The 57,671-nt window shown below is 34.2% G+C and carries 59 protein-coding genes (2 of these 59 cut by a window edge); 40 read left to right on the top strand and 19 right to left on the bottom strand.

The genetic code is table 11. From position 1 onward, the window contains the following. The 5 genes from FLP_RS23650 to FLP_RS23630 form a co-directional block, all read right to left on the bottom strand. Positions 1-704 carry the beginning of a T9SS type A sorting domain-containing protein gene (locus FLP_RS23650; RefSeq protein WP_065451937.1) on the bottom strand. 706 nt of this gene lie to the left of the window's left edge, so the window shows 704 of its 1,410 coding nt (coding positions 1-704); its start codon is at positions 702-704; its stop codon lies off the left edge, out of view. A gap of 56 nt (positions 705-760) precedes the next feature. Next, positions 761-2,305, bottom strand: coding sequence for a patatin-like phospholipase family protein (locus FLP_RS23645; protein WP_065451936.1), 1,545 nt, complete (start codon positions 2,303-2,305; stop codon positions 761-763). A 106-nt stretch (positions 2,306-2,411) separates the two neighbouring features. After that, positions 2,412-2,789: a PKD domain-containing protein gene (locus tag FLP_RS23640; RefSeq protein ID WP_065451935.1), complete on the bottom strand. Its 378-nt coding sequence runs from the start codon at positions 2,787-2,789 to the stop codon at positions 2,412-2,414. A 99-nt stretch (positions 2,790-2,888) separates the two neighbouring features. Further along, the gene (locus FLP_RS23635; RefSeq protein ID WP_065451934.1) at positions 2,889-3,455 is read right to left on the bottom strand and encodes a hypothetical protein; all 567 of its coding nucleotides are present in this window, start codon (positions 3,453-3,455) and stop codon (positions 2,889-2,891) included. A 243-nt stretch (positions 3,456-3,698) separates the two neighbouring features. Beyond that, the gene (locus FLP_RS23630; RefSeq protein ID WP_065451933.1) at positions 3,699-4,241 is read right to left on the bottom strand and encodes a DMP19 family protein; all 543 of its coding nucleotides are present in this window, start codon (positions 4,239-4,241) and stop codon (positions 3,699-3,701) included. 233 nt (positions 4,242-4,474) lie between these two features. Between FLP_RS23630 and FLP_RS23625 the strand changes: the two genes are divergently transcribed. The 7 genes from FLP_RS23625 (at position 4,475) to FLP_RS23590 (ending at position 8,633) form a co-directional block, all read left to right on the top strand. After that, positions 4,475-4,876 carry a hypothetical protein gene (locus tag FLP_RS23625; RefSeq protein WP_065451932.1) on the top strand — a complete coding sequence of 134 codons (402 nt, stop codon included), beginning with the start codon at positions 4,475-4,477 and terminating at the stop codon, positions 4,874-4,876. Between the two features lie 558 nt (positions 4,877-5,434). Next, a complete protein-coding gene (locus FLP_RS23615; protein WP_065451930.1) occupies positions 5,435-5,899 on the top strand; it encodes a hypothetical protein in 465 nt (154 codons plus the stop codon). A 51-nt stretch (positions 5,900-5,950) separates the two neighbouring features. Then, positions 5,951-6,712, top strand: a complete 762-nt coding sequence (locus FLP_RS23610) for an MBL fold metallo-hydrolase (protein WP_065451929.1) — start codon at positions 5,951-5,953, stop codon at positions 6,710-6,712. Between the two features lie 148 nt (positions 6,713-6,860). After that, complete coding sequence (locus FLP_RS23605; protein WP_065451928.1) at positions 6,861-7,142, top strand: hypothetical protein; 282 nt, start codon at positions 6,861-6,863, stop codon at positions 7,140-7,142. 21 nt (positions 7,143-7,163) lie between these two features. After that, positions 7,164-7,592: a hypothetical protein gene (locus tag FLP_RS23600; protein ID WP_065451927.1), complete on the top strand. Its 429-nt coding sequence runs from the start codon at positions 7,164-7,166 to the stop codon at positions 7,590-7,592. A 2-nt stretch (positions 7,593-7,594) separates the two neighbouring features. Beyond that, positions 7,595-8,086, top strand: coding sequence for a hypothetical protein (locus tag FLP_RS23595; RefSeq protein WP_065451926.1), 492 nt, complete (start codon positions 7,595-7,597; stop codon positions 8,084-8,086). Positions 8,087-8,141: 55 nt separating this feature from the next. Next, positions 8,142-8,633 (top strand): hypothetical protein, encoded by a 492-nt coding sequence (locus FLP_RS23590; RefSeq protein ID WP_065451925.1) that lies wholly within the window; start codon positions 8,142-8,144, stop codon positions 8,631-8,633. A gap of 22 nt (positions 8,634-8,655) precedes the next feature. Here FLP_RS23590 and FLP_RS25605 read toward each other — a convergent pair whose 3' ends face one another. Next, positions 8,656-8,829: a hypothetical protein gene (locus FLP_RS25605; RefSeq protein ID WP_165606705.1), complete on the bottom strand. Its 174-nt coding sequence runs from the start codon at positions 8,827-8,829 to the stop codon at positions 8,656-8,658. 97 nt (positions 8,830-8,926) lie between these two features. Here FLP_RS25605 and FLP_RS23585 point away from each other — a divergent pair, with 97 nt between their 5' ends. From FLP_RS23585 to FLP_RS23570, 4 genes are all read left to right on the top strand, one after another. After that, positions 8,927-9,433 carry a hypothetical protein gene (locus tag FLP_RS23585; RefSeq protein WP_065451924.1) on the top strand — a complete coding sequence of 169 codons (507 nt, stop codon included), beginning with the start codon at positions 8,927-8,929 and terminating at the stop codon, positions 9,431-9,433. 7 nt (positions 9,434-9,440) lie between these two features. Further along, positions 9,441-9,998 (top strand): YdeI/OmpD-associated family protein, encoded by a 558-nt coding sequence (locus FLP_RS23580; protein ID WP_065451923.1) that lies wholly within the window; start codon positions 9,441-9,443, stop codon positions 9,996-9,998. A gap of 85 nt (positions 9,999-10,083) precedes the next feature. After that, positions 10,084-10,986, top strand: a complete 903-nt coding sequence (locus FLP_RS23575; RefSeq protein WP_065451922.1) for a PhzF family phenazine biosynthesis protein — start codon at positions 10,084-10,086, stop codon at positions 10,984-10,986. A 5-nt stretch (positions 10,987-10,991) separates the two neighbouring features. Beyond that, positions 10,992-11,486, top strand: a complete 495-nt coding sequence (locus FLP_RS23570) for an SMI1/KNR4 family protein (RefSeq protein WP_065451921.1) — start codon at positions 10,992-10,994, stop codon at positions 11,484-11,486. A gap of 49 nt (positions 11,487-11,535) precedes the next feature. Here the strand turns inward: FLP_RS23570 and FLP_RS23565 are convergent, their stop codons facing one another. Beyond that, positions 11,536-11,763 carry a CDGSH iron-sulfur domain-containing protein gene (locus tag FLP_RS23565; protein WP_056248078.1) on the bottom strand — a complete coding sequence of 76 codons (228 nt, stop codon included), beginning with the start codon at positions 11,761-11,763 and terminating at the stop codon, positions 11,536-11,538. Positions 11,764-12,185: 422 nt separating this feature from the next. Here FLP_RS23565 and metG point away from each other — a divergent pair, with 422 nt between their 5' ends. The 12 genes from metG (at position 12,186) to FLP_RS23505 (ending at position 25,922) form a co-directional block, all read left to right on the top strand. Next, a complete protein-coding gene (gene metG, locus FLP_RS23560; RefSeq protein ID WP_065451920.1) occupies positions 12,186-14,243 on the top strand; it encodes a methionine--tRNA ligase in 2,058 nt (685 codons plus the stop codon). A 429-nt stretch (positions 14,244-14,672) separates the two neighbouring features. Next, on the top strand, positions 14,673-16,112 hold the full coding sequence (locus tag FLP_RS23555; protein ID WP_065451919.1) for a hypothetical protein: 1,440 nt from the start codon (positions 14,673-14,675) through the stop codon (positions 16,110-16,112). A 233-nt stretch (positions 16,113-16,345) separates the two neighbouring features. Then, the gene (locus FLP_RS23550; RefSeq protein WP_174548799.1) at positions 16,346-16,915 is read left to right on the top strand and encodes an NfeD family protein; all 570 of its coding nucleotides are present in this window, start codon (positions 16,346-16,348) and stop codon (positions 16,913-16,915) included. An 11-nt stretch (positions 16,916-16,926) separates the two neighbouring features. Next, complete coding sequence (locus tag FLP_RS23545) at positions 16,927-18,444, top strand: flotillin family protein (protein ID WP_065451917.1); 1,518 nt, start codon at positions 16,927-16,929, stop codon at positions 18,442-18,444. 124 nt (positions 18,445-18,568) lie between these two features. Continuing rightward, positions 18,569-19,456 carry a DMT family transporter gene (locus FLP_RS23540; protein WP_065451916.1) on the top strand — a complete coding sequence of 296 codons (888 nt, stop codon included), beginning with the start codon at positions 18,569-18,571 and terminating at the stop codon, positions 19,454-19,456. A gap of 395 nt (positions 19,457-19,851) precedes the next feature. After that, positions 19,852-20,559: an HAD family hydrolase gene (locus FLP_RS23535; RefSeq protein WP_065451915.1), complete on the top strand. Its 708-nt coding sequence runs from the start codon at positions 19,852-19,854 to the stop codon at positions 20,557-20,559. Further along, positions 20,559-21,188, top strand: coding sequence for a chloramphenicol acetyltransferase (locus FLP_RS23530; RefSeq protein ID WP_065451914.1), 630 nt, complete (start codon positions 20,559-20,561; stop codon positions 21,186-21,188). Before FLP_RS23535 ends, FLP_RS23530 begins: the two co-directional genes overlap by 1 nt. A gap of 101 nt (positions 21,189-21,289) precedes the next feature. Next, complete coding sequence (locus FLP_RS23525; RefSeq protein WP_065451913.1) at positions 21,290-22,417, top strand: OmpA family protein; 1,128 nt, start codon at positions 21,290-21,292, stop codon at positions 22,415-22,417. A gap of 150 nt (positions 22,418-22,567) precedes the next feature. Beyond that, positions 22,568-24,046: a hypothetical protein gene (locus FLP_RS23520; protein ID WP_065451912.1), complete on the top strand. Its 1,479-nt coding sequence runs from the start codon at positions 22,568-22,570 to the stop codon at positions 24,044-24,046. A gap of 76 nt (positions 24,047-24,122) precedes the next feature. After that, the gene (locus FLP_RS23515) at positions 24,123-24,641 is read left to right on the top strand and encodes a ferritin (RefSeq protein WP_065451911.1); all 519 of its coding nucleotides are present in this window, start codon (positions 24,123-24,125) and stop codon (positions 24,639-24,641) included. Between the two features lie 80 nt (positions 24,642-24,721). After that, the gene (locus tag FLP_RS23510; RefSeq protein ID WP_065451910.1) at positions 24,722-24,907 is read left to right on the top strand and encodes a hypothetical protein; all 186 of its coding nucleotides are present in this window, start codon (positions 24,722-24,724) and stop codon (positions 24,905-24,907) included. 322 nt (positions 24,908-25,229) lie between these two features. Then, positions 25,230-25,922 (top strand): DUF2461 domain-containing protein, encoded by a 693-nt coding sequence (locus tag FLP_RS23505; RefSeq protein WP_065452025.1) that lies wholly within the window; start codon positions 25,230-25,232, stop codon positions 25,920-25,922. Between the two features lie 74 nt (positions 25,923-25,996). Here the strand turns inward: FLP_RS23505 and FLP_RS23500 are convergent, their stop codons facing one another. Next, on the bottom strand, positions 25,997-26,329 hold the full coding sequence (locus tag FLP_RS23500) for a single-stranded DNA-binding protein (RefSeq protein ID WP_065451909.1): 333 nt from the start codon (positions 26,327-26,329) through the stop codon (positions 25,997-25,999). A gap of 178 nt (positions 26,330-26,507) precedes the next feature. On the opposite strand from FLP_RS23500, the gene FLP_RS23495 reads away from it, so the two are divergent. Genes FLP_RS23495 through FLP_RS23480 form a run of 4 tightly spaced genes read left to right on the top strand, consistent with a single transcriptional unit; the run spans position 26,508 to position 31,672 of the window. Continuing rightward, on the top strand, positions 26,508-28,037 hold the full coding sequence (locus FLP_RS23495; RefSeq protein ID WP_065451908.1) for a carbon-nitrogen hydrolase family protein: 1,530 nt from the start codon (positions 26,508-26,510) through the stop codon (positions 28,035-28,037). Continuing rightward, positions 28,034-28,381: a hypothetical protein gene (locus FLP_RS23490; RefSeq protein ID WP_065451907.1), complete on the top strand. Its 348-nt coding sequence runs from the start codon at positions 28,034-28,036 to the stop codon at positions 28,379-28,381. Before FLP_RS23495 ends, FLP_RS23490 begins: the two co-directional genes overlap by 4 nt. Before the next feature lie 6 nt (positions 28,382-28,387). Beyond that, on the top strand, positions 28,388-30,781 hold the full coding sequence (locus tag FLP_RS23485; RefSeq protein WP_083195935.1) for a M28 family peptidase: 2,394 nt from the start codon (positions 28,388-28,390) through the stop codon (positions 30,779-30,781). Positions 30,782-30,805: 24 nt separating this feature from the next. Continuing rightward, positions 30,806-31,672 carry a tetratricopeptide repeat protein gene (locus FLP_RS23480; RefSeq protein ID WP_065451905.1) on the top strand — a complete coding sequence of 289 codons (867 nt, stop codon included), beginning with the start codon at positions 30,806-30,808 and terminating at the stop codon, positions 31,670-31,672. A gap of 58 nt (positions 31,673-31,730) precedes the next feature. Here the strand turns inward: FLP_RS23480 and FLP_RS23475 are convergent, their stop codons facing one another. Next, entirely contained in the window at positions 31,731-32,126 is a 396-nt protein-coding gene (locus FLP_RS23475) for a rhodanese-like domain-containing protein (protein ID WP_065451904.1), read from the bottom strand. A 147-nt stretch (positions 32,127-32,273) separates the two neighbouring features. Here FLP_RS23475 and FLP_RS23470 point away from each other — a divergent pair, with 147 nt between their 5' ends. From FLP_RS23470 to FLP_RS23425, 10 genes are all read left to right on the top strand, one after another. Continuing rightward, positions 32,274-33,176 carry a LysR family transcriptional regulator gene (locus FLP_RS23470; protein ID WP_065452024.1) on the top strand — a complete coding sequence of 301 codons (903 nt, stop codon included), beginning with the start codon at positions 32,274-32,276 and terminating at the stop codon, positions 33,174-33,176. Beyond that, a complete protein-coding gene (locus FLP_RS23465) occupies positions 33,161-33,610 on the top strand; it encodes a GNAT family N-acetyltransferase (protein WP_065451903.1) in 450 nt (149 codons plus the stop codon). Before FLP_RS23470 ends, FLP_RS23465 begins: the two co-directional genes overlap by 16 nt. Positions 33,611-33,919: 309 nt before the next feature. Next, on the top strand, positions 33,920-34,777 hold the full coding sequence (locus tag FLP_RS23460) for an NAD-dependent epimerase/dehydratase family protein (RefSeq protein ID WP_065451902.1): 858 nt from the start codon (positions 33,920-33,922) through the stop codon (positions 34,775-34,777). A gap of 241 nt (positions 34,778-35,018) precedes the next feature. After that, complete coding sequence (locus tag FLP_RS23455) at positions 35,019-35,495, top strand: methylated-DNA--[protein]-cysteine S-methyltransferase (RefSeq protein ID WP_065451901.1); 477 nt, start codon at positions 35,019-35,021, stop codon at positions 35,493-35,495. Positions 35,496-35,621: 126 nt separating this feature from the next. Beyond that, on the top strand, positions 35,622-36,335 hold the full coding sequence (locus FLP_RS23450; protein WP_065451900.1) for a 3'-5' exonuclease: 714 nt from the start codon (positions 35,622-35,624) through the stop codon (positions 36,333-36,335). A gap of 68 nt (positions 36,336-36,403) precedes the next feature. After that, a complete protein-coding gene (locus FLP_RS23445) occupies positions 36,404-37,477 on the top strand; it encodes a winged helix DNA-binding domain-containing protein (protein ID WP_065451899.1) in 1,074 nt (357 codons plus the stop codon). 112 nt (positions 37,478-37,589) lie between these two features. Further along, the gene (locus tag FLP_RS23440) at positions 37,590-39,029 is read left to right on the top strand and encodes a nucleoside recognition domain-containing protein (RefSeq protein ID WP_065451898.1); all 1,440 of its coding nucleotides are present in this window, start codon (positions 37,590-37,592) and stop codon (positions 39,027-39,029) included. A 208-nt stretch (positions 39,030-39,237) separates the two neighbouring features. Then, positions 39,238-39,699 (top strand): IS200/IS605 family transposase, encoded by a 462-nt coding sequence (gene tnpA / locus FLP_RS23435; protein WP_065451897.1) that lies wholly within the window; start codon positions 39,238-39,240, stop codon positions 39,697-39,699. A gap of 364 nt (positions 39,700-40,063) precedes the next feature. Then, on the top strand, positions 40,064-40,792 hold the full coding sequence (locus FLP_RS23430) for a hypothetical protein (protein ID WP_065452023.1): 729 nt from the start codon (positions 40,064-40,066) through the stop codon (positions 40,790-40,792). 71 nt (positions 40,793-40,863) lie between these two features. After that, positions 40,864-42,468 (top strand): fumarate hydratase, encoded by a 1,605-nt coding sequence (locus FLP_RS23425; RefSeq protein ID WP_065451896.1) that lies wholly within the window; start codon positions 40,864-40,866, stop codon positions 42,466-42,468. Positions 42,469-42,599: 131 nt separating this feature from the next. Here the strand turns inward: FLP_RS23425 and FLP_RS23420 are convergent, their stop codons facing one another. The 3 genes from FLP_RS23420 to FLP_RS23410 all read right to left on the bottom strand — a co-directional run bounded on the left by FLP_RS23420 (position 42,600) and on the right by FLP_RS23410 (position 45,494). Then, the gene (locus FLP_RS23420) at positions 42,600-43,094 is read right to left on the bottom strand and encodes a PAS domain-containing protein (protein WP_065451895.1); all 495 of its coding nucleotides are present in this window, start codon (positions 43,092-43,094) and stop codon (positions 42,600-42,602) included. 97 nt (positions 43,095-43,191) lie between these two features. After that, the gene (dinB, locus tag FLP_RS23415) at positions 43,192-44,274 is read right to left on the bottom strand and encodes a DNA polymerase IV (RefSeq protein ID WP_065451894.1); all 1,083 of its coding nucleotides are present in this window, start codon (positions 44,272-44,274) and stop codon (positions 43,192-43,194) included. A 107-nt stretch (positions 44,275-44,381) separates the two neighbouring features. Beyond that, the gene (locus tag FLP_RS23410; protein WP_065451893.1) at positions 44,382-45,494 is read right to left on the bottom strand and encodes a hypothetical protein; all 1,113 of its coding nucleotides are present in this window, start codon (positions 45,492-45,494) and stop codon (positions 44,382-44,384) included. A 188-nt stretch (positions 45,495-45,682) separates the two neighbouring features. Here FLP_RS23410 and FLP_RS23405 point away from each other — a divergent pair, with 188 nt between their 5' ends. Together FLP_RS23405 and FLP_RS23400 are read left to right on the top strand one after the other, a co-directional pair. After that, entirely contained in the window at positions 45,683-46,417 is a 735-nt protein-coding gene (locus FLP_RS23405) for a metallophosphoesterase family protein (protein WP_065451892.1), read from the top strand. Positions 46,418-46,465: 48 nt separating this feature from the next. Continuing rightward, positions 46,466-46,993, top strand: coding sequence for a DUF6646 family protein (locus FLP_RS23400; RefSeq protein WP_065451891.1), 528 nt, complete (start codon positions 46,466-46,468; stop codon positions 46,991-46,993). 149 nt (positions 46,994-47,142) lie between these two features. Here the strand turns inward: FLP_RS23400 and FLP_RS23395 are convergent, their stop codons facing one another. After that, positions 47,143-48,030 carry an SAM hydrolase/SAM-dependent halogenase family protein gene (locus tag FLP_RS23395; protein WP_065451890.1) on the bottom strand — a complete coding sequence of 296 codons (888 nt, stop codon included), beginning with the start codon at positions 48,028-48,030 and terminating at the stop codon, positions 47,143-47,145. 210 nt (positions 48,031-48,240) lie between these two features. Here FLP_RS23395 and FLP_RS23390 point away from each other — a divergent pair, with 210 nt between their 5' ends. Beyond that, complete coding sequence (locus FLP_RS23390) at positions 48,241-50,895, top strand: TonB-dependent receptor (protein ID WP_065451889.1); 2,655 nt, start codon at positions 48,241-48,243, stop codon at positions 50,893-50,895. 138 nt (positions 50,896-51,033) lie between these two features. Here the strand turns inward: FLP_RS23390 and FLP_RS23385 are convergent, their stop codons facing one another. From FLP_RS23385 to FLP_RS23360, 6 genes are all read right to left on the bottom strand, one after another. Next, positions 51,034-51,687 carry a 3-oxoacid CoA-transferase subunit B gene (locus tag FLP_RS23385; RefSeq protein WP_065451888.1) on the bottom strand — a complete coding sequence of 218 codons (654 nt, stop codon included), beginning with the start codon at positions 51,685-51,687 and terminating at the stop codon, positions 51,034-51,036. 96 nt (positions 51,688-51,783) lie between these two features. Next, a complete protein-coding gene (bla, locus tag FLP_RS23380; protein ID WP_065451887.1) occupies positions 51,784-52,683 on the bottom strand; it encodes a class A beta-lactamase, subclass A2 in 900 nt (299 codons plus the stop codon). Positions 52,684-52,907: 224 nt separating this feature from the next. Beyond that, entirely contained in the window at positions 52,908-53,609 is a 702-nt protein-coding gene (locus tag FLP_RS23375; protein WP_065451886.1) for a CoA transferase subunit A, read from the bottom strand. Between the two features lie 279 nt (positions 53,610-53,888). Beyond that, the gene (locus tag FLP_RS23370) at positions 53,889-56,192 is read right to left on the bottom strand and encodes a penicillin-binding protein 1A (protein ID WP_065451885.1); all 2,304 of its coding nucleotides are present in this window, start codon (positions 56,190-56,192) and stop codon (positions 53,889-53,891) included. Positions 56,193-56,204: 12 nt separating this feature from the next. Continuing rightward, complete coding sequence (locus FLP_RS23365; RefSeq protein ID WP_065451884.1) at positions 56,205-56,684, bottom strand: gliding motility lipoprotein GldH; 480 nt, start codon at positions 56,682-56,684, stop codon at positions 56,205-56,207. Further along, positions 56,668-57,671, bottom strand: partial view of a PSP1 domain-containing protein gene (locus tag FLP_RS23360; RefSeq protein ID WP_065451883.1) — the 3' portion only. It continues 340 nt past the right edge of the window; only the last 1,004 of its 1,344 coding nucleotides appear in the window; its start codon lies beyond the right edge, outside the window; the stop codon is at positions 56,668-56,670. The genes FLP_RS23365 and FLP_RS23360 overlap by 17 nt, the downstream gene beginning before the upstream one ends.

The raw sequence follows: 57,671 nt of genomic DNA, 5'->3' as shown, positions 1-57,671 counted from the left end.
AAGATCGCAAAATTGTACAAAATACGCAAATCGTCCGGTGCATTACGAATAGCCTTATAACAATAATTAAAAGCAAAATTATCCATTTCGAGTGAGGCATAAATATTAGCCAGTCGGTCGTAAAGTTTACTTCTAAAAACCGCTCTCTTTTTTTCTAAAGAATCAGACAGGACAATATCTTTATTTTTAGGATCTTTATCTACAGAATATTCGACCTTTTTTAAATCCTCAAGCGCCAAAGTTGTATTACCAAGACTAATACTTAAAACACCGCGATTGAACAAATCATTCACCTTTGTTGGGTTATAATTTGTTCTTATATTAATTTCGGTCATTAATTTAAGGGCTTTTTTTACCGTTTCTTCTTTGTCTTTATTAAACGGCAATTTGTGATCGGTTCTGCTTACCAGTTTTCCGTGCGAGAAATTCCAGGTCACGAGTTTTTCGCCCTGTTTGTTGTACTGATAAGCATTTGAATCTTTAAGACCCTGATCATCATAAAAGAAAATCTCATTCAGTTTTCCGTTCGAATAATACGTTTTTGTGCTGTCCGGTTTTTTATCTTTTCCGTACCAAATCTCGACAGAAACTACATGATCATCATAAAAATATCTTGAAACATTATCAGATGTATCGCTGCCTTTTTCCTGTGCAGATAAAAAAACGGGCAAAAACAATAAGGCAAAAACGATTTTTTTATTCATATAACGTTCTGTCAAAAAAATTTAGGCATTAAATAGAAAATCAAATTTCGACAAAATTACTTATGTTCTACCAATAATTCTCTTAATTCATTGGTTTTTAAATAGGCAGCAAAACGTCCCGAAAGCAACAAAACCTCTCTTTCGTCCGGCGTAATCCTTAGTTTGGTTTCTACGTGTGAGGCATATTCGTATAAAAGCAAAACTTGTCTGGCAGATAAAGCTTTAAATTTTTCTTTGCTTAAAGTTGCCACAATTATTTCGCCGTCTTTATCTTTTTTAAACGAATCTTCGCCAAACTTCATGATCAGTTCCTGCTTAAAAGTGTCAAATAATTTTACCCAACTACTGGCTTCGTCATTGGTATTTTTTAATTCAAAAACCAAATCTTCATAAGGATAATCTTTTTGCATTTTTACCAAATAATCCCTAATCGTGGTAAAACCTATAATCTGATAATTCGAAACTGGTATTTTATAACGTTCAAAAGTATTTTCCACATCTTTATCAAAAGTCATATAACGAGTCTGCACCGTATATAAAGAAGCGGTTTCAAACAACGAAATCAATCTTATTTTGGCATCGGTTATATAAGGCGTTTTTTTTCCTTGTCCGAGGCAGTCAATAAAAAGTGCTTTCTTGTTTTTATCACTCACTTTTGTATCGTTATGCAGCAACTCTACCAAAGTTTTATAACCCATATTATCCGAAGCGCCGCCATCAACAATACACAATATTTTATCCTGGTTTTTTACGCCAAATTTTACTTTTGGCAAAACTCCCGGAAAAGCAGAACTCGCCGTAATGGCATAAGTAAGCGGAAAATCATAACCACCGTTTATTTTATTTTCATTTAATGAAATAGCAGCTTTATTGGGTGCCAAAGAAGAATTGAGGTTTAAACCCCGAATGATATGCGGCATAAACGGAATACGTTCGCCATTATTAAAAGCCGTTCCGTTGGCGACGAACATGGGCAAAGTGGGAGTCGTTTTACTGTCCTTTGAAACAAAAAAATCAGACAGCAGCATTTGGGTTCCAAACTTATTTGTATTATCAGGATTCGTGGCATCGTATTGCAAAATATCAGCATCTATGCGCTGTGTCATCGATATTTTATCACCTTTTTCGTTTCGGCTATTGTTTAAAAGAGATAAAATATTGGCCGATTTATCTACGTAATCCTTATAAGCATCGGCTTTAGAAAAGTAAAATTCGTTGAAAGAACAATTGTCAAAAAATAATTTGTTTTTAAGAATCGTCAGATAATATCCTGCAGAAAAACAACCTCCTGAAACGGTAGAGAAATAATCGATTTCGTTCAGGAAATTACGTTGTAAATTATTTTCCTGAATTTCCTCTAATCCCAAAAGCACTCCCATACTAAAAAACTGCGCTCTCGAACCTCCGCCCGAAATACCAATTCCTAAGGCAATATTAGGATTCTGGAACTTTTTATCCCGTTCCTGAACCGACTTATAATCGTCTAACGAAACAGAGGGAATCGAACTGTAATTGATTTCTGAAAAAAGGTTGATTTTGTTTTGAGAAAATCCCGTCTGAAGAAAAAGCAACAGCACGATCTGGAAGTATTTATATCTCATTTTTAACTTTTTATAATCGTTAAATCACTAAAAGCAAATTTACAAGAAACGTAACGAAGTTAAATAGTACCTAATGAAATCTTTAACATTCAAAAAACACAATTCTCTAATTTACAGTAATACTTCGTGTTGGCGATGATGTACAAGTTGCTCCTCCATTTTGAACTGTAATTTCAGCTTTTGCTGTATAAGTTCCCGCTGCGCTGTAAATATGCGAAGTAGAAACCGTTGTTCCTGTCGCTGTAACTGTCTCTGCAGGCGTACCATCACCAAAAGTAAATTTTACAGATTTTAAAGTGTTCGTTCCTGAATATTCAACTGTAAAATCTATTTTTTTAGGGTTAGTAGCATCTGTCGAATGCTTTACCTTCTCGAATAAAGACTCTCCTACGCAATCCAGGCCTTTATCTATATCACTTTTGCTGCACGAAATACTTAAAACAAATAATGCGGCAATCATCAAAATTGGAGATTTACTTTTCATGATGTTACTTTTTAGTGGTTGTTTTTTAAAATGTTATTCCTACAAATATAACAAATATCAACTTTTATTTTTTTGATAATGATCACCAAAACTCAACTTTTACTCAACATTAAACAATCTTAATATATAAGAAAGCTCATAAATTATAAAAAGTATTACCAACACCGAATGAAAAACTTTATTATGAATTTTAATCGCCGCCAGACACAAAATAATATGGCTGATAATCCTAATATAATATTCAGTTTGATTGTATAAAAAGTAATTGCCGCCCTTTATGGCAGTGTCGATAATATCGGCTCCAAAACTTATGGCCAGAATGGCAAAAAACCAATTTTTTCTCGAATAAAAATAATCTTCATAACCCGTATAATCGACCAAATCATCAGGATACAAAATAGCACACAGCAAATAATAAATCAGGATATAACAAATAATGAAGAAATAATCAGCAAAATACCATTCATGAATTAACTTGAGATTAAACTCCCACCACCAAAAATGAATAATCAGCAAAAAAACATAAAACACCCAAAGCGAGTGTACAAAATAGATTTTCTTTCGCCCGGGATGCTGAATAAAAATCACAGATCCTTTTATAAGGTGTGTGAGACTCAAACCCAAAATAATCCCGATAATCGATTTAATGTGTGTTAGTTCTTCCATAAATAACGCTATTTATTGAGAACTAAAATTAAGATAATTAATTGATAAACAAATATTTGTAAATATAATTTCTCTAAGATTTAACCGCAAGGAGCGCAAAGATTTACGCGAAGTTCGCCAAATTAAAACTTAGCGTCTTCGCTCACGATAGCTATCGGGATTGCGAGAGAATTTGTAGACATCCAAAAAAAAACCTTTGCGAACCTCTGTGAAAAACTTTGTGAACCTCTGTGGTAAAAAAAACTAAGCCCTCTTAATCTCATGTCCCACATATTCTTCCAAAGCTGCAAACATATCATCTACAGAAAGCACTTCGAAATCAGGATGGTTTTTCAGGAAATTAGCGTTTAACGTAATGAGGTTTTCTTCAAGTTCAAAAAACGTATCATTATTCAAGGAATCGCGAACCGGATTTACACCTTCCAGTTTTCCGCTTACAAATTTATTCAGCTTTACGCTGCTCATCAATTTTACCTTTTTGCTTTGTTGCTGAAACAATTCAAGATGTTTTTCGGCACCAATCAACGCCAAACCTTCTTCGATAAGTTCGTTCAGTTCTTTATTCCAGCCTGATTTATAAACAAACTGCGAAAAATTCCCTTCAGCATATTGCGAATAGTAATAATCAAGATAATAACTCATCAACGCATCTTCGTGAATAAATTCGTCATCGACACCTTCCTCACGCATTAAATTAATCACCGAAATATTAGAATGAATCACATCCTGAAGATTTTCACTATTCATTGCCGTTTCAGAAACTAGTATTCTACCGAACTCCTCCATTTTGATATTTTTTAAGATTGATTTGCAAATTTCGGCGAAATAGTAATACAAACGCGAATATTTTTTTGGCGTTCCCTCCGGTCGGGCTATTCGCCGCAAGTCCTCGCACTTCCTTCGTCAGGCTGTGGGCTTTTCGCTGCTATCCCTAACGCAATTCGGCATTCAAAAGAAGACTTGGCAAAGATTTTGTTTTACGCATTCAAAATTCCAACTAACCAACTAACCACAACAACATGAAAGAAACCATATACAAAAGCTTACTCCTTTCTCTTTTAATAACTAATCTTTGGGCAACTATTACCTTCTTCGTCTATTACTTTGAGACAGGATTATTTAGTGGCTTTAAAACTCTTCTGCTTTTTGGATGGAGTTGCTGGATTAGTTCAGGTTTAGGTTTACTAGTTATATTAATTTCACTTTTAAAAATCTGGAAATCAAACCAATCAAAAGTTTTTTTGCTCGTATTTACTGGTTGGTTCAATATCTTTTTTTCACTATTGCTTATCACAACAACTTACTTCGAAATAATTGCTCCAGAATCCTTTATTGATGCCTTTTATATAGTTAATTTGATTATTCCAATTGTAGTATATTTTAGAACAAAAAAGATTATTAAAAATTATAATAACAAATAGTACAGATTTGCAATCTAGAGTGTACAAAATTTATAAAGTGGACTGAAAGTCCTAAAAGCAATAGCGTAGTGCAGCGCACTACGAAATTAAATTAAAAATAAAAATTGCCCTGAAAGGGCAAGAGAAAAATACACAATAACAATTTTGGGAAAATCATAACAAATACGCCCATTGAAATTAGGCTTACGCCCTTACAGGGCTTAAAACTACAACCTTTTTCATTCATAGTGCTTCGCACCATGCTATTGCTAAAGCTCTTTCAGAGCAATAGGTTTAAATATTTATAATTTTCAACAACAAAGAAATCACAAAAAAATTCATTCATCAACATTCTGAAAATCTGCAACAACTATTTCATTAATTTGGGATTTCTGAATGTCTGCTTTCGATTAAATCCAAAAAACAATTATCAAACATTAATTCAAATAATGAGGCTTTCCTCAAAAGAGCAATTATCAATATCATTTATATTTGCGCTTCGTAATAAAACCCTTAAACTTAATCAAAAGATTTATGAAAAATTGCAGCATCAAAATATATTTCCAAATAATAATGCTGATGTTCAGCAATAGTGTTTTGGGTCAAAATGAAAATAATAAAACAATGACTTCTTTTGTTCCAAAATCAAAAGCTTACGATATTTATTACCCAAAAACTTTTGTACTAAACGAAGACAACGAAGGCATTGTAACAATTACAGATGCAACGTCAGAATTAAACATAACAATCAGTTCATACGGATTCGATCAGGAAACTACCGACGAAAAACTGATTCAGCAACTCACTGAATTTGTCAAAAATTACCACACCAAAGAAATTACACGAGAAAACTGGAACAGTTACAAAACAAAATTTGACATTTTGGTCGAATTGAAAGTTTCAGACGAAAAAGCAAATTGGGTTTGGTGGGGAGTTGTAAATAAAAAGCAGTTAGTGTTAATCTCTATAAATAAAAAAACACCAATTTCATCAGAAGACACCAATCTGCTTCAATTCATGATCAATAATATGATAATTAATTAAATTGCAAACTTAAACTTGCCACATCAACAATCAATCAAAAACAAAATCATCATGTCCCAAATACATCACCTCAATTGCGTAAAAATTGTTTCACCTGTAAACGACAATGTGTGCGGACATTGTTTATTGATTCAGGAAAACGACAAACTCATTTTAGTCGATACCGGAATCGGGCTTTTAGACATTCAAAACCCGGAAGAAAGAATTGGCCAACAACTTATAGATATGGTGGGTTATCGTTTTGATGAAAATCAAACTGCCATCAGACAAATCGAAAAACTGGGACTTGATCCGGAAAAAGTTACAGATTGTGTTATTTCGCATCTGGACAATGATCATATTGGAGGTTTGGCAGATTTTCCAAACGCAACCGTTCATGTTGGACTTGAGGAATGTGACGCTTATATTTCAGGAAATCCAAGGTATTTAAAAACACCTTTATCGCATCGGCCAACAATAAAAACCTACGAAAAAGTAGATTTGAACTGGTTTGGATTCGAAGCCAGAAAAGTCGATATCGATACTGACACAGCAATATTTCTAATTCCGCTTTTCGGACATACATTAGGACATTGCGGTGTTGCGATAAAAACAGAAAAAGGATGGTTATTTTATATTGCCGATGCCTATTATATGCGAATTGAACTTACCAATAGCGATCATCCTGTAAATCAATTGGCAAAAATGCGAGCCGAAGACAACGATTTGCGATTAAGCACTTTAGATAAAATCAGAAATTTAATAAACGAACATCCTGAAATTGAAGTTTTTGGATATCACGATATCGAAGAATTTAATTTTTATAAGAACTAAAAAGCAAAATTTTATAAAAAAACAGAAATTTTAACGCAACCATTTTTCAAAAGGGTCATCTGTTAACAAAGAGAATGCTTTATCCGATCTTGAAATACTCAAATACGAAAAAGCAGTTCTTTATTAAAAACGTAAAAACCCTTAGTTTATGGATGACCTGCCAAAAAACCTTACCTTATTTTACGTCTCAGGCATATGCTCTCTCATAGTAGGAATAATTTATGCCATAATGCTCATAGACGGAAATTCAGGACCAGACGGATTAATGGGAATTTATATTTTGTTTGGTTTGCTTCCCGTTATTATTCTCATAATAATCGATCGGTTTCTGGTTACAAAATTTGGGAATCAAAAAGTAAACATAGTGGAGTTCTCTTTTCTGGGATTTATTTTATTCTTGTGGATTATAAAAATGCTTTTAAATTTGTAAAGCAAATCCAACATAATCCTGATGAAAATTTTAATTACAGCGATAAAATTCGCATTATTAATCGCTTTAATTATTTCTCCCGTACTATTATTCAATAATCTTCGTAAACGAAATTTTAAATATCCCTTTATTTCGTATTTAATTACGGCTGTGCTTATTACCTTCTTTTTCATTTTAGTTGTTGCATGGTGGTCCCATTTTTCAACTGAACTTCTTCTTTCGCATTACGGTTATGATGCTAATGCATTTACTGAAACAGAAAGAACAAGAAATGTCGCTGTTGAAAATTTAGAAAAAGTAAAAAAATTACGCATAAGCAAAATGGGAATTGGCTGGCCGCTTAAAGCTTGTATATTTTATCCTTTTTATTTTCCTTATCTTTTAATTGTTTATTTTGGTATGTATTTTTTCAAAAAAAATCAATTAAAAAGTAAACCTATAAAAGCATAAAATTGAAAATCTTTAACTGGTTGAATAAAAAATCAACGAATCCCGAATTCGAAAAAACTTTTGCTGCTCTTGAAAAAGTGGGAAACATAATTCCGAGTGCAAAAACCACTTTCGAATTATTAAAAACATTCAACGCCGAAACCTCACATGCGCAATCAGATGTACTAATAGCTGAAGTTAATAAAATTCATTTTCCTTCGAATACCAATAATTATTTCTATTTCTATTTGCCAATAGTCAGCTATATTCTTTATTACAAACCACATTACGAAAAGGATATTTTAAAATATCTCGTAGGTCCAAATTTCGCAAACGGTACATCAGAAACTCAGGAAATGATTGCAATGATTAAAGGAGCGATGGAATTTAAACTCAAAGAAAACGAGTTTTATTTAACCAAAGAAAGTCAGTTTTGGATTGAGAATGAACTTCCGAAACTAGAAAAAGAAATTCGACGAGAAATAGATCTTTGCTGGAAAGAACTTGAGGAATAAAGCAAGAAATTGAAATTTGAATTCAACACAACATCTATAAAATAAACAATATCTGATGAAAAAGAATGTATTGCTTTTAGCCTTAATTATTACGTTTTCCTGTCATAAAACCGAAACGATAAAAACTCCGATACCAACAAGTACGGCAAAAACAACTGCAAAAGACACAATCAAAACCATAACACCTAAAAACATCAGTGATTCTATAACTTGTATTGATGTAGTACTGGAAATTTTGACAACTGCTCCTTCATATGTTGAAGGAACAAAAGGTTTATACGAAGCTGTTGTAAAAAATGGAGGAACTTCTTTTGGAATTACAGTTGAAGGAAGCCCGAATCCGAAAAGAGATAATGCCCTCGATTACTCAGAAACTTATGAATTAAATCTTCATGAAACTTATCCTGACCGAATGCCAACTATTGCAAGGTATACCTTCGATCCGTCTAAAAATGAACTTTATGAATACGACACAGCCAATGATTCTTTGATACCCATTGCCTTCAACAAAAATTTGATTCTAAAATATAATAAAATCTGCAAATAGTAAGACCAAAGAAGACGGCAAATTAAACAATACCACCAGATTCGTCATTATTCTTCTTTTCATTCATTTTGGCCACTAAAGCTTTCAAACGTAAGGCACGTTCTTTTTTTTCGGCTTGAAGTTTGGCCTTTTTCTTATTGAGCAATTTGGTATGCAAAGCCTTGTTTTTGGTATTTTTCTCAGGACCTTTTGCCATAATTTAATTTTCTTTAATTACGTTTACAAAGATAAAGAACTAATTGTAAAGACAAACGATTAGAAATTCTGACCAATAAAGCCAACAAAACTTCGCTATGAAAATAAAAATCACACTTATTTCATTTGTTTTATTGCTCACTGCTTGTTCTAAAAAAGAGACTTTAAAGGAATTTCCATTTGAAAGCTTAATCGTAACAGGTTCAAACTTACATGATATTCATACTGTAAAATTCACAAAAAGTGATACTGTTTACCTTAAAAGAATTTTTCCTGAACCAAAAGAAAATTTCTATGCTATAATTTCAGCTAATGAAAAAATCAGACTAAATAATTGTCTTCACACTTTAAATTTGAAAAATTTTGATTCTATATATGCAGATGAAAACCTTGATGATGGACAAAGCTATCTTATAAGTATTAATCAAAGAGGAAAAAACAAACAAATTTATATTCATGGCGAACATGCTCCTCAGGAACTTTATAATTATATTGATTCACTAGGAAGTATTAAAAACAATCTGAAGTTTGTCCCAACAAAACAAATCATTGACTTTGGAGATTTAGGTCCTATTTTACCGCCACCGCCATTAAAAGATAAATAAATACAAAATGAACCCAACTTTCTTCCCAACCCAAGAACAATTCAGAGAATGGCTGGAAAAGCATCACCAAAAAGAAACCGAACTTTTAGTAGGTTTTTATAAAGTGAATAGCAAAAAACCATCCATGTCCTGGTCAGAATCTGTCGATCAGGCGCTTTGTTTTGGCTGGATCGATGGCGTTCGCAGATCGATTGATGAAGAAAGTTATTCGATTAGGTTTACACCAAGAAAAAAATCCAGTATTTGGAGCGCCATCAATATCAAGAAAATCGAAGATCTTATCAAAGCCGGATTAATGAAAGAAGCCGGAAGAAAAGCATTCGAATTAAGATCTGAAGAAAGATCCGGAATTTATTCGCACGAAAAGGAACCCGCTATTCTTGATCCCGAATTTGAAAAACAATTTAAAGCCAATAAAATTGCCTGGGACTATTTTGATAAACAAGCCCCATCGTACAAAAAGGTCATGATTCATTGGATTATGACGGCCAAACAAGAAAAAACCAGACTTTCGAGACTCGAAAAAACCATTAATGTAAGCGCTGAACAAAAACGAATGTTGTAAAAGAAATTCAAATGATTGTAACTTAGATCAGAGAACAAACCTTAACTTTATTCTATCAAAAAAAATCATCTAATAAACTATAATAATGAAAGATAGAACCGCATTAGAATACTACGTTTTGGATGTATTCTCTAATAAAAGTTACAAAGGAAATCCGTTGTCTGTTGTTTTTACCGATGGCAATCTGGAGTTAGAAACCTATCATAATATCGCAAAGGAATTTGGCTATTCTGAGACTTCGTTTGTTTATTATTCTACAATTCAAAAGGCGCTCAATGTCCGCTCTTTTACTCCAACTGGCTTTGAGGTTGATGGCGCCGGACATAATTTACTTGGAGCGGTTTGCGCAGCATTATTTAAAGAAATCCCGATATTTCATGAACAAGATGAAACCAATCATTTTGTAATCATGAAAGACAACCCAATATCCTTAACCACAAGTTTTGATCCCGTTACCGAATATCCTATCGTACAAATGCATCAAAAACCGGCTGTAGCACTAAAGGAAATTCCGGCTTCGCTAATAGCAAAAGCAATTGGTTTGGCCATTGATGATTTAACCGTTGGCGAATTGCTGCCTACAATTGTTCAAACCGAAGTGGCGCATTTGATGGTTCCCATAAAAAACAGACGATTCCTACACGATTGCATTCCTGATAATAAACGCTTAATCGAAATCTCCAAAGAGTACGGATTTGAAGGTTTTTATTGCTTTACCATTTTCGATGCAAAACATGAAAATATAGTCGAAGCCAGATTTTTTAATCCGCTAATTGGGATTAATGAAGATGCTGCTACAGGAACAGCTGCCGGCCCGCTAATTGGCTTTTTAACTAAAACCAAATACACAAAACCCAATACCGGATATAAAATTCTGCAAGGCGTAAAACTAAGTCAGCCTTCACTGATTGAAGTTATGGCCAGAGAAAATGATATTTTGGTTGGCGGTTCTGCGGTTATTACTATGCGTGGGGAAATTTATATATAGCACTAATGAATAAAAATTTACTAATTAGTATTTCGGAAAAGGCAATTAAATACGAAGATTTCAATTTTACATCTGAACAAATTGAAAACAATTGGCTCGGAACTATTCCGGCTATCGAAAAACAGATAAATGAGGCAGAAAATAAACTTGGCATAAAGTTACCCGAAGATTATATCGAATTTATTCGAATAACTAATGGTTTTTCGGCACCAAATAATATAGAACCAAGTTTTGAAAACGTAGAAAACATTGACTTCTTAAAAAATATTGATGATTTTGTAATTGAAGCGTATTCGTATTTGCCCGAATTAGAGAATGCCATTCTAATTGCAGGAATATCCGAAGAACAATATTTTTTACTGCTTCCTCCAAAATCAAAAAACGAAGAATGGAAATATTGGAAGTTCGCAAATTGGTATCCGGGTGAGCATCCTTACGAAAATCTAAAAGAATATTTTGAAGATGTTCTTCGGTTTATAATTGACCAGCATGAATCATAAAAAAGCTGCATCAAAAAATGCAGCTTTATATCTTAACCAGAATATTTTCTTAATTTGTTTTCATTGGTGGCAAATCAAATGCGATAGAATCGTGTTCGAAATTATTACGGTGTCCTCCGTCGCAGAAAGGTTTGTTTGCAGATAATCCGCAACGGCAAAGTCCTAATGCAGCTCTTCCTTGTAATCCGTAAACTGTTCCTTCTGAATCCATTATTTCGAAATCACCTTCGATTTTGATAGATCCGTTTTTATTGATGATTAATTTTGTCTTGCTCATAACTTGTTTTTGTTTTTTTTCGAAAGCAAAGATTGCAAAATAAATTCTGAAGATTTTTATTGAGGAGCTAGTTTAAACTGGTTCTATTTTATGGGTTTTACCACAGAGATTCACTAAGTTTTTTTTAAAAGAAATGAGAATTAATCTCGCAAAGTCACTAAGGCGCAAAGTTTATTCACTTTTGAATGGATTAAAAACCACCCTAATTTCCAGAGCCGAGTTCCGAAGGAACGACTTATTTTATAGGGCTGGACTTCAGTCCAGTCTACAATACGCATAGCAATAGCGAATAAACTTTGCGCCTTAGTGACTTTGCGAGATTAAAAAACTTTCGTGAATCTCTGCGAAAACCTTCGTGAATCTCTGCGAAACTTAGAATTCTCAATTCTATTGCTTATTTTTGCACTCAATAAAATTGAGTTATGATACAGAATCCAAAGAGATATACTATTACGGCGGCATTGCCTTACACCAACGGACCTATACATATTGGGCATTTGGCGGGGGTTTACGTGCCTGCAGATATTTATTCGAGATATTTACGTTTGCAAGGAAAAGACGTTGCGTTTATTTGCGGAAGCGATGAACATGGCGTTGCAATTTCAATGAAAGCCAAAAAAGAAGGAATTACACCACAAGAAGTTATTGATAAATATGACGGAATTATTAGAAAATCATTCGCTGATTTCGGAATTTCGTTTGATAATTATTCTCGTACTTCGGCTAAAATTCATCATGATACAGCTCAGGAATTCTTCAGGACTTTATATGATAAAGGCGATTTTATTGAAGAAACAACAGAACAATTATACGATGCAAAAGCAGATCAGTTTTTAGCAGACCGTTTTGTAGTGGGAACTTGCCCAAAATGTGGTAATGACGGAGCTTACGGAGATCAGTGCGAAAATTGCGGATCGACTTTGAATGCAACAGATTTGATTAATCCGAAATCGACAATTACCGGAGAAACTCCAATTTTAAAAGAAACAAAACACTGGTTTTTACCTTTGGACAGATACACTGATTTCCTGACAGAATGGATTTTGGTTGGACATAAAAACGACTGGAAACCTAATGTTTACGGACAAGTAAAATCATGGGTTGATGGCGGGTTAGAGCCTCGTGCGGTAACACGTGACCTTGATTGGGGAATTGATGTTCCGGTTGAAGGTGCCGAAGGAAAAAAATTATACGTTTGGTTTGATGCCCCTATCGGATATATTTCGTCTACGAAAGAATGGGCGCTGCGCAAAGGAAAAGACTGGGAACCATACTGGAAAGATGAAGACACAAAACTGGTTCATTTTATTGGGAAAGACAATATTGTTTTTCACTGTATCATTTTCCCTGCGATGCTTAAAGCCGAAGGAAGCTATATTTTGCCGGATAATGTTCCTGCAAATGAATTTTTGAATTTGGAAGGAAATAAACTTTCGACTTCTAAAAACTGGGCAGTTTGGCTGCACGAATATTTAGAAGAATTTCCGGAGAAACAAGATGTTTTGCGTTATGCATTAACATCAAACGCTCCAGAAACTAAGGATAATGATTTTACCTGGAAAGATTTCCAGGCAAGAAACAACAATGAATTGGTTGCCATTTTTGGTAACTTTATTAATCGTGTTGTAGTTCTAACGAACAAATATTACGACGGATTTATCCCAACTCCGAATGAATTATCTGAGGTTGATGAAAATACTTTGGCAGAATTAAAAGCGTATCCAGCCGTGATTTCAAGTTCGGTGGAGCGTTACAGATTCCGTGAAGCTTTAGGCGAATTGATGAATGTTGCCCGTTTAGGAAATAAATATCTTGCCGATGAAGAGCCTTGGAAAGTGATGAAAGACAATCCGGAGCGTGTAAAAACTCAAATGTATGTTGCACTTCAAATTGCTGCTGCGTTGAGCATTTTAGCAGAACCGTTCTTGCCTTTTACCGCTGCTAAATTATCAAGAATATTGAAAAACGAAGGCAAACTAAAATGGAATGACGTTGCTGAAAATTCAGAATTAATTCCGGAAGGGCACCAAATTGGTGAAGCCGAATTATTATTTGCAAAAATAGAAGACGAAGAAATACAAAAACAAATAGATAAATTGGAAGCTACAAAAACTGCTAATATCGCTGAAAACAAAAAAGCAGAACCTCAAAAAGATTTGATTCAGTATGAGGATTTCGCTAAAATGGATTTACGCGTAGGAACCATCATTGAAGCGGAGAAAATGCCAAAAGCAAACAAACTTTTGGTGCTGAAAATTGATACCGGAATCGACGTTCGCACGATAGTTTCTGGAATTGCCGAAAGCTTTTCGCCAGAAGAAATCATTGGTAAACGTGTTACAGTTTTAGCCAACTTAGCGCCAAGAGCTTTACGCGGAGTTGAAAGTCAAGGAATGATCTTAATGACAACAAACGCCGAAGGAAAATTAGTATTTGTAAATCCTGATACTGATGCGCCAAATGGTGAAACGATAAACTAAGATTTTATAAATATCAAAAAAGTAAAGATGCGCAATTGCGCATCTTTTTTTTTGCCATTCGGAAATCTGTATTTTGTGCCGCTAGGCACTACAGGTTGGTAGAAAAAAAATCAGGTTTCAATTTCGATAGCGTGCAGTAGGGACGCAACAAAATGGAATATCTTGCGTACCTACGGTACGGTGAATATTTTTAATTCCTGTTTTTCTACCGATGTGTAGTGCCTAACGGCACATTTTGATTCTTGATTCAATTTTCAAACAAAACAAAAACAAGTTTAATCTAAATTTTATAATTATTGAAAAGCATGAATTTGCTAATCACTTTAATAGATTCTCACTTTTCCTTTTAAAAGAAAATTCTGAAACATTTTATTTACTATACTTTTACTTTCAGAAAAAAACAAGATATTCGTCAAAAAAAAACTTTATATGTTCAAAAAATTACTTCTTACCTTTTTATTTTTAAATAGCTTACTTTCTTTTTCTCAAGATATTGTAAGTTCTACTCCTGTTGAATTAAAAAAGAATCGTGACATTTTTCAGGTTGTAAACACTGAAAAAAAGGATGTTACTTTATTTGTCAGTGACAAAATAAAAGTAAAAGCCATTCATCTTAACGAAAACATGCAAATTGTTGATAGTATTTCTACCGAAAGACCAGGTACTAAGACTTATGATAATATGATTGGCTATAATATCAGCAATAACAATACTAGATTATTCTGGTCGTCTGATAATTACCAGGATATTTATACACAATTGTTTGATTTTAATACACGCAAAGTCGAAACAAAACAATATTCTCTTGTATTAAAAGAAGAGAAAATTCTACAAAAATTCAGCGAAAATGAGAATTTCTATATTTTAACTTTTATCAAGAAAAGCAGTAATTTGAAACTTCATATTTTTGACAAAGACGGAAACTATAATGCAAAAACAATTTCGCTCGAAGGATTTCACTTTTTAAAACGCACTTATGCAAAAACAGATTTAGATGGAGCATTAAGTGAAAATTTACTTCCTTTTGAACTTCCATATACACTAAAGTATATCACCCCTGAAAACCCAACTTCATTAACCGATGGAGCGAAAAAGAGAAAATGTTACTTTAATAAAAACCAAATTATAATAACCCTGGATACTAATGTTGACTTTACCCAGGTTTTTACTATTGATCTAAACACATTTACTGCTAAAGAAAGAATGATAAAACAACGTTTTATACCAGTAGATCGTACATCTTTAAATTCTAACTCTTTCTATTTTGAGAATAAACTGTATCAGGTAAAAACTTCATCAGATCTTTTATATTTTACCATAAAAGATTTGGATGACAATATCTTAAAAGAACATTTTGCTAATGTTACCAAACCAATCGAATTCAAGAATTCCGAAATATATCAGGAAGGTGGAGATTTCTTTGGAGGAAAAAGAACCTTAGAAACCTCAGCGCAGTTTATTAGAAAAGTAAACAATTTAAATGCTGGTCTTTCTTGCTATCATATTGGAGAAAATACCCTAATTACTTTTGGAGGTGTTTCTTCAACTCAGCAATCAGGCGGACAAGCGGCTTTAGGACAATTTGGCTTAATTGGAGCTTTGATTTCAGTAGCAGTGTACAATCCAACAATGGAAAACTTTAACTCATATACTAATAGAAAAGTCGTGAAAATTGAAGGTTTATTTGACAAAGAGGGAAATAATATAAAAGGCGAATTACAACCTTTGGCATTTGATAAAATCAGAACCTTTTTTGACAAGAACACTGATGTTTCATCACAAACCTTATTTAAAATTAGCGACTTTTATTATCTTGGTTATTATGATAATAAAACCAAAGAATATATCATTAGAAAATTTGCTGATTAAAATCTTAAATTCCCGAGCTATCCCAATGGAAACTCGGGAACGTTTTATCGAATCTAAAGCAAAGATTATAATTCTCTACTCAACAACATAATTCCTCGTTTTATGCTAGTCATAAACTGGCACGACTCTTTATTTATTTAAACACTACAGGAACACCAATTTTAATTCAAATTAGTTTTCTTTCATAAAAAGTAAGATATTAGCGCCTAAATCGTTCTAAAAAACCTAAAATGATGGAACTGCTAGATAGTTTACCCACTTTACTTAAATCTTTTTGGTATATCGCTATTCCAACAAGTATCATTTTTATTATTCAGACCATAATTACCTTTACCGGTGTTGACGTAGCCGATGGTTTTGACACTGATTTTCATGCAGATGTACACGACGGAGGTTCAGACTTTCAACTTTTTTCATTGCGAAACCTTATCAATTTTTTATTAGGATTCAGCTGGACCGGAATTTCGTTTTATACCACAATTGGAGATAATCCTTTATTACTTATTGGAACTTCCTTTGTTGTTGGGGTTTTATTTGTTGTTTTGTTTTTCCTGGTGATCAAACAAGTACAAAAATTAGCCGAAGACAATTCATTTAAGATCTCCAATACTTTAAATAAAACGGCCGAAGTTTATTTGACGATTCCCGAAAACAAAAAAGGAAAAGGCAAAATCATGATTAGTGTAAACGGCGCCTTTCATGAACTGGAAGCCATGACCGAGAATGACAGGATTCCGTCAGGAGCAGTAGTAAGAGTCGTAAAAATAGAAAATAACAACATTTTAATAGTAGAATCCATTTAACATAACCAAGCATGAACCCAATTATTTTAATTGCAGTTGCGGCAATCGTTTTATTCGTAACAATTTCGGCATTAATTTCAAGGTACAAACGTTGTCCTTCTGATAAAATTTTAGTCATTTACGGACGCACTGGTGGAACATCGGCAAAATGTGTTCACGGAGGTGGCGCTTTTATCTGGCCAGTGATTCAGGATTATGCTTTTTTAGATTTAAAACCGCTTTCGATCGAAGCTAATTTAACGAATGCCTTAAGCAGACAAAACATTAGAGTCGATGTTCCTTGTCGATTTACTATTGCAATTTCTACAGAAACTGATAGCATGAATACGGCTGCAGAAAGACTTTTAGGCTTATCATCAGAACAAATTCAGGAACTGGCAAAAGATATTTTATTCGGACAATTGCGTTTGGTAATTGCTACGATGACTATTGAAGAAATCAATTCAGACCGTGATAAATTTTTGGATAATATTTCGAAAAACGTTGATAGCGAACTAAAGAAAATTGGTTTAAAATTAATCAACGTAAACGTTACCGATATTAAAGATGAGTCTGGATATATCGAAGCTCTTGGAAAAGAAGCGGCTGCAAAAGCCATCAACGAAGCAAAAATTAGTGTTGCCGAGCAGGAAAAAATTGGAGAAACCGGTAAGGCTCTTGCCGATAGAGAAAAAGATACTCAAATAGCTGAAACACATAGAGACAGAGATGTAAAAATTGCTATTACACAAAAAGACAGAGAAATTAGTATTGCAACTGCCTCGAAAGATGAAACTATCGGAAAAGCAGAAGCCGCAAGAGATACAAGGGTAAAAACATCTGAAGCCAATGCCATTGCAATTCAGGGAGAAAACGAGGCTAAGATTGCGATTGCAAATTCTGAAGCTTTACGTAGAGAAAAAGAAGCAGAATCGTTGCGTATTGCGATAACTGCCGAAAAAGTACAACAAGCCAAAGCATTGGAAGAATCGTATGTTGCTGAACAAAAAGCCGAGTTGGCGCGTTCTGAAAGAGAACGTTCTACTCAAATTGCGAACATCGTAATTCCTGCCGAAATTGCCAAGCAAAGAGCCATTATCGAAGCTCAGGCTGCCGCAGAAACTATTAGAGAGAATGCAAAAGGAGAAGCAGATGCTATTTTTGCCAAAATGGAAGCAGAAGCAAAAGGTCTCTTTGAAATATTGACAAAACAAGCCGAAGGTTATAAAGAGGTTGTGGCTGCTGCAGGCGGAGATCCAAGCAAAGCTTTCCAATTATTGTTATTAGAAAAACTTCCTGAACTGGTAAAAACTCAGGTTGAGGCTGTTAAAAACATTAAAATTGATAAAATCACGGTTTGGGATTCTGGTAACGGACAAGGCGATAACGGAAGTTCATCGACTGCAAACTTTGTTTCAGGAATGATGAAAACGGTTCCTCCATTGAACGATTTATTCAATATGGCCGGACTTAATTTACCGTCTTACCTAAAAGGTGAAGATACTCCTGAAGTTCCTCCAACAATTCAAGTTGTAGAAAAAGAAGAATAATAATTCATTCTTTCATCAAAAAGCGCGAACCGATTAAGATTTTTAATTGATTCGCGTTTTTTGCTTTCAAAGTATTCACTTTGTAAAGTATCTTTGAAAAATAATACGCGAATATATATACCTAATGAAAATTACCAAACCAAGATTAGCCTTAATCTGCGGAATACTTTGTATTTCAATATTCCCAATATTGGTTAAACTTAAATTAGCTCCGGGATTAATTTCGGCTTTTTATCGCATGGCTTTTGCCGTGATTTTACTTTTACCTTATGTGCTGATTACTCAAAATTTTAAACTGCCAAAAACAAAATACGTTCTGTTAGCAGTTCTTTGCGGTGTCTTATTTTCCTCAGATGTTGCAGTTTGGAATATCGCCATTCAGGATTCAAGTGCAACGCAAGCATCTTTATTAACGAATTTATCGCCGCTTTGGGTAGGAATTGGTTCTTTTTTCTTTTTGAAAGTAAGACCTGCAACTAATTTTTGGATTGGAACTGTGGTTTCTTTATTTGGAATGATTACGTTAGTTGGTTTTAATTTTTTCCTTGAATTGAACTTTGACCATGCCTTTCTTTTCGCCGTTTTATCAGGAATTCTATATTCAATTTATCTTTTAGTAAGTAAAAATGTTCTTTCACAAGTTGATGTTTTATCGTTTATGACCATTAGCTTATTTGCCTCGAGTATTTATTTAGGAATTCTTTGTTATGCTTTAAATGAACCTTTTACCGGATTCTCAGATACAGGATGGTTTGTACTAATTTTGCAGGCTGTTATTTGCCAGTTGTGTGCCTGGATTTCTATTAGTTACGCCACACAACACATGCGAGCCACGAGAGTTTCGCTAAGTTTATTGAGTCAGGCTGTAATTACATCTATATTAGCTTGGTTGTTTTTAGAAGAACAAATAACTTTACAAATGGTTTTTGGCGGCATCATTTTGCTATTCGGGATTAGAATCACTTTTTACGATAAGACGATTTCATTAAAAAAACTGTTTACTAAGAATTAAGATTGAGAAATGCCACACGGATGACACGGGTTTAAACAGGTCTAAGCTGATTGGTTTTTAGCTGATTGCGAAAAAGTTCTCGCAGATTTCGCAGATTGAGCTGATTTATTTAAAATAATTCGTGAATTCGTGGCGAAAAAACAGCCCACGGATGACACGGGTTTAAACGGATTTACGCTGATTGGTTTTTAACTAATTGAGAAAAAGTTCTCGCGCAGATTCGGAAGATTGAGCTGATTTATTTAAAATAATTCGTGAATTCGTGGCGAAAAAACAGCCCACGGATGACACAGATTTAAAAAGGGTTTCACGCAGATGTAAAGAGATTTAAACAGATTTTTAAAATCATTTAATCTGTGGCAAAAAAAACTTGAAACTAAAAAAACAACATCTTTATGTTACATAAAAACAAAATACCAAACTTAAAAGTAATCGCATTTGATGCTGATGATACTTTATTTGTGAATGAACCTTACTTTGAGGAAACGGAGCATAAATTTTGCGCTTTGATGGAAGATTATCTTTCTCATCAGGGTATTTCGCAAGAATTGTTTAAGATCGAAATTGCCAACCTCCCTTTATATGGTTACGGAATAAAAGGTTATATTCTTTCGATGATCGAAGCAGCAATGAACATTTCGAACAATACGATTCCAATTGAGGTTATTACAAAAATCATCCAATACGGAAAAGAATTACTCGAAAAACCCATCGAACTTTTGGATGGAGTTGAAGAAACTTTACAAGCTTTACACGGAAAATATAAGTTGGTTGTGGCCACAAAAGGAGACCTGAAAGACCAACACAGCAAATTACATCGGTCCGGTTTGGGGCACTATTTTCATCACATAGAAGTAATGTCAGACAAGCAGGAAATTGATTATGAAAAACTATTAGGTCGTTTAGACATTCAGGCACATGAATTTCTTATGATCGGAAATTCATTAAAATCTGATGTTTTACCCGTTTTAGGACTTGGAGGTTACGCCGTTCATATTCCGTTTCACACCACTTGGGAACACGAAAAAATTAGTCATAAAGTCGAACACAAACATTTTAGTTCATTCGAAAAAATTACCCAGGTACTTCAGAACTTATCATAATGAAAACACTTTTAGATTTAGAAAACTGGAATCGCAAAGAACATTTCCAGCACTTTAAACAGATGGAAGAACCTTTTTTTGGTGCAACCGTAGCAATTGATTGTACCAAAGCCTATCAAACTGCAAAAAACCTGAAAGCTTCTTTCTTCATTTATTATTTACACAAAACACTGGTTGCCGTAAACTCTATTGAAAATTTCAAGTACAGAATTGCTGATGACAAGATTTACATTAACAACCGTATAGATGCATCAGCAACAATTGGGCGTCAGGACGGTACTTTTGGTTTTTCATTAATCGAATACAATCCGGATTTTAAAATATTCGAACAAAATGCTTTAGCCGAAATTGAACGCATTCAAAACACAACCGGACTTTTTACAAGATCATTTGATGATGATAATCTGATTCATTTTTCGGCAATTCCGTGGCTCAATTTTACGTCTCTTTCGCATGCACGGAGTTACACTTTTCCAGATAGCTGCCCAAAAATTTCATTTGGAAAAATGATTACTTCAGAAACTGGAAAAAAAACAATGGCCATGTCCGTACATGTTCATCACGGTTTGATGGATGGTTTGCATATGGGCCAATTTGTTGATTATTTTCAGGAGTTGATGAATACCTGAAATCATATTTAACCTTATTCTATTATTATAAAAACCTATATAGGAAAGTAATTCTTACAATAAATCATTTGTTTGGGAAAAATTTAAAATCTCAAATAATAATGAAAAAAATTGTAATTATTTTAGCGTTTTCGCTGGTTATCAACAACCTAAACGCGCAAACACAAAATAGCGGAAATGACTATAATAAATGGTCTATCGAATTAGCTGGCGGTTTTAACAAACCTCAACGCCCAATGTCAAATGATTATTACACTGCAAGAGTTAGTCCTTTTACTGCTGATTTGGGTGTAAGATATATGATGAACAATAAATTTGGTTTGAAAGCTGATTTCGGATACAACAGTTTCACAGATCATGGCAATTCAAATACTTTTGATTCTAAATACTACAGAGTTGATTTACAAGGAGTAGCCAACTTAGGAAGAATCATGAATTTTGAAACATGGACTAAAACGATTGGTTTATTAGGTCACGCTGGTATTGGGGTTGCTCAATTAGAAAACGAAGACCTACATGTAAAAGACAGAATGGGTAATTTCATTGCAGGTTTTACAGGTCAAATCAGACTATCAAACCGTCTTGCTTTAACAGGTGATTTTACTACTATTGTTAATGCTTTTCAGGATGCTACTTTTGACGGAGCGGGACTTACAAACTCTAGAGGACTTTCAGGACTTGTATTCAACGGAACTGCTGGTTTGACAGTGTATTTAGGGAAAAACACAAAACATGCGGACTGGACTGTTCTTACACAAAATGTTGATCTTACAGCGTATGATAATAAGATCGCGGACCTTGAAAATCAAATTAAGAACATACCATCAAAACAAGTTATTGTCGAAAAACCTGTTACCACTAATACGGTAAGTGACAAAGACATTGTAAAAGAAATGATCAATGACAAATATTACAGTGTTTACTTTGATTTCAACAAATCGATTCCAATAGAAAATTCTACTGCAGCACTTGATGTTATTTTAACTTATTTAAGAAAAAACCCATCTGCTTCTATAGACATTTTAGGTTATGCAGATCAGGTTGGTAAGTCTGAGTACAATGAAAAATTATCAAATGCAAGAGCTAATAATGTGAAAACTATTTTAGAAAAAGCAGGTATTGCATCTTCCCGATTAAATGTTGTTGCTAACGGAGCTGATACATCTATCCAAAAAGATTCTGAAGAAGCAAGAAGATTAGCACGAAGAGTTACTTTTAGAGTAAGATAATAATCTTAATCAAAAATAAAATCAAGCCCTAAAGGAAAATTCTTTTAGGGCTTTTTTAAGGAATTCCGAAACAAAAGAAATGCTTTTTTTGACAATTTTATTAACGTATATTTAATTAAATTTGGAATAATATTTGTGCCCCAATTAATTATGAAAAAGCTTATATTTTTTTTCCTGCTACTTTATCAATCAATACTATTTAGCCAAACGGTTTTAAACACGTATCCATTAATTTTAAACAATCCTTTAGGAAATGGTCAGGCTTTGAATGTTGAGGATGTAAAAACTCATGATATCTATGTTTTTGCAGCAGATGATAAAAAAATTACTATTTTAAAATACAATAAATCGCTATTCCTCGCCAACCAATTTTCAGACACGCTAAGGCATGTAGAGGATCGAACTTTAATTGGCCACAGTATTAGCGAAGATGGAAATCCAACACTTTACTGGAGTTCACAAAACAGAAGAAACTTAAGAATCATCAAATACTATCTGGAAACTAAAACTTCCAGGGCTTTAAACTTTGACTTTCCTGAAAACATTGAATATTTTGTCACTACTTTTCAAAAAGACAATATTTTCTACATTATTGCAAAAGAGAAAAACCAACAACATTTGCTTCTTTACGAGTTTCAGAATGGAAAATGTGAAATCAAAATGTTTGATTTCTCAGGTATTGCATTCCAAAATGAAAAAGGACAAAAGTTTACCTTTAGCTCGTTTATTCGATATTTTCCGCTTCAAAAAATGGAATCAGGCGATTTTAATTCTTTAGACAAAACTAGTGGTCTAAACAAAATGTATGTAACTGAAGATCACATTCTTTTGACATTTGACTACAACTCAAAGAAAACACAAGTAATGAGTCTTAATATGGAAAGTGGCGAGATTACAGAGAAAAATTTTGAACAGCCTGTTTCAAAAAACCCATCGAAATCTTCGAATTCATTCTACAGTCAAAACAAATTATTTCAGGTTAAGGCAAGCAAAGACGAATTTTTATTTGAGATCAAAGATTTTGATTCGCAAAAATCAATCAAAAGTGTTTCAATTTCAAAAAATGATACGATACGATTTAAAAACTCTCCTATTTTTCTTCAGGTAAATAATGAAAAACCGCAGGAATTAAAAACTACCGGAAAGTTTCTCAAACAATTAGCGAATTTAAATGTTGGAGTTTCAGTTTTTAAAAACAACAACAATAACGTAGTCACTTTTGGCGGATTTATTGAACACATTTTTTCTTCTGTTGCTTACAGCCCATTTGATATGTCACTAAGAGATTTTGATGATATGGGAATTCAGCAGTATTCACAAAGTAAAATGGTTTCTTTTGATGCGCTATTAAATGCTAATTATGAATTTGTAAATAACCCGCAACAAGAGCCTTTAGCAATCGACAATATTTTCTATTTTCTAAGTATCAACAAAAATGTATCGCTTCAAAACATTCTTAAATTAAAGAATTATTACATCCTGAGCTATTACGACAATGCTTTAAAACAGTTTGTATTACGAAAATTTACAGATGGTTTTATTAGAGAAGACAACGGAAATCCGATCATGAATAAGTCTCAATTCTCGAGACCGGCTAAATTTGAAAAGCTTAAATTTATTGAGAATTAATCCAAATGTGTTGTGTTTCTGAGTTTCAAAAAACCGGAACCAATTATTTTTTCTAACTTTACAAAAAAGTCACATTATGTTATCGAAAAATATTGAAGCAGCTTTAAACAAGCAAATTCGCATAGAGGCAGAATCTTCGCAAACCTACCTTTCTATGGCTTGTTGGGCCGAAGTACACGGATTAGAGGGAATTGCACAATTTATGTATACCCAATCAGATGAAGAGCGCGCACATATGCTTAAGCTAGTTAAGTATATTAACGAACGCGGAGGTCACGCTCAGATTACCGATCTTAAAGCGCCAAAAACATCTTATTCTACATTTAAAGAAATGTTTGAAGCACTTTACAACCATGAGATTTTTGTTTCAGAATCTATCAATGAACTGGTACATATTACTTTTTCAGAAAAAGATTATGCAACTCACAATTTCTTACAATGGTATGTAGCAGAGCAAATCGAGGAAGAAGCAACAGCTAAATCTATATTAGATAAAATCAACTTAATTGGAGATGACAAAGGAGGACTTTACTTGTTCGACCGTGATATCCAGCAATTAACGGTGACAAGCTCTATTGCGATCAACCCTAAATAAAAAAGTTAAAGTTTATTTAGAATACTTAAAAATAACTATTTTCTTTTATATTTGTCTCTGTTTTTAAATACGGAGGAAAATTGAGCAAGAAAGAAAAAGATAAGGACAAGAAAAAGGATAAAAAGAAAAAGAAGAAAGAAGTTATCCTTGATAAGATTAAAAAGTTGGAAAACTGTAAATCTTCCTGCTGTGAGAAATACAAAAAGAGCGAAAAGAAACGCTGCTCGCGTTGTCCTATGTTTGATTTATTCAAAAAAACTGCTTAACTAAAATATATAAAACCCACCAAGAAATTTGGTGGGTTTTTAGTTTAAATTGCAGTCGTCTTAAGACTCAAAATGGATCAATTCTAAAACCTGTGGAGAGAGAAGAAATTTACCACGGAGAACACAAAGTTTTTTTAAATATGCTAACTTTGGTAAAAACACAAAGTTCACAAAGCTTTGCGGACTTAGATGGTGTAAATGCACTTAAATCTTAGTGAACTCTGCGAAAAACCTTCGTTTCTCTGCGGTAAAAAATAATTAGGCGTATAAAATTTTTAATGTTTCTCTTTAACATTTAACATTGATTCCTCAAAATTTAATTATGAAAAACCAGATTACTATACCCCACTCCAGTCTTGATTTTTTGACTCAGCTTAAAGAAAATAACAACAAGCCCTGGTTCGACGCTAATAAAACGGAATATTTAAAAGAATTAAATCATATTGAAACTTTTGCAGGTGCTTTGCTTGAGCAGCTTTCAAAAACTGATGTTTTGGAAACTTCTTCGGGTAAAAAAAGTGTCTACAGGATTTATCGCGACATTCGGTTTTCTAAAGATAAAACTCCTTTTAAAACCTTTTGGGGCGGCAGCTACACAAGAGCAACAAGTGCAAGACGCGGCGGTTATTATTTTCATATCGAAAAAGGCAACAGCTTTTTTGCAGGTGGTTTTTGGGGACCCAATGCTGGAGACTTAAAACGCATACGTAGCGAATTTGCTCACGATGCCGGACCAATGAATAAAATATTACAATCAAAATCTTTTGTAAAAACCTTTGGAACTTTACAAGGTGAACAACTCAAAACAGCACCAAAAGGCTATGAAATAACTCACGAAGCCATAGATTTGCTTCGCTACAAGCAGTTTTTGATCATTAAACGTTTTACTGATGAGGAAGTTTTAAGTCCGTTATTTTTAGAACAGGCTTTAGACACTTGCAAAAATATGAGACCTTTTTTCGACTATATGAGCGAAATACTTTCAACCGATATCAATGGAGCTTCTGTTTTATAATTTACATTGTATGCAACACAAAAAACCCGATTACTTTATCCAGGCAATCGGGTTATATTCAATTTGAATAAACGTTATCTGCTAAGCAATAAAATTTCATTAACAATAACTTCGGTCACGTATCTTTTTTCACCGTTTTTATTGTCATAACTTCTATGGGTTAGTTTTCCTTCAACAGCAATTTCTTTCCCTTTTACTACATATTTTTCGATAATTTCAGCCGTTTTACCCCAGGCCGTCACACGATGCCATTCTGTTTGTTCCACTTTTTCACCTTTATCATTCGTGTATTTCTCGTTTGTAGCAATCGTTAGATAAGCTAATTTTCTTCCACTTTCTAAAGTTCTGATTTCCGGGTCGTTTCCTGCATTACCAATTAATTGTACTCTGTTTTTCATTGCATTCATGGCGTGTAATATTTAAAAGTTCGTATATAAAGAATTCGTTTATCAAATTCAACAGGGCAAAGATGCGACAGACTCCAAAAAATAATCGGTTGTAAAGTACTTACTTTCGGTTGTAACTATTTGTAAGCGTTTGTAAATGGAAATATTTCTTTGTATATTTAACATAAATCATACTACAATGCAAACACAAATCAATAAAGTTGAATTAAGAAATTTAGAATTCGACGACTATCAGCAGTTAAAAAATTCAATGGTTGAATCGTATCCTGAAATGGCGAATTCATATTGGAGACCTAACGATATAAAAAAATTACTCTCAATATTCCCTGAAGGCCAACTTGTTATACTAGTAGATGGTATAGTTGTAGGATCAGCATTATCACTAATTGTCGACGAAAAATTAGTAGACAAAAGACACAATTACAAACAAATTATAGGCGATTATACTTTTTCGACTCATAATCCAGATGGGGAAATATTGTACGGTATAGACGTTTTTATCCATCCTAATTATCGCGGTTTGCGTTTAGGCCGCCGTTTATACGATACGCGTAAAGAACTGTGCGAGCAATTGAACCTAAAAGCAATTGTTTTTGCCGGAAGAATTCCAAATTATTCTCAACACTCAAAAAAGATGACACCAAGAGTGTACATCGATAAAGTAAAACATAAAGAATTACACGATCCGGTACTTTCATTTCAGTTGAGTAATGATTTTCACGTTTTGCGAATTATCAAAAACTATCTTGAAGGTGACGAAGAATCCAAAGAATTTGCGGTTCTTTTAGAATGGAACAATGTTTATTACGATGAAAGTCCAAAGCTAATTAATCTTGAAAAAAGCGTTATTCGTTTAGGATTGGTACAATGGCAAATGCGCCAATTGAATAATCTGGAAGAATTTTTTGAACAGTCAGAATTTTTTATCGATGTCGTCTCAGGTTATGGGGCAGATTTTGCTTTGTTTCCGGAACTTTTTATTGCGCCTTTGATGGCCGATTACAATCATTTATCTGAAGCCGAAGCCATTCGTGAACTTGCCCGATATTCTGATCCTATCAGAAAACGTTTTCAGGAATTTGCTATTTCGTATAACATCAATATCATTACCGGAAGCATGCCGCTTTTAGACAATGGTAACTTGTACAATGTTGGTTTTTTATGCAAAAGAGACGGTACATCAGAAATGTATACTAAAATTCACGTTACACCAAACGAAGTACAGCATTGGGGAATGAAAGGCGGATCGCACTTTAAAACCTTTGATACTGATTGTGGTAAAATTGGAATCCTGATTTGTTATGACGTTGAGTTTCCGGAACTTTCAAGAATTCTGGCCAATGAAGGGATGAATATTTTGTTTGTTCCTTTCTTAACCGATACACAAAATGCGTACACTCGTGTAAAACATTGTTCGCAGGCTCGTGCCATAGAAAATGAGTGTTATGTAGCCATAGCAGGTTGCGTAGGGAATTTACCAAAAGTGAATAATATGGACATTCAATATGCGCAGGCATCTGTGTTTACACCATCAGATTTTGCTTTTCCTAGTAATGGTATAAAGGCAGAAGCAACTCCAAATACTGAGATGACGCTAATTGTCGATGTCGATTTGAATTTACTTAAACAACTTCACGAGCACGGAAGTGTGAGGATTTTAAAAGACCGACGTACCGATTTATATGAAATTAAAAAGATTGAACCATGAAAACATGTCTCGAATGTTCGGAAAAAATTGTAGGCCGCGAAGACAAAAAATTCTGTTCAGACAGCTGTAGAAATGCCTACAATAATAAAATAAATAAAGACAGTACTAATTTCATGAGGAATGTAAACAACAAATTACGAAAAAATTACCGTATTTTGTGTGAATTAAATACTGATGGAAAATCTAAAGCAACAAGGGATAAAATGATCAACAAAGGTTTTGATTTCGAATTCTTTACCAATATCTTGCAGACCAAAACAGGGAATACCTACTATTTCCTGTATGATCAGGGATATCGATCTTTGGACAATGATTATTTTATGCTTGTTAAAAAAGAAATATAGTACGTAATGAAGAAAAACCCCACCTCAATTCTGGCCATAATCTGCATTTTAGCCATTCTTGGCATCATATACGCCTCGATGATGCCACAGTGGATTTCAAAAGATGAAGAAGCTCTTGCTGATTTTTCTACCGAAAGAGCGCTAAACCAAGTCGAAATTATTGCGCAAAAACCACATTATGTTAGCTCGACCAATCATGAACTGGTTGCCAATTATCTTAAACTTGAACTCAATAGGATTGGATTGGAAACCTCTATTCAGGAAGGTTTTACCCTCAACGATAAAGGATTATTAGTAAAGTCTAAAAACATTCTGGCCCGAATTAAAGGAACTGATAGCTCAAAAGCGCTATTACTATTATCTCATTATGACAGTGCACCGCATTCATTTTCTAAAGGTGCAAGCGACGATGCCTCAGGAGTTGCTACTATTTTAGAAGGAGTTCGTGCTTTTTTATACGCCAAGCAACCCCATAAAAACGATATTATTATTCTTTTTTCTGATGCCGAAGAATTGGGTTTAAACGGAGCTGCTCTTTTTGTGAACAAACATCCATGGGCAAAAGAAGTTGGACTTGTGATCAATTTTGAAGCAAGAGGTTCTTCAGGACCAAGTTACATGTTAATGGAAACCAACAAGGGAAATCAGGCGCTTGTAAAAGAATTTGCCAATGCAAAAACCCAATATCCGGTTTCGAATTCGCTCATGTACAGTATTTATAAGATGCTTCCTAACGATACTGATTTAACCGTTTTTAGAGAACAGGGAAATATTCAGGGTTTTAATTTTGCTTTTATCGACGGACATTATAATTATCATACGCAACAAGACGATGTTCAGCATTTAAGCAAAACCACATTAAAACATCAGGGAACGTATTTAATGCCTTTACTAAAATACTTTTCGAATGTTGATTTGAACGCTACCGATTCTGCAGAAGATGATGTCTATTTCAGCGTTCCGTTCTCTTTCATAAGTTACCCCTTTACCTGGGTTTTTCCAATGACGATTATTGCTTTAGGTTTATTGATTCTTTTTATTTTTATAGGAAAAGCCAAGCGTGTCATTACTTTCAGAGAAATTTTCAGAGGATTTGTTCCTCTTTTAGGCGCCATCATTATCTCAGGATTAGTTACTTTTTTAGGATGGAAAATTTTACTTCAAATTTATCCTCAATATTCTGATCTCCTTAACGGATTTACTTATAACGGACATGCTTACATTGGTGCTTTTGTATCGCTGAGTATCGCCATTTCTTTTGCTTTCTACCATCATTTTTCAGAAGCAAAAATCACAATGAATCATTTTGTAGCACCTTTGCTGCTTTGGATTATCATCAATGCATTTCTGGCAAATAGCTTAACAGGCGCTGGATTCCTGATTATTCCGGTTTATTTTGGCATTATGCTATTCGGTATTTTTGTCATTACCAAACACTATAGCTTAGGCGTAAATTTATTATTCAGCATTCCTGCATTGGCCATTATTGCGCCTTTTATTGTGATGTTTCCAGTTGGTTTAGGTTTAAAGATCCTTTTTGGAAGTGCTGTCCTAACCGTTTTACTTTTCGGATTATTACTTCCTGTATTTGGTGACTTCTTTAAAAAAGGAGCATGGACTATGTTCTTTTTTGCTGTTTCTATTGGATTTTTCATCTATGCCGGTTACCATTCTGGCTACCAACACGGTGAAGCAAAATCAAACAGCTTATTATATGTTTATAATGCCAATACCAACTCCGCAGTCTGGACCACTTATGATGTCAATTTAGACGAATGGACTAAAACTTATTTAGGAGAAAAAAATCAAAAAGCCGTTGGTTTAAATTCATTGCCTCTAGCCAGCAAATACAATTCCGGATTTACTTACAGCGCAATTGCTCCTGTTGTTGATATTCCAAAACCAACGATTGCTTTCCTAAAAGACAGTGTTGTAGGTAATAACAGATATCTGAAAATTAAAATTACTCCAAACAGAAAAGTCAATCGTTACGATATTTACGCGAATCCTAAAATGACATTTTTTAATTTTAAAGCCAATGGTGTTGCAACTTCCGGAGAAAAAGGAAACCGTTTAGAAAGAGATGGCGCAAAAATACTATGCTATTATGTTGTAGGCAATGAACCGCTCGTAATGGATTTCTATATTAATAAATCTTCTGTTTTTGATATGGATTTAATCGAAAGTTCATTCGATTTAATGACAAATCCGTTATTACAAATAAAACCAAGAAGCGACTGGATGATGCCTACTCCATTTGTTTTAAATGATGCTATATTAATTCAACAAAAAATAAAAAAATATACAGCACCGGTAGCTACTCTTGCACCTGCAACCGCAGTAAAAGACAGTACTGTTATTGCAAAAGACAGTTTAAAACCTGCTGTAAAACCAGAATAAATAAACTTTTCTAACCTAACCATTATGAAGAAAACATTTCTGCTTTTTGTTACTTTAAGTTTTTTCAATGCTAAGAGTCAGACCTTAGAAGAAAAAATAGCTACAAAAGCCTGCACTTGCCTGGAAAAAAGCAAAGAAGTAAATGAAGAAATCTACAGAAATTGTTTGACCAATTCGATGGCAGAAGTAGTTTTGCAGGATAAAGATGCAAAAGTAAGAGAAGGCATTAATACGGTAGAAGGAATCAAGTCTCTGCTTCAAAAATCAGATGAAACTATTGCCAAAACCTGTTCGAAGTTTTTACCAAAAACACCTGAAAACAAATCAGATATTTATTATAGTGATTCTAAAAATGAAAAGGCACAAAATTCTTATATCATTGCAAAAGATTTTATGCAGGCTCAAAAGTATAAACTAGCGATAGAAGGTTTGCAAATGGCATTAAAACAAGATCCAAAGTTTGTTTTGGCCCTAGATGATCTGGCTGTTTGTTACAGACAATTAAATGATTACGACAACGCCATAAAATATTATAAAAAGTCACTCGAAATATATCCTGAAGGCGAATATGCTTTAATGAATATTGGAGTAGTTTATTCACTAAAATCAGATTATAAAACGGCTATCGATTATTACGAAAGGCTTATAAAATATCAGCCCAACAATGCTGAAGGATATTTTGGCGCCGGAAAAAACTACCTGCAACTCAACAATGACGAAAAAGCATTGAACGATATTTTTATAGCCCACAGAATATATACTGCAGACAAATCAGAATATTCAAAAGACACCGAAATGCTTATGGGAGCTATTTATCAAAAAATGGTAAAAGAAAACAAAGAAGATGTTTTCAAAAAAATTGCGGCAGAAAACAATATTGTCATCGAATAATTCGGATATAAATCAAAAATCAAGGGCAAACTTTAAAATTAAAGTTTGCCCTTTTTCTTTAACAGGCACATTCAATTTTCAATCCTGCTTTTACTCCGTTTGTTCCTTCGGTGGAATATCCGTCAAACTTCCACCACTCGATTCCTCCCATTAATTCTTTTACTTTAAATCCTAATTTTGCCATATTCAAAGCGCCCCTTGTCGAAGCGTTACATCCAATTCCGTCGCAATACGTCACATACAAAACATCTTTATCCAGATGTTTTGTAGTTTCAGCCGTCATTTCGCGATGCGGAATATTAATGGCTGTCGGAATATGTTCGGCTTCAAAACCAAATGCTTTTCTTGCATCAATTACAATTACTTTCTCACCATTGTTCAAAGCATCAAATAAATCAGAAGGATCCATTTCGAAGGCCAGTTTGTTTTCGTAGTGTTTAATTTGTGCTTCCATTTTTGTTGTGTTTTTATGATTAGTTATTTCAAAAGTACTTCAACCATAAATGTGATAAAAACGAAAAGAATTCATCAACTTGATTACTTTTTTTCATCAAAAAACCATTTTAAAATTTTGTTCCTTTGTAATTCTAATTCCCAAAAAATGGAAATCCGTCATTTAAGATTAATAAAAGCAATTGTCGAAGAAGGAAGCATCACCAAAGCGATTGATAAATTGCATTTGACACAATCGGCGTTGAGCCACCAACTCAAAGAAGCCGAATATCAATTGGGAACTCCCGTTTTTTTGAGAACCAATAAAAAGCTGGTTTTGACCAAAGCCGGCGAAAAAATCTACGAATTGGCCAATGAAATTCTGGAAAAACTCTCGCAAACCGAATCTCAAATCAAGCAAATGGTATATGGAGAACACGGCGAAATAAGGATTAGTACCGAATGTTTTTCGAGTTATCACTGGCTGCCATCGGTTTTAAAACAATTTCATCTTTTATATCCCAATGTCGATTTAAAAATTGTAACTGAAGCCACACATATTCCGTTGCAGAAATTATTAGAAAACACCATTGATATTGCCATTATCAGCGATCAGATCAAAGACAATAACATCAAATATATTGAACTTTTTCAGGACGAAGTCGTAATGGCGGTTTCTGAAAACCATGCCTGGGCGAATAAAAAGTACGTCGTTGCCGAGGATTTTACCAACGAACATTTATTGATTCATTCCCTTCCGATGGAAACGGTTACAATTCATCAGTTTGTTTTGGCTCCAGCCAAAGTAACTCCAAAGAAAATCACTCCCTTACCATTAACCGAAGCATCTCTGGAAATGGTTAAAGCCGATATGGGCGTAATGTCGATGGCAAAATGGGCCTTGTTACCACATTTAAAAAATAATCCCATAAAAGCCATTAAAATTGGAAAAAACGGATTGAAAAGAAAACACTTTATTGCCATTCGCGAAAACGAAAAATATCCGGATTACTTTCATCATTTTATTACCTTTTTACAAAACGAAATCAATCTGCAATGGAATATTCAATAAGAAATTGCGAAATAGCTGATGTACCAAAATTGGTCGTTTTGTGCCAAAAACATTCTGAATTCGAGAAAGCCGATTATTCTCCGGACGGAAAAGAGGAAGGTCTTAAAAAAGCTTTGTTTAACAAACAACCCAAATTACATTGTTTGGTCGTGGCCACAAAAGAAACGATCATAGGTTATGTTTCTTATACTTTTGATTTTTCGACTTGGGATGCAGCACCTTTCATGTATATGGATTGTTTGTTTTTGGAAGAAGAAGCCAGAAGTTTTGGAATTGGAGAGATCTTAATTGATACACTCAAAGAAATTGGAAGAGAGAAAAAATGCATCAATTTGCAATGGCAAACACCACAATTTAACGAAAGAGCCATAAAATTTTATCACAGAATTGGTGGAACAGGCAAAGATAAAGTTCGATTTACATTAGATTTATAATATAATTGAAGCTAAAATTATTTAATACTATAAATTGAATAGCGTCCAGCTTTAGTTGGATGTAAAATATAGTTGCGGAAAAAGGCTTTAGCCAAACTAATCTTGATTTGGCTAAAGCCTTTTTCTCTTTAAATCTTATTTCTCCAGCTGAAGCTGGAGCCTATTCAAAAAAAAATTCGACTTTGCCTTTACTGTTCAACCTTAATGATAATTTATCACAAGTTGCGAAAACACTATTTTTTTTAAATTTTAATTTTAAGACTGGAATCTTTGTCCCTTTGTATCTTTGTAACTCTGAACCTCAAAAAAATGAAAAATATAAGCATATTAGGCTGCGGCTGGCTAGGTTTGCCTTTAGCGAAAACCTTAATCGAAAAAGGACATTCAGTAAACGGTTCTACAACTTCTGAAAGTAAATTGCCGATATTAGAAAATGCCGGAATAAATCCGTTTGTTGTCATCCTGAGGGATCCCGAGGCTTCGGGAGAAGGAGCGCTTGAAAGCGAAAGTGTTTCAGAAAGTATACATAATTTCCTCAATAATACTAAAATCTTAATCATAGATATCCCGCCTAAATTACGAGGCAAAAATGCTGATTCATCTCAATCTTCACGAAAGATTTTTGTCGAAAAGATCAAAAATTTAATTCCGTTTATAGAAAAATCAACAGTAAAAAAAGTACTTTTTGTAAGTTCAACCTCTGTTTATGGAGATGAAAACGGAATTATTACAGAAGAAACTATTCCGAATCCTGAAACCGAAAGCGGCAAACAATTGCTTTTGGCAGAAGCGCTTCTTCAAAAGAATCAAAACTTCGAAACTACAATTTTACGTTTTGGCGGTTTAATTGGTGAAGATCGTCATCCGGTTAAATTTCTGGCAGGAAAAGAAAACCTCGAAAACCCGGACGCTCCGGTAAACTTAATTCATCAAAAAGATTGCATTGCAGTTATTGAAGAAATCATCCATCAATCAAAATGGAATGAAGTTTTTAATGCTGTTGCACCTTTTCACCCAACTCGTTCAGCATATTACACTCAAAAAGCAAAAGAGCAAAACTTGATTTTACCAAAATTTAGCGCTGAAAAATCGAATATTAAAAAGGTTATTTCGAGCGAAAAAGTCGAAAACAATTTAAAGTATCAGTTTAACATAGAGAACTATTAAACCTTTATAATTTTCACCATATAAGTTATATAAGTTCATTTAAACCAAACTGCAAAGCTTTGTGACCTCCTAAATAAACGATTTTTATTAACCGCAGCAAACTTTGTAAACTCTTTGAAACCGCTGTAGGCTTTGTGGTAAAAAACTTAAATCTTAAATTTACTTATATAACTTAAATCGTTTAAAAAACTTTGCGAACTTTGCGTAAACCCTTTGCATCTTTGCGGTTAAATAAAAAACTATGGAAACAGTCTATATCAATTCGCCCTTAGGAATCACCAAAATTGTTGGAGATGAAGATGGTGTTGCTGTAATTTCTGTTTCAGATGTTGGCACCAATGAAGTTTCTCAGGAAATTCCGGAAATTTTAAAAGAAGCAGTTTCACAACTTCAGGAATACTTCGACAAAAAAAGAACTGATTTTACTTTCAAACTAAATCCAAAAGGAACTGAATTTCAGCAGAAAGTCTGGAAATCCTTATTAGAGATTCCGTACGGAAAAACAGTAAGTTATATGGATCAGACCAAAAAATTGGGCGACATAAAAGCAATTCGTGCCGTTGCATCTGCAAATGGTAAAAATCCGTTATGGATTGTGGTTCCCTGTCATCGAGTTATTGGCACAAATGGTTCTTTAACAGGTTATGCCGGCGGTTTATCCCGTAAAAAATGGTTAATCGAACACGAAAACCCAACTACACAACAGAGTTTGTTTTAAAACACAAATTTCACAGATTTACACGAATTAAAATTATAGCTTTATATTTACAAAAAGTAAGTTCGTGTAATTGTTTTACTCAAAGTAATCTGTGCCAATTAGTGTAATTAGTGCTAAACTAAAATTATGATTGAAAAAATAAACCTCAATAACATTTTATTTCTGGATATAGAAACCGTTCCCGAAGAAGAGAATTTCAATTCGCTTGACGCGGAAATGCAATCGCTTTGGGATCATAAAACACAATACCAGAGAAAAGACGATTTTACACCAGAAGAATTTTACGACCGCGCTGGAATTTGGGCTGAGTTTGGAAAAATTATCTGTATTTCTGTTGGGTATTTTACCATCAAAGGTGACATCAGGAATTTTAGAGTAACATCGTTCTTTGGTGATGAAAAGAAGATACTTCGTGATTTTAATAATCTAATCAACAATCATTTTCATCAGCCGCAACATCTTTTATGCGGACATAATGCGAAGGAGTTTGATATTCCGTTTATTGCCCGACGCATGATTATCAATCAGATTGCAATTCCGGACAAACTAAATTTATTTGGCAAAAAACCTTGGGAAATTCCGCATTTGGATACTTTAGAATTATGGAAGTTTGGCGATTACAAACACTTTACTTCCTTAAAACTATTAACTAAAATTCTGGGAGTTCCATCACCAAAAGGCGATATCGACGGAAGTCAGGTCGCTCACGTATTTTATGTAGAGAAAGATATTGACCGAATTGTTACCTATTGCGAAAAAGATACCATTGCCGTGGCTCAGATTTTCCTGCGTTTACGTCGTGAAGATTTATTGATTGATGATGAAATTATTCATGTATAGGTGGAGGTACAAAGGCACAAAGTTAAAAAGGTTCAAAGTTTACTAACAGGCTCAAAATGTTTTACTAAATGACGCACCAGGAAATATCTCATTATCGTCTTGTTTCTCAGAAACTTTATAAGACAAGCCCAAATTCTCCACAAGAAATTGTAAAACATCTGTGCGCAATGCAGGCTCAGGATTATGCAATGGCAAAATGGGCAATTGGTTCCAGATGCGAGGCTACTGAAGCAGCAATTGAAGAGGCTATAAATTCGGCACAAATTATCAGAACGCATATTCTTAGACCGACCTGGCATTTTGTTTCGGCAGAAGATATTTATTGGATTTTGGATCTGTCAGGACCACAAGTTCAGAAAATGACTATTTCTGCTGCCAAAAAATATGGTTATGATGTACAGATGCTCAACCAAATTAATTCTCAAATAGAAAAGTTATTAGCCCGAAATAATCATTTAACTCGTGACGAAATCATGCTAGAACTGAACATAAAAAAAGGTTCAAGTCAGGATTTTTTAGCTGCAGCTATTATGATGCATGCCGAGCTCGATGGTTTAGTATGCAACGGAAAAATGAAAGGCAAACAAATAACGTATGCCTTATTGGAAGAAAGGGTTTCGAAACCTAAAACTAAGTTCACCAAAGAGGAAGCTTTAGCAAAATTAGCCCTAAGGTATTTTGAAAGTCATGGCCCTGCAACCCTTCTTGACTTTTCCTGGTGGTCTGGTTTTCCGCCAACTACCTGCAAATTGGCACTTAGTGCAATTGAGTTGCAATTGAATTCGTTCCAGATTGAAAATCAAATCTACTGGTTAAAAAAAGATATCTCTGATGAAACCTACTTCCGCGAAAGCGTTCATTTTCTCCCGGCTTTTGATGAGATTTTAATTTCGTATAAATCCAGAGAAGCTTCTATTTTAGTAGAGCATCAATCTCAAGCTTTCACAAATAATGGAATTTTTAAACCTATTATTCTCGAAAATGGAAGAGTCATAGGAACCTGGAAACGAACGATCAAAAAAGATCACGCAAAAATAGAAACGCAATTTTTTAATGAACCCGAAAGTTCAAAAAAAGAAATTCTGTTTGAAGGTATTAAAGCTTTTGAGAACTATCTGGGAAGTAAAGTTGTTATTGAATAACTTTAATTTTCATTAAAATACTATCGTTTCTTAGAAATACTTCTTCTATCCTTGATAAAATCTTTGCGCATACAATCGCTAAATAATTATATTTACAAAAAAAATTAGCATTATGGTATTAAGTAGATTCTGGTTAGTGATTTTTATTTCCTCAATTGTCTTTATTGTGGTCAGTTTATTTACTGCCAACACTTATACTATTGATTCTGTTATAAACGGAAAAAAAGACGATCCTATTCTGGTCTCAGAAAAGTACATTCATGAACTTCCTGCCTTTATCAAGGACAGCATTCAGAAAGCGCCGGATCAGACCATGATTATTAATCGTGATACGCTTAATTCGGATACTACTTATGTTTATAAAAATAAAACGGTAAAAATTTTCAGCGGTCTTCAAAAATCTGATGGTTTATTGCCAACATGCAAAAGCACTTTGGTCGATTTGATCTTACCACTTATTGCTTATCTGGCTTTTTTCTGCGGATTAATGGAACTTTTAATTATTTCAGGAGCATCCGGAAAATTAGCCAAAGTTTTGAGTCCGGTATTTGTAAAGGTTTTTCCGAGTATTCCTAAAAATCACCCTTCTATATCCTATATGACATTAAACTTTGCTGCGAATTTCCTCGGATTAGATTCGGCTGCAACTCCTTTTGGACTTAAAGCTATGGAAAGTTTACAGGAAATAAATCCCGATAAAGACAGAGCGAGTGATGCTCAAATCATGTTTATGTGTCTTCACGCTTCGGGTTTAACTTTAATCGCGACTTCAATTATTGGGTATCGCGCTGCGGCAAATGCTACGAATCCTGCCGATGTTATGCTTCCGTGTATTATTACCTCTTTTATTGGTACTATTGCGGCATTTTTGATTGTGGGTATTAAACAAAAAATTAATTTTAAAAGTGCTTCTCTTGTCATTGTCTTAATCGGATTAATTGCCGCGATTATTGGTTTGCTGATGTACGTTAACCATTTAGATTTAATTGGAAAAAACTACTTTACTTCTAATCTTTCGGGATTAATATTAATTGGAATTATTGCGTTTACTTTGATTTTTTCATTCAAACACGAAAAGAAATTTAGCGATGCTAATACAACTGTTTTCGAGACATTTGTAGTGGGCGCAAACAACGGTGTTAAAACCGGAGTTACTATTTTTCCTTATGTATTGGGAATGTTAGTGGCTATTTCTCTTTTCAGAAACAGTGGTTTGTTCGAAATCATAAGCGATGCAATTGCATTTGTTTTTTCGAATATGGGAGTAAGTAAAGAAATTACGAATGCATTACCGGTAGCTATGCTTCGCCCGTTTAGTTCTGCAGGATCACGCGGATTTTTAATTGACTCAATGAATACGTTTGGTGCAGATTCTTTGACAGCCAGATTAAGCAGTATTTTTCAGTGCAGTGCCGAAAGTACTTTTTATGTAATTGCGGTTTATTTTGGTTCTGTAAATATCAAGAACACGCGTTATGCCTTGGGCACAATGCTTTTGGTGGATCTTATTTGTGTTATTACGGCAATTTTTGTGGCGACTTGGTTTTTTTAAATCATTATGATTTTATCTAAACTGGACTGAAGTCCAGCCCTACAATATAGGGCGAGCCTACGGCTCTTTTTTTAGAGTTCCTGAGGAACGATTTATATTGTAGGGCCGGATTTTAATCCGGTTTAATATATAATCAATTATATTTATTTTTTTGTAAGAATATTTTGTATTATTGTTGCGGATTTAAATCGTTACCAACAAATACAAAATGTCAAATACTTATCATCAAGTTTATATTCAGGCAGTTTTTGCAGTAAAATATAGGGAAGCAACTATTACAAATGACTGCAAATCAAAAATATTAAGTGTCATCGGAAATTTAATAAATGAAACGGGTTGCAAAACCTTAATTGTAGACGGAACAGAAGATCATGTTCATTGTCTTTTCAGCCTTAAGCCAACAATTTCAATTTCGGAATTAATGAAAATTGTAAAAGGGAAATCATCAAAATTTATAAATGATCATCAATTAACAAAACATAAATTCGAATGGCAGGAAGGTTATGGTGCTTTCTCCTACAGCAAATCTCATATTGATGCTGTATATAAATATATTGCTAATCAAGAGGAGCATCATAAAAATCAAAATTTTAAAGATGAATATATTTCTTTTTTAAATAAATTTAATGTCAAATTCGATGAAAAATATATTTTTGAAAATTTAATATAATTATATTTAAACTGGACTGAAGTCCAGCCCTACAATATGGATCGAGCCGATGGCTCTTTATTAGAGTTCCGGAGGAACGGATTGTTTTGTAGGGCCGGTTTTTAATCCGGTTTAAATTAGAATCGGATCCATAGCTCTTTTTTTTAGAGTTCCGGAGGAACGGATTTATATTGTAGGGCCGGATTTTAATCCGGTTTAAATTAGAATCGGATCCATAGCTCTTTTTTTTAGAGTTCCGGAGGAACGGATTATATTGTAGGGCCGGATTTTAATCCGGTTTAAAAATATGAATCAAGCAATTTTAATCCGGTTTAAAAATAAAACCAAATTTCAATTCATTGAATTAATAAAATACCACACAGTAATGAAACCACAATATCTTTTTATCGCATGCCTTTTAATAGCTTGCCAAAAGCCAAAACCAGTCGATCAGGCAATCGCTGCAACTCCGGGAACTAAAACCGAAACCATTGCAGCTAAAGAGAATTTCTTAAAAACAGATACAATTTCTATTGCTGATTATGGAGAGACATCAGAGGACAATTATATTCTGGCAAATCTTCTAGAGCAAAAAGCAGACAAAGACAGTATTGTTACGGCAAAATACCAACTTGATTTTTATCAGAATAAAACCAAAACTACTACTTCAAAAATTACCATCAAGGGAGTCGATAAAGGTTCTGAATGGGCCGCTATCTACGGATTAGGAACAGAAAGTGCCAAAAATTCCCCCTTTATTCAAATTAGTTTTGGATATCCGGCTTGTGGTTATAATCAAAGTCATTATTTGTACTATTTAAAAAATAATGATATACAATTGGTTTATGATTGGTATACGATGTCTGATAGCGGTTGGGGAAGTTGGGTCGAGTTCGAAAATCCTTCGGCGAAAGCCAATCCTGAATCGTTCTACTGCAAAACGGTTTCTTTTGAACCCGATGATAATGATGAAAACATGGGAATAGCAAAACATTCCGATTCGATTGTTTTTCGCTTAAGCGGAAATCAATGGCAAAAGCAATTGCTTTCGGCAAAAGACAAGACTTATTTTGAGAAAAAAATGAGTTTTGATGACTTTCATAAACAAGAATAAACACTTTAAAACATAGCTTATTCAAATTCTTTCTTAGGTAAATAATTTCTAACTTTGTCAAAAACAAAGAAATGATTGATTTTATATACCAAGACCCTTATCCTATTTTAAAGGATGATACACAGTACCGCAAAATTACTTCTGATTTTGTAAAAGTAGAACAATTTGGAGAACGTGAAGTTCTGACCGTTGATCCAAAAGGATTAGAATTATTGGCCGAAGAAGCCCTTACAGATGTTTCTTTCATGTTAAGAACAACGCATTTGCAAAAACTACGTAAAATTCTTGATGATCCTGAGGCGACAGACAACGATCGTTTTGTAGCTTATAATTTATTACAAAATGCTTCGGTTGCTGCCGAAGGTCAATTACCAAGCTGCCAGGATACCGGAACAGCGATTGTAATGGCAAAAAAAGGCGAAAGTATCTTTACCGGTGTTGATGATGCAGAATGGCTGAGCAGAGGAATTTTCAATACGTACCAAAAACGCAACTTACGTTATTCGCAAATTGTACCGATTTCGATGTTTGAAGAAAAAAATTCAGGATCGAATCTTCCGGCACAAATTGATATTTATGCTAAAAAAGGAACTTCGTATGAGTTTTTATTTATGGCAAAAGGCGGTGGATCTGCTAATAAAACATACCTATATCAGCAAACAAAATCATTATTGAATGAAAAATCAATGGATGCTTTTGTTCGCGCAAAAATAAAGGATTTAGGAACTTCAGCTTGTCCACCTTATCATTTGGCTTTAGTAATTGGAGGAACTTCTGCGGAAGCAAATTTAAGTGCTGTTAAGAAAGCATCTGCAGGATATTACGATCATTTGCCTACTTCAGGAAACATGGCGGGTCAGGCTTTTCGTGATATCGAATGGGAAGCAAAAGTGCAGCAAATTTGCCAGGAAAGTGCCATTGGCGCTCAGTTTGGCGGTAAATACTTTACACATGATGTTCGTGTGATTCGTTTACCACGTCACGCGGCTTCTTGTCCGGTTGGATTAGGGGTTTCTTGTTCTGCTGACAGAAATATCAAAGGGAAAATTACGAAAGACGGAATTTTCGTTGAACAATTAGAAGTAAATCCAAAACAATTTTTACCGGAAACAGCTCCGCATTTAGAAGCTCCTGTTGAAATTGACCTCAATATGCCAATGGCTGATATTTTGGCTAAACTAACTCAATACCCAATTAAAACACGTTTAAAACTAAACGGAACCGTAATTGTTGCCCGCGATATTGCACACGCAAAAATCAAAGAATTACTAGAAGAGGGTAAACCAATGCCGGAATACTTTAAAAACCATCCTGTTTATTACGCTGGACCGGCAAAAACTCCGGAAGGAATGGCTTCAGGAAGTTTTGGCCCAACAACTGCAGGACGTATGGACGTTTATGTGGATGAATTCCAGAAACATGGCGGAAGTATGATTATGCTGGCAAAAGGAAACCGTACTAAACAAGTAACTGATGCCTGTAACAAATATGGCGGATTTTACTTAGGTTCTATTGGCGGTCCTGCTGCAATTTTAGCTCAGGATAATATTTTAAAAGTTGAAGTAGTTGATTTTGAGGAATTAGGAATGGAAGCGGTTCGTAAAATTACAGTTAAAGATTTCCCTGCGTTCATTATTACAGATGATAAAGGAAATGATTTCTTTGAAAACTTATAAATGCTATAGCCACAAAGGCACTAAGGCGCAAAGATTATTTTCTTTGCGCCTTTTTTATTTAGTAAATATGAGAATAAAAAAACTTTGTGTCTTAGTGTCTTCGTGGCAAATCATTACACTTTGTGGCAAAATCACGCGACTTCTTTCTCGAAAGCAATAAAGTGCGTCAGTTTTCCTTTTAAGTTAAAAACCGGAGCTCCATTGATCTGACAATTGTAGGTTCGGCCATCTTTTCTGTAGTTTTGAATTGTTTTTTCAAAAGGAATCTGCAATTTGATTGCTTCTCTGATTTCTTTTAAAACCACTTTAGAGGTTTTGGGACCCTGAAACATTTTTGGGGTTTTCCCTAAGATTTCTTCTTCTTTGTATCCGGTCATTCGCCTGATTCCGTTTGAGGCAAAAATGATCTTTAAATCAAGATCTGTCACTAAAACTACTTCTTCCTTAATGCGTTGTTCGATCTCCAAATTTGTTTCATTCCAGGTGAATTGATTCGAAATTTTATTTACTTTTTTCAAATCAGAGAAAATAGCTTTCAATTCATTTAAATATTCATAATGAAAATCCCATGCCAGGATAGGAACTGAATTGCGATGCGACGCTTCATCAAAATTGGTGTTTTTCATTTTGAATAATTTAAATAATAATGTCTTTTACCAAAGATAGAGCGTAAATTCATCACAAATTGATTTTATTCCCTATTTAACGATTGTTTAATAAGAGTTAGAAAGTAAATTTTAGTTGTACTACAACCGCTTTTTTCTCTTCGGTGTTGAGGTTATTAAGCGAAATTCCGAGCAATCGGACTGAATCTTTCATTTTTTCCTGATATAATAATTCTTCTACTGTTTCGAGAATCAGACTTTTATCTGAAATAAAATAAGGCAAAGTTTTGCTGCGGGTTTGTTGCGTAAAATCACTGTATTTTATTTTAAGCGTAACCGTTTTTCCTGAAATTTTATGTCTTTGTAATCGTCTTTCAAGTGATGTGGCAATTTTGTCGAGCTGTTCCAGCATGAAAATTTCAGAGGTCAGATTGACATCAAATGTATTTTCTGCCGCAACAGATTTGGTAATACGATGTGATTTTACTTCGCTATTATGAATTCCCCGAACTACATTGTAATAAAAAGCGCCTGATTTCCCAAAATGCTTTTCCAGAAATTCAACCGATTTACTTTTTAGATCTGTACCGGTAAAAATGCCCAACTGGTACATTTTTTCCGTTGTTACTTTTCCAACACCATAAAACTTTCTGATGGGCAATTCTTCCAGAAAAGCTTCAACTTCATCCGGATTTACAGTTTTTTGTCCGTTTGGTTTGTTGACATCACTGGCAATTTTGGCTACGAATTTATTGATCGAAATTCCCGCAGAAGCTGAGATTCCAACTTCATTCAAAATTCTTAACCTTATTTCCTGAGCCAGCAAACTCGCACTTGGATTTCCTTTTTTATTCTGGGTTACATCCAGATAAGCTTCGTCGAGCGATAGTGGCTCAACCAGATCTGTATAATCGTGAAAGATAGCGTGAATTTTTCCTGAGATTTCTTTATACCGATCAAATCGTGGTCGTACAAAAATAATTTCAGGACAATATTTTTTGGCCAAAACACCACTTATAGCACTGCGTACACCAAATTTACGCGCTTCGTAACTAGCTGCCGAAACCACTCCTCTATTCTCTGAACCTCCAACAGCAATAGGTTTTCCGCGCAAAGCAGGATTATCCATCTGCTCTACCGAAGCATAAAAAGCATCCATATCAACATGGATTATTTTTCGATATGTTGGCGTGTCTGACATTATGCAAATTTAAACAGGAAACCTTGAAAATGAGTTGAAGTAAGTCATAAAAAAAACCGCAGCTTTTTTAAAACTGCAGTTTTTCTTATTCATTAGATCATTCTGTTTTATTTGAAATCTATTCTAATTTTCATTGGCTCGCTAATATATGGTCCTGTTCTTAAAGCTACTGTTCCTTCAAAATAAGTTGCTTCCTTATCGCTTACAAAGAAAAAAAACTTATCCACTGTTTTTACAGGAATTGGATAATTAACCTCAGTGGCCTGTGCATTCATATATTTAAAACTAGCATCTGATTCATAAGCACTTAACTCAATTTCTCCCGTACCATAAAGATCAGTAAAAACTAATGCTGTACGTGATTTATAATAACGATATGCTGATCCTGGCAGTAAATCTAAATTAAAATTATATCTAAAATTACTTCCTTTCAAAACCATCGTTTCACCACCTTTAAAAGCAGCTTTATTAATAGATGAAATTACTGGCATTTTTTCTTCCTGTACTACAATATCTTTTTCAAAGTAAGTATCGATTAGATTGTTATATCTTACTGATAAGAAATATTTACCTGCCGGAACTCCGCTAGAAATTATAAACTCTACTTTTTTTGTATTAGAATTAATAGAATATTCTAAATCATACGATTTAAACGTTGATACATCTTCTAATCTTATTCCTGAAATTCCACTTGTCAAAATACTACTTTGGATCGTGTTTTTTATATTATGAAAATAAATATAATCCTGTGTAGGTTCCTGTTCATTTGAACTGTGAGCAAACAGTATCGTATAATCTTCAACATATTGATAGTTGATTTTATTAAAAGTCTTACTTCTCACTATAAAATGATCCGTATAAACCTGATCTGTTGTCTTATTTTTAATAACTAAAGTATAGACTCCTTCATTTTTAGGAGCAGCTTTAAATGCAACTCTTTGAATCCTTTTATCAGCAAAACCAATTCGAGTATCTTCAACGCGATCTAATACAGCTGCTAAAACAGTACCATCCTCATCAGTAAGTTTAAGATCCCAGTTTCCTAAATTTGTATCGAAATCTATTGCTAAAAAAGTAATATCACCACTATTAAGAGAAGGCAGCACAACATCTTTCTCAAATTCTAAGAACTCGAATTGTTTAGATTTGGCATCATCATCACCCGAACAGGATACTATAAATAAAGAAAGAAGAAATAATAAAGTAATTTTTGATTTCATAGACTTATTTTTTAAGGCGTAATTTTTGGCAAATATAAATTTTTAAACTTGTATTTTTTAATAAAAATTTAACCGAAAATTCTTTCAAATAAAATGAGCCGCTTTTTTCCTGATTAAAGATTCTCAACTTAATGTTCACAAACAAATCATTTTCTTTATTTTTGTATTTCTACATGAAATAATAAAAAATGCGAACATTTGTTATAGGCGACATACACGGCGGACTACTCGCGCTTGAACAAGTGATGAAAAAAGCCAAAGTTACAACCCGGGATACTCTTATTTTTTTAGGTGATTATGTTGATGGATGGAGCCAGTCACCACAAGTAATCGATTATTTGATGGACTTGCAAAGCAAACAAAACTGCATTTGCATTAGAGGAAATCATGACGAATTATTATTGTCTTGGTTTAAAACCAAAAATGATGAGATCGACGAAACTTTATGGTTCAAACACGGTGGCGAAGCTACTGTATTGGCGTACGAAAAAGTAAGTGAAGAAAAAAAACAAATTCATATTGGCTTTTTAGAATCTTTGGAGGATTATTATCTTGATGATGAAAACCGCCTTTTTGTTCATGCCGGCTTCACTAATTTGAATGGTGTAAAATATGAATATTTCCCTAAACTATTTTATTGGGACAGAACACTTTGGGAAATGGCACTTTCATTAGATCCTAATTTAAAGATTGATGATTTGCTTTATCCAAAACGTTTTACACTATATAAAGAAATTTATATCGGGCATACTCCTGTTACCCGAATTGGAAAAACAATTCCTGTACAAAAAGCCTGCGTTTGGAATGTAGATACCGGCGCTGCCTTTAGAGGCCCTTTGACCATTATGGACGTGAATACCAAGGAATTCTGGCAAAGTGACCCGTTAAATGAATTGTATTCTAACGAAAAAGGCAGAAATTAGATCATAAAAAACTATTTTTGCATTTTTAAATAATTAATTTTTAAGTTTATGAAAAAGGTTATTACACTTTTGTTTTTAGTATCATTTGGATTTACACAAGCTCAACAAGCTTTTAAAGGAAAAGGAGATGTTAAAGTTAACGTTGGTGCTAACATACAAGATGGTGGTTCAGGAATTCAGGGTTCTGTTGATTTTGGTTTAGGTGAAAATTTCTCTTTTGGTTTTGTTGCTAATTATTTATTGGGTGTAGATAATTTTAATGGTTTTTACCATAGTAACCCAACTCCTTACAATGATTACAAACCTGATTTTAGTGATCGTTTTGATGCTAAAGCCAGAATTAATGCTAATTTAAGCAGTGTTATTGGTGTTGATCAATTAGATGTTTATCCTGGTTTAAGTTTAGGATTGCACAATTTTGGCGGTCATGTTGGTGGTCGTTACTTTTTTACTGATGGATTTGGTGTTTTCACAGAACTTGGTTTTCCAATTGCAAAATACGGTAGCAACGACGGAGTATTCGATCACTTAAACAATCAGTTTACTTTTAGTTTAGGAGCTTCTTTTAATTTGTAAAAAAGACTTTTGCTACAAAGACACTAAGTTTTTTTTGCAAAGTTGAAGAAAGAAAAAAATCTCGCAAAGACGCTAAGTCGCAAAGATTATAAACAACAAAAACCGCCTAATTAGGCGGTTTTCTTATTTCGTATAGATAGTTTTACTTCTTATTTACTAAGTAGAATACTCCAGTCAGCTCCGCTGTAAATTTTATGTTTTGCTGAAAAACTTCCCTGGTTTACGGCCAATGAAAAGTTTAAAAGACTGTTGAAGTAACAAACATCAGTACCTACGGCAACTTCTCCAAAAGTATTTACCAGTTTCAATTTTCCTTCGTATGCTTTTTTAGTTCCGTTGAAAATCTGGATTTTAACAAAATCACCTGCTTTCAAATCTAAATTAGCAAAAGCTTTCTTGTCGATATTTGTCCATACATTTCCGTATTGAATATCTAAAATCGGAATTCCACCTTTGATGATGCCTTTTTCGAAAACCGGTTTTTGGTAATCGATTTTTACTACTTCGTTTGGTAATTTTGGTCCCACTTGTTCAAAAGTAATGGTTTTAGATGCTAAACGAGCTCCTGTATAAGCATACACATCACGACCATGAAAAGTATACGATTCGTTTGAGTTTTGACGACGGTTTTTTACTTCATCGATCTCGCGAATTTCCTGAATTCCTAATTGTTCTGCAATTAGAGTCAAAGTTCCGTTATCCGGAGTTACAAAATAATGACCTGACTTGGTTAACAAAACCACAGAATGCCTTGCTGTACCTACTCCCGGATCACAAACTGATACAAATACGGTTCCAGCAGGATAATATTGAGCCGTTTGCGACAAACGATATGCTGCTTCCCAAATATTAAATGCCGGGATTTCATGAGTAACATCAAATATTTTAATATCGGTCGAAACTCCCATTGCTACCCCTTTCATCGCAGATACTGCCCCATCTTTCAAACCAAAATCTGATTGAAAAACTAATACATTATTTTGTGCGAAACTATTAAAAGTAATAGCGCACAAAAAAAGTAATAAACGTACTTTCATTTTTTTTCTTTTTAAATTTTCAGCAAAGATATTTCATTAAATTCAAAAACTGACACCATCAACTTACAAATAATATCATTTTATAAATCAATTTTGATTATTTACAATTACATTTGCATTTTATTCATTATCCTATCTAAGTAGTAGACAAATACCCGTTCTATTGGATCTTTGAATAATTATTAAATCAATTACAAAACTAAATTACCAATGAGAAAAAAATTAAAAATTGTCATAACAGCAATTCTTATTTTATCCAGCACTTTATTTTTTGCGCAAAGTCACGAGATAAAAGGAACGATTACAAATGAAAACGGAAATCCTCTGGAGTTTGCTACAATCCTGATTAAAGGAACTCAAATTAATGCGTCAAGCGATGCTTTAGGAAAGTTTACGATTAATGCTTCAGCAAATAATCCAACACTTATTGTTTCGTTATTTGGATATCAAACCAAAGAAGTCGTTGCAAAGGATCATATTATCGAAGTACAATTGGCTTTAGAAAATAATAGTCTAGATGAAATTGTAGTCGTAGGAACTAGAAATCCTAATAAAAGCAAACTCGAAACAGCAGTTCCGGTTGATGTTGTAAACCTGGCAAAAATCAGAAATACAACACCACAAACTACCACAAATGATATTTTGACCTATTTGATTCCTTCTTTTAACTCTAACAGACAATCTTCTGCGGATGGAACGGAACATATCGATCCGGCTTCGTTAAGAGGCTTAGGCCCGGATCAGGTTTTGGTTTTGATTAACGGAAAAAGAAGACATACTACATCATTGGTAAATTATCAAAATACGGTAGGAAATGGTTCTGTTGGAACAGATTTAAGTGCGATTCCAGCTTCAGCAATCAAAAGAATTGAAGTTTTACGTGATGGTGCAGCAGCGCAATATGGCTCTGATGCGATTGCGGGTGTAATCAATCTGGTTTTAAAAGACAATGCCGGTTTAGAAGTAAACGCTACTTATGGTTCGACATCCAGAAATGATGGACAGACCACAAATGTAAACTTAAACTACGGAACAAAAATTGGTAACAAAGGTGGTTTTATCAACCTTTCGGCTGAATTTAATGATCGCCAGAAAACCAATCGTTCTCAAAATAATAACCTGATTATTTTTGATCAATCGGCTGAAGGTAATTTCTTCGCTTATGATTTTGCTGATAATCCGGCACAGTCACGCCAGATTGATGATAATCTATTGGCTCAAAATGGTTTGACTCGTGATGATTTTAATTTTCAGATTGGAGATGCAAAAATCCAGAATATTCAGGGATTTTTTAATTCATCGATTCCATTAAACGATCAAATTGAGTTTTATGCAAACGGAGGCGTAAGCCATAGAGAAGGTACAGGTTACGGTTTCAGACGTTTACCAAGTGAAACTGAAAATGTGGTGGCTTCTATTTTCCCTTTCGGATTTCAACCTGAATTGAATTCTGTTGTAACAGATCTTTCTTCTTCCGTTGGTTTTAAATTCAAATTTGGAGAATGGAAACTGGATGTGAGCAATACTATCGGTGAAAACAAATTTATTTATGATGTATCGAATACCAACAACGTTTCGTTAGGCGATAATGGCCAAACAGATTTTAAAGCGGGAAATCACTCTTTCCTGCAAAACACGGTAAATGCTGACATTTCGAGATTATATAAAGATATTTTTCATGGATTGAATGTGGCATTTGGAGGTGAATATCGTTTTGAAAAATACAAAATTGTTCCTGGCGAAGAAAACTCTTATATCAATGGCGGAGCACAATCATTCCCGGGATTTTCTCCTTTGAATGAAGTGAATGAGAACAGAAACAGCGTTGGAGTTTATGCTGATGTTGAGGCCGATATTACGGAGAAATTATTGATTGGCGTCGCAGGTCGTTACGAAGATTTTACTGATTTTGGAAATACAATTAACGGAAAATTATCTGCCAGATATAAAATCTTAGACAATCTATTTGTTCGTGGAGCGATTAGTTCTGGTTTTAGAGCGCCATCATTGCACCAGCAATACTTCAACAATATTGCCACCGATGCTGTTGACGGACAAATACTGAATTCGGGAATTTTTAGAAATGATAGCGATGTTGCTAAAGAGCTTGGAATTCCTAAACTAAAAGAAGAAACATCGAAAAACTACAGTTTTGGAATCGTTTATTCTCCAACAAAAAAATTACATATTACGGCTGATTACTATCACATTAGAATCGACAACCGAATCATCCTTACAGGAAACTTAGGAAATGATGCTTATGGAGATCCAGTTCCTGCGCTTCGTGATTTGTTTGCTCAATATGGCGCACAAACCGGACGTTTCTTTACCAATGCCATCAACACGACCACAAACGGAGTTGACGTTGTAATTGATTATGACATGAATGTTGGTCAGGGAAAAATGAATCTTTCGTTATTGTACAACTACAACGACAATAAAGTTGATGATCAGCTGAATAATATTCCGGCTTTATTCGTAGGACAGGAAGATGTATATTACGGGCCTCAGGAAAGAAGTCTGATCGAGACCAACACTCCTAAACACAAAGGGACTTTTGCCATTAATTACAGTTTAACAAAATGGAATTTCTTATTAAGAAATACTTATTTTGGAGAAGTAATTCGTGATGGTTTCCCTTTTGGAGGCATCCAGAAACACAACGGAAAAGTAGTTACAGATATGACTGTTGCTTATAAAATAACTCCAAAAATCCAGATTGCTTTGGGAGCCAACAACTTATTTGATATTTTCCCGGACAGACAAATTTACGAGAACAGTTATTACGGAGTTTTCAAATATGCACCTGTGCAAATGGGAACTACGGGAGCTTACTACTTTGGACGCATGAGTTTTACATTGTAACATATTGCCACAAAGACACCAAGTCGCAAAGAAATTTTAAAAAGTATAAAAAACAAAAACCGCCAAATCAGGCGGTTTTGTTATTAAAAAAACTTTGTCTCTTTGAGCCTTTGGGGCATAAATCGTTTGGTTGTAAATCTAAATAGCCATTTCAGGAATTTCGCCTTCAATAATTAAATCAGCTTCTGTCGAGGCGATGATATGCTCGACTGAAACACCTGGCGCGCGTTCTAAGAGCTTAAAACCCTTTTCAGTCACTTCGAGAACTGCTAATTCGGTTACAACCTTTTTAACGCATCCTACGCCTGTTAATGGTAAAGTGCATTTTTTTAAGATTTTAGATTCTCCTGCTTTATTGACGTGCATCATGGCCACAATGATATTTTCGGCGGAAGCCACCAAATCCATTGCGCCTCCCATTCCTTTTACCATTTTTCCCGGAATTTTCCAATTGGCAATATCACCGTTTTCAGCAACTTCCATCGCACCTAAAATCGTCAAGTCTACCTTCTGGCTGCGAATCATTCCAAAGCTAAAAGCCGAATCAAAGAAACTTGCTCCCGGCAACGTCGTAATGGTTTGCTTTCCTGCATTGATAATATCAGCATCTTCTTCTCCCGCAAAAGGAAAAGGCCCCATACCCAAAACGCCATTCTCGCTTTGAAATTCAACTGCTATATCTTCTCTAACGTAATTTGCTACCAAAGTCGGAATCCCGATGCCAAGATTAACAAAATAACGGTCTTTTACTTCTTTTGCAATTCGTTTTGCAATATCTTCTTTTGTCAACATAAGTACAATGTGTATGTTTGGAAATTAGATAATTAGATAATGCATTACTTTACGCAATAATCAATCAATTATCTAATTATCACATTTTCTAATTATCTAATTTGTTCTGTCTTTTTTGATGAAATAATCCCAGGTTACCTTTGTTATATCTGCAATTAATTTCTCTGTATCTTCTTGTTTTTCTGTGATATTTTTTAAATAAACGGATAGAATAAAATGTTTCCCGTTTGGGAGTTTTACAATTCCAATATCATTCATTGCCACTCTCAAATTATCATCGTTGGTTCCTGATATTCCTGTTCTGTGAGCCAGTTCGGTATTTTTAGGAAGTCCAGCTTTCATCCAAGTAAGACCTCTCGATGTTTCGACCATTATTTGGTACAGATACTTTGTAGTGCTTTCTTTTAGAATTTGTCCTTTAAAGAACTTTTCCAGTAACACTGTTGTTGCCAATGGAGTAGTTGTATTCACATAAAGATTTTCCCAGGTTCGCATTTGTTGCTCGTTTACTTTGATCACGAAATCTTTAATTCCTTGTTTATTGATGAATTTCTGAACTTCTTTTGTTCCTCCGAGTAAATCAATTAGAATGTCGCAACCATTATTATCGCTGTGCGAAATGGTATATCTTAATACTTTATCTAAAGTTAAATTCACATTCCCATCAGGATAATCTTCCCTCATTGGGCTCCAGGTATCTTCATGCAAATCTTTCTTTTTAATAAAAATTTCCTGTGTTAATGAAAGTTTTCCCTGATCGACTTTATCTAAAACCGTCAAGGCAATATGAAACTTAAAAACACTCATCATAGGAACTTTTAAGTTTCCGTTGATACTTAAAGTATCTTTATCTTCAATTCCCTTTATTGAAAGTCCAACTGTTGCATTTTTTGACGAAATGATTTGACTTAGTTGTTGTCGTAATTCATTGGTTGATTGCGCAAAAGTCGAAAAAGACAATAAGGAAAACAGAATAATATTAAAAAGCTTAGTCATAGTTTAATTTGTCTTTTTTTTAATGTGTCAATTAGTGAATTTGCTAATGAGATAATGACTCACTTCATGCAATTGAATAATGGAAAAATATTTTCAAAAAATACCTCATTATTTAGTCATTCACTTTATGTAATTAAACATAATGCTTTTATTATCAAGTGAATTACAAATAAATTGCAATTAAAGCAACATTGTTGCGCTACTTAATAATTATCTAATTATAATTAAGCTCTCTGCCTCACAGTTCTCTGCTCAATCCTTTTCTCAAATTTTTCTCCCTGAAAAATACGCTGTACCATAATTCCCGGAATATGAATTTGATTGGGATCTAAAGTACCAACGGGAACTAATTCTTCGACCTCAGCAATAGTAATTTTCGCAGCTCCAGCCATGCATGCATTGAAGTTCCTGGCGGTTCCTTTAAAAATAAGATTTCCGGCTTCGTCACCTTTCCAGGCTTTTACAATGGCGAAGTCAGCTTTGAAAGCTTGCTCCATGATGTGCATCTTTCCGTTGAATTCACGAACTTCTTTTCCTTCGGCAACTTCGGTTCCGTAACCTGCTGGTGTAAAAAAAGCGGGAATTCCGGCTTGTGCTGCACGACAACGCTCGGCTAAAGTTCCCTGAGGCGTCAATTCAACTTCAAGTTCTCCGGAAAGCATCTGGCGTTCGAACTCAGCATTTTCGCCTACATAAGACGAAATCATTTTTTTGATTTGTTTTTTCTGCAAAAGCAATCCCAAACCAAAATCATCAACCCCTGCATTGTTCGAAATACAAGTTAAATCTGAAACTGTTGTTTTTACTAATGCTGCTATAGTATTTTCAGGAATTCCGCATAAACCAAAACCACCGAACATAATGGTCATTCCGTTTTCTATTCCTTCTGTAGCCTCCTGAACGTTATTTACTTTTTTTGTAATCATAACAAATGGTCTTTATTACCGTATATTTTTGATAAAAATACCATTTTTAGATTAAATTATAACGATTTCGTAAAAAATAAAATCTACTTTTTAACCGCAAAGCCCGCAAAGGGAGAACCGCAAAGTTCGCAAAGTTTTTATAAATATACTTTGCGAACTTTGCGTATATCTTAGCGCTCTTTGCGGTAAAATTTCCCTCAATTCAAAAAAAAATCCTTTTGTGTTTTCTGAAATTCAGAAAATCACAAAAGGATAATTTTATATTTAAAAGAATTTAAATTACAGTTCGAATTCGTCTGTATTTTGTTCTGTTACAGTAGTATCTTTTACTTTTGGCGCACTATAACAATCTACTTTTATAGAAAGATTTTTTGGTCGCTCAAACTCTGATTTCGAAACCTGAAGTCCCGGATCTGCATAACAAAGTTTCATAAAATAACCCCAAATTGGCAATGCCGCAGTTGCACCTTGCCCGTAAGTTAGACTTTTAAAACGTGCCGAACGATCTTCGCAACCTACCCAAACACCGGTTACTAAATTAGGCACCATTCCCATAAACCAACCATCAGATTGGTTTTGAGTTGTTCCCGTTTTACCAGCAATCGGATTTTTGAACATATAAGGATAACCCGTCCATCGATTGTCTCCACTTCCACCGCCTTGCGTACGTAAACGTGCACCAGAACCGGTTTCTGTAACTCCCTGAAGCAATTTGATTACTGCAAAGGCAATATCTTTGTTTAATACATCATGAGATTCCGGAATTGGTTCGTAAATCACCTCTCCGCTTTTATTCTCAATTCGGCTTAAAAATTGTGGTTTTACATACACTCCCTGATTGGCAAATGTGCTGTAAGCAGCAACCATATCTTCAACCGTAATATCTACGGCACCAAGAGCAATAGAAGGCTGCGCCGGAATTTCGGTTTTAACCCCTAATTTATGCGTTAACTCAACTACAGCTTCCGGTCCTACACGATCGATTAATTTTGCAGAAATGGTATTGATTGAGTTGGCCAAACCTTGTTTTAAGGTAACCATTCCGCGATATCTGTTATCAGAGTTTCTTGGCTCCCAATCTGCAGTAACATTATGGCGCCCTTTGTGAATCATAAAAGGTCCGTCAAGAATAGAATCACAAGGAGACATATTCAATTGCTCAATTGCGGTTGCGTAAACAAAAGGCTTAAATGTAGAACCTACTTGTCTTGCTCCCTGTCCTACGTGATCGTATTGAAAATATTTATAATTGATTCCACCAACCCATGCTTTAATATTTCCGGTTTGAGGCTCCATTGCCATTAAACCAGATTGTAAAAAGTGTTTGAAATAACGGATAGAATCCATTGGAGTCATTGTAGTATCACGCTCACCTTTCCAGGTAAATATGCGCATTTTTGTTTTTACTTTGAATGAAGCAATGATATCATCTTCGCTTTTATCCAGATCTTTCATGATGGCCCAACGCGTTGAGTTTTTCATGGCCTGCATCATAAGTTTATCTGTTTCTGCCTTAGTGATATTTACAAATGGTGCGTTTTTATTATTTTTTTGTTCGATGAAAAATTGTTGTTGCAAATTTTTCATGTGCTCAGAAACCGCTTCTTCGGCATGTAACTGCATTCTTGAATCTATAGTAGTATAAATTTTTAAACCGTCTTTGTAAATATCATAATCAGAACCGTCCGGTTTTTTATTTTCGGCAACCCATTTTTTCATGTAATCACGAAGATATTCTCTGAAATAAGTAGCTGTTCCTTCACGGTGGCTTTCTAATTTGAATTTTAATGCAATTGGTAATGCCTTATACTTATTTTTTTGAGATTCAGTAATCATCTTGGCTTTTACCATTTGACCCAATACCACATCACGACGGTTTTTAACACCAACAGGGTTGCGCAACGGATTATAAAGAGATGAATTATTAAACATTCCAACCAATATTGCCGATTCGTCTATAGTTAAATCTTTAGGTTCTTTAGAAAAATAAGTTTGAGATGCCGAACTTACCCCAACAGCGTAATTTCCGAAATCATAAACGTTGCAGTACATTGCTAAAATCTCATTTTTGGTATATTGCCTTTCCAGACGAATGGCAATAATCCATTCTTTTATCTTTTGCACAATTCTAAAAGGTAAAAAGCTAGATCCTCCGCGATGAAATAATTGTTTTGCCAGCTGCTGTGTCAGGGTACTGGCTCCTCCGTTGGTTCCCAGTGAAAAAGCAGCACGTAAAGTTCCACGTCCATCAATTCCTGAATGTTCATAAAAACGGGCATCTTCGGTTGCAACCAAAGCATCCACAAGGTTTTTTGGTAAATCTGAATATTTAAGTTGTGATCTGTTGGTTTTAAAATATTTACCAATCACTACACCATCAGATGAAATAATTTCTGTTGCCAAATTAGAATCCGGATTTTCTAAATCTTCAAAAGAAGGCATCGATCCGAATAATCCCCAAGAGGCAAATAAAAAGAAAGCTAAAATACCCAACAAGGTATATGCAAAAACTCTCCAGAATTTCTTTTTATAGTAGTTAATATCTTTATTACTATTAGGTTGCTTGTTTTTCTTAATGGCCATATAACTATTTTTCTAATCTTTTTGTTCTATTCTAAAACCTACGTCTGTAATACCATCTAACTCCTGAACACCAGGGATTTTTCCTGATTCCCTAACGGCTTGTTTGATGTGAACTTTATACTTTCCTTTAAACTTTACATCTTCTTTGTAATAAAGTTTACTTTCTTTTATATCCGTAAAACCGTTACCTAACAAGGTTCCGTCGGGTTTTGCCATTTCATATTCTAAAGTATCTACTTTAGTGAAACCGCTTGGCGTTTCTATAGCCACAATTAAAAACAAATTTTTGAATGGATAATTGTTGTTGTCCCTCAAATTTATAAACAAATTGTATTTTTTGGTTGAATCTAAAACTGGCAGATCAAAAGTTACAATACTGTCTTTGTTCCAGGCACTTCCAACAGATTTGTACTCATCAAATACTCTTTTTTTATCACAAGAAAAAAGCAGTATTCCTACCAAAAGAAGAATAGCACTATTTTTTATTCTCATTTTTAGTAATAATTATAGGTTTTCTAGGTTCAGCCGGTTTATTCTCGTTTGCATTGTTAGGTTTATTCGGCTTGTTATTATTCGGTTTGTTTCCTTTGTTTGGATTATTCCCTTTATTTTGATTTCCTGCTGCAGGTTTATTTTGATTTGAAACTGCCTGAGGTTTGTTTGGAGTAGCCACAATCGCTGCTTCGGCATTTGGTTTGCGTTTGCGATTTGGTTTTTTCTTTCTCTTTGGCTGATCAAAACGAGTCAAACTTTCCTGACCCATTGCATTATTAAAGTCTTTTTCAGGTTCTGAAACTACTTCAATAGCAAAATCTTCAAGTGAAGAGACTTTATTTTTTTGTTTATTCTCGGCAATAATTTCTTTTACCTGATCAATTTTTAAAACATGCCAGTTTGCAAAATTATTCGTGTAAGCAAACCACATTAATCCTTTAAAAATATCCTGTTTCTGGCAGATAGCATCTCCTTTTTCAGTCACTAATTTAGTGTCGTAATCCGGAAAATCTTTTAATGCATCCATGTAAGTGTCAAGCTCATAATTCAAGCAACACTTTAATTTACCGCATTGTCCGGCTAATTTTTGAGGATTTAAAGAAAGTTGTTGGTAACGCGCTGCAGATGTATTTACACTTCTAAAATCTGTTAACCAGGTTGAACAGCATAATTCTCTTCCACAAGAACCAATTCCGCCTAAACGAGCTGCTTCCTGACGGAAACCAACTTGTTTCATTTCGACTCTTGTACTGAATTCTTTTGCAAAATCCTTAATTAAAAGTCTAAAATCGACTCTGTCATTTGCTGTGTAGTAAAATGTAGCTTTTGAGCCATCTCCCTGAAATTCAATATCAGATATTTTCATTTCAAGTTTATGCTGAATAGCTAATTCACGTGCACGAACCTTCATTGGTTCTTCGCGATCACGTGCTACAGACCAAATATCAATGTCTTTTTGAGACGCTTTTCTGTAAATTTTAGGTA

The organism is Flavobacterium piscis, from assembly GCF_001686925.1.
GTDB classification, from domain to species: domain Bacteria; phylum Bacteroidota; class Bacteroidia; order Flavobacteriales; family Flavobacteriaceae; genus Flavobacterium; species Flavobacterium piscis.
Note: the sequence above shows the minus strand (reverse complement) of the source record. Positions and strands in the feature narration are given on the sequence as shown.

Coding starts and splice junctions, on each gene's coding strand:
- FLP_RS23600 (WP_065451927.1), top strand. CDS start 7,164: ATGAAAATTTTAATTACAGCGATAAAATTCGCATTATTAATCGCTTTA.
- FLP_RS23490 (WP_065451907.1), top strand. CDS start 28,034: ATGAAAACATGTCTCGAATGTTCGGAAAAAATTGTAGGCCGCGAAGAC.
- FLP_RS23425 (WP_065451896.1), top strand. CDS start 40,864: ATGATTGATTTTATATACCAAGACCCTTATCCTATTTTAAAGGATGAT.
- FLP_RS23525 (WP_065451913.1), top strand. CDS start 21,290: ATGAAAAAAATTGTAATTATTTTAGCGTTTTCGCTGGTTATCAACAAC.
- FLP_RS23450 (WP_065451900.1), top strand. CDS start 35,622: ATGATTGAAAAAATAAACCTCAATAACATTTTATTTCTGGATATAGAA.
- FLP_RS23370 (WP_065451885.1), bottom strand. CDS start 56,192: ATGGCCATTAAGAAAAACAAGCAACCTAATAGTAATAAAGATATTAAC.
- FLP_RS23390 (WP_065451889.1), top strand. CDS start 48,241: ATGAGAAAAAAATTAAAAATTGTCATAACAGCAATTCTTATTTTATCC.
- FLP_RS23365 (WP_065451884.1), bottom strand. CDS start 56,684: ATGAGAATAAAAAATAGTGCTATTCTTCTTTTGGTAGGAATACTGCTT.
- FLP_RS23500 (WP_065451909.1), bottom strand. CDS start 26,329: ATGAATGCAATGAAAAACAGAGTACAATTAATTGGTAATGCAGGAAAC.
- FLP_RS23420 (WP_065451895.1), bottom strand. CDS start 43,094: ATGAAAAACACCAATTTTGATGAAGCGTCGCATCGCAATTCAGTTCCT.
- FLP_RS23395 (WP_065451890.1), bottom strand. CDS start 48,030: ATGAAAGTACGTTTATTACTTTTTTTGTGCGCTATTACTTTTAATAGT.
- FLP_RS23385 (WP_065451888.1), bottom strand. CDS start 51,687: ATGTTGACAAAAGAAGATATTGCAAAACGAATTGCAAAAGAAGTAAAA.
- FLP_RS23570 (WP_065451921.1), top strand. CDS start 10,992: ATGAATAAAAATTTACTAATTAGTATTTCGGAAAAGGCAATTAAATAC.
- FLP_RS23640 (WP_065451935.1), bottom strand. CDS start 2,789: ATGAAAAGTAAATCTCCAATTTTGATGATTGCCGCATTATTTGTTTTA.
- FLP_RS23515 (WP_065451911.1), top strand. CDS start 24,123: ATGTTATCGAAAAATATTGAAGCAGCTTTAAACAAGCAAATTCGCATA.
- FLP_RS23585 (WP_065451924.1), top strand. CDS start 8,927: ATGAAAATAAAAATCACACTTATTTCATTTGTTTTATTGCTCACTGCT.
- FLP_RS23545 (WP_065451917.1), top strand. CDS start 16,927: ATGAACCCAATTATTTTAATTGCAGTTGCGGCAATCGTTTTATTCGTA.
- bla (WP_065451887.1), bottom strand. CDS start 52,683: ATGACTAAGCTTTTTAATATTATTCTGTTTTCCTTATTGTCTTTTTCG.
- tnpA (WP_065451897.1), top strand. CDS start 39,238: ATGTCAAATACTTATCATCAAGTTTATATTCAGGCAGTTTTTGCAGTA.
- FLP_RS23645 (WP_065451936.1), bottom strand. CDS start 2,305: ATGAGATATAAATACTTCCAGATCGTGCTGTTGCTTTTTCTTCAGACG.
- FLP_RS23565 (WP_056248078.1), bottom strand. CDS start 11,763: ATGAGCAAGACAAAATTAATCATCAATAAAAACGGATCTATCAAAATC.
- FLP_RS23540 (WP_065451916.1), top strand. CDS start 18,569: ATGAAAATTACCAAACCAAGATTAGCCTTAATCTGCGGAATACTTTGT.
- FLP_RS23400 (WP_065451891.1), top strand. CDS start 46,466: ATGAAAAAGGTTATTACACTTTTGTTTTTAGTATCATTTGGATTTACA.
- FLP_RS23615 (WP_065451930.1), top strand. CDS start 5,435: ATGTTCAGCAATAGTGTTTTGGGTCAAAATGAAAATAATAAAACAATG.
- FLP_RS23465 (WP_065451903.1), top strand. CDS start 33,161: ATGGAATATTCAATAAGAAATTGCGAAATAGCTGATGTACCAAAATTG.
- FLP_RS23505 (WP_065452025.1), top strand. CDS start 25,230: ATGAAAAACCAGATTACTATACCCCACTCCAGTCTTGATTTTTTGACT.
- FLP_RS23625 (WP_065451932.1), top strand. CDS start 4,475: ATGAAAGAAACCATATACAAAAGCTTACTCCTTTCTCTTTTAATAACT.
- FLP_RS23495 (WP_065451908.1), top strand. CDS start 26,508: ATGCAAACACAAATCAATAAAGTTGAATTAAGAAATTTAGAATTCGAC.
- FLP_RS23455 (WP_065451901.1), top strand. CDS start 35,019: ATGGAAACAGTCTATATCAATTCGCCCTTAGGAATCACCAAAATTGTT.
- FLP_RS23535 (WP_065451915.1), top strand. CDS start 19,852: ATGTTACATAAAAACAAAATACCAAACTTAAAAGTAATCGCATTTGAT.
- FLP_RS23440 (WP_065451898.1), top strand. CDS start 37,590: ATGGTATTAAGTAGATTCTGGTTAGTGATTTTTATTTCCTCAATTGTC.
- FLP_RS23550 (WP_174548799.1), top strand. CDS start 16,346: ATGGAACTGCTAGATAGTTTACCCACTTTACTTAAATCTTTTTGGTAT.
- FLP_RS23580 (WP_065451923.1), top strand. CDS start 9,441: ATGAACCCAACTTTCTTCCCAACCCAAGAACAATTCAGAGAATGGCTG.
- FLP_RS23590 (WP_065451925.1), top strand. CDS start 8,142: ATGAAAAAGAATGTATTGCTTTTAGCCTTAATTATTACGTTTTCCTGT.
- FLP_RS25605 (WP_165606705.1), bottom strand. CDS start 8,829: ATGGCAAAAGGTCCTGAGAAAAATACCAAAAACAAGGCTTTGCATACC.
- FLP_RS23635 (WP_065451934.1), bottom strand. CDS start 3,455: ATGGAAGAACTAACACACATTAAATCGATTATCGGGATTATTTTGGGT.
- FLP_RS23520 (WP_065451912.1), top strand. CDS start 22,568: ATGAAAAAGCTTATATTTTTTTTCCTGCTACTTTATCAATCAATACTA.
- FLP_RS23530 (WP_065451914.1), top strand. CDS start 20,559: ATGAAAACACTTTTAGATTTAGAAAACTGGAATCGCAAAGAACATTTC.
- FLP_RS23480 (WP_065451905.1), top strand. CDS start 30,806: ATGAAGAAAACATTTCTGCTTTTTGTTACTTTAAGTTTTTTCAATGCT.
- FLP_RS23555 (WP_065451919.1), top strand. CDS start 14,673: ATGTTCAAAAAATTACTTCTTACCTTTTTATTTTTAAATAGCTTACTT.
- FLP_RS23405 (WP_065451892.1), top strand. CDS start 45,683: ATGCGAACATTTGTTATAGGCGACATACACGGCGGACTACTCGCGCTT.
- FLP_RS23485 (WP_083195935.1), top strand. CDS start 28,388: ATGAAGAAAAACCCCACCTCAATTCTGGCCATAATCTGCATTTTAGCC.
- FLP_RS23575 (WP_065451922.1), top strand. CDS start 10,084: ATGAAAGATAGAACCGCATTAGAATACTACGTTTTGGATGTATTCTCT.
- FLP_RS23460 (WP_065451902.1), top strand. CDS start 33,920: ATGAAAAATATAAGCATATTAGGCTGCGGCTGGCTAGGTTTGCCTTTA.
- FLP_RS23610 (WP_065451929.1), top strand. CDS start 5,951: ATGTCCCAAATACATCACCTCAATTGCGTAAAAATTGTTTCACCTGTA.
- FLP_RS23475 (WP_065451904.1), bottom strand. CDS start 32,126: ATGGAAGCACAAATTAAACACTACGAAAACAAACTGGCCTTCGAAATG.
- FLP_RS23430 (WP_065452023.1), top strand. CDS start 40,064: ATGAAACCACAATATCTTTTTATCGCATGCCTTTTAATAGCTTGCCAA.
- FLP_RS23410 (WP_065451893.1), bottom strand. CDS start 45,494: ATGAAATCAAAAATTACTTTATTATTTCTTCTTTCTTTATTTATAGTA.
- FLP_RS23375 (WP_065451886.1), bottom strand. CDS start 53,609: ATGATTACAAAAAAAGTAAATAACGTTCAGGAGGCTACAGAAGGAATA.
- dinB (WP_065451894.1), bottom strand. CDS start 44,274: ATGTCAGACACGCCAACATATCGAAAAATAATCCATGTTGATATGGAT.
- metG (WP_065451920.1), top strand. CDS start 12,186: ATGATACAGAATCCAAAGAGATATACTATTACGGCGGCATTGCCTTAC.
- FLP_RS23445 (WP_065451899.1), top strand. CDS start 36,404: ATGACGCACCAGGAAATATCTCATTATCGTCTTGTTTCTCAGAAACTT.
- FLP_RS23605 (WP_065451928.1), top strand. CDS start 6,861: ATGGATGACCTGCCAAAAAACCTTACCTTATTTTACGTCTCAGGCATA.
- FLP_RS23630 (WP_065451933.1), bottom strand. CDS start 4,241: ATGGAGGAGTTCGGTAGAATACTAGTTTCTGAAACGGCAATGAATAGT.
- FLP_RS23470 (WP_065452024.1), top strand. CDS start 32,274: ATGGAAATCCGTCATTTAAGATTAATAAAAGCAATTGTCGAAGAAGGA.